Source organism: Allostigmatella hybrida, from assembly GCF_020103775.1.
In the GTDB taxonomy this organism is placed as follows: domain Bacteria; phylum Myxococcota; class Myxococcia; order Myxococcales; family Myxococcaceae; genus Hyalangium; species Hyalangium aurantiaca.
This window is the reverse complement of the sequence record NZ_JAHXBH010000016.1, coordinates 113,375-171,045: the sequence shown is the minus strand read 5'-3', so window position 1 is coordinate 171,045 and position 57,671 is coordinate 113,375. Positions and strand designations below refer to the sequence as shown.

General features: G+C 67.9%; 40 protein-coding genes, 2 tRNA genes and 3 pseudogenes (2 of these 45 running past the window's edge). 24 read left to right on the top strand and 21 right to left on the bottom strand.

The window, feature by feature from the left end; translation table 11 throughout:
• The 4 genes and pseudogenes from KY661_RS23255 to KY661_RS23240 form a co-directional block, all read right to left on the bottom strand.
• On the bottom strand, positions 1–93 hold the beginning of the coding sequence (locus tag KY661_RS23255; protein ID WP_225412304.1) for a choice-of-anchor A family protein. 1,602 nt of this gene lie to the left of the window's left edge; the window shows 93 of its 1,695 coding nt (coding positions 1–93); its start codon is at positions 91–93; the stop codon falls past the left edge of the window.
• 441 nt (positions 94–534) lie between these two features.
• Entirely contained in the window at positions 535–2,268 is a 1,734-nt protein-coding gene (locus KY661_RS23250; protein WP_225412303.1) for an AAA family ATPase, read from the bottom strand.
• Positions 2,269–2,422: 154 nt separating this feature from the next.
• Positions 2,423–3,323 (bottom strand): annotated as a pseudogene (locus KY661_RS23245) (IS3 family transposase); the annotation flags it as partial.
• 17 nt (positions 3,324–3,340) lie between these two features.
• Positions 3,341–3,568 (bottom strand): annotated as a pseudogene (locus KY661_RS23240) (IS30 family transposase); the annotation flags it as partial.
• A gap of 258 nt (positions 3,569–3,826) precedes the next feature.
• Here KY661_RS23240 and KY661_RS23235 point away from each other — a divergent pair.
• The 7 genes from KY661_RS23235 (at position 3,827) to KY661_RS23205 (ending at position 12,518) form a co-directional block, all read left to right on the top strand.
• On the top strand, positions 3,827–5,905 hold the full coding sequence (locus KY661_RS23235) for a tandem-95 repeat protein (RefSeq protein WP_225412302.1): 2,079 nt from the start codon (positions 3,827–3,829) through the stop codon (positions 5,903–5,905).
• Positions 5,906–6,021: 116 nt separating this feature from the next.
• Positions 6,022–6,309 carry a hypothetical protein gene (locus tag KY661_RS23230; protein WP_225412301.1) on the top strand — a complete coding sequence of 96 codons (288 nt, stop codon included), beginning with the start codon at positions 6,022–6,024 and terminating at the stop codon, positions 6,307–6,309.
• 14 nt (positions 6,310–6,323) lie between these two features.
• A complete protein-coding gene (locus KY661_RS23225) occupies positions 6,324–7,565 on the top strand; it encodes a DmpA family aminopeptidase (RefSeq protein WP_225412300.1) in 1,242 nt (413 codons plus the stop codon).
• Between the two features lie 45 nt (positions 7,566–7,610).
• Positions 7,611–7,964: a VOC family protein gene (locus tag KY661_RS23220; protein ID WP_281248497.1), complete on the top strand. Its 354-nt coding sequence runs from the start codon at positions 7,611–7,613 to the stop codon at positions 7,962–7,964.
• A 93-nt stretch (positions 7,965–8,057) separates the two neighbouring features.
• Positions 8,058–8,750 (top strand): EF-hand domain-containing protein, encoded by a 693-nt coding sequence (locus tag KY661_RS23215; RefSeq protein WP_225412299.1) that lies wholly within the window; start codon positions 8,058–8,060, stop codon positions 8,748–8,750.
• A 13-nt stretch (positions 8,751–8,763) separates the two neighbouring features.
• Complete coding sequence (gene fliB, locus KY661_RS23210) at positions 8,764–10,014, top strand: flagellin lysine-N-methylase (RefSeq protein WP_225412298.1); 1,251 nt, start codon at positions 8,764–8,766, stop codon at positions 10,012–10,014.
• A gap of 137 nt (positions 10,015–10,151) precedes the next feature.
• Positions 10,152–12,518 (top strand): GMC family oxidoreductase N-terminal domain-containing protein, encoded by a 2,367-nt coding sequence (locus KY661_RS23205; protein WP_225412297.1) that lies wholly within the window; start codon positions 10,152–10,154, stop codon positions 12,516–12,518.
• 17 nt (positions 12,519–12,535) lie between these two features.
• Here KY661_RS23205 and KY661_RS23200 read toward each other — a convergent pair whose 3' ends face one another.
• Positions 12,536–12,724 (bottom strand): hypothetical protein, encoded by a 189-nt coding sequence (locus KY661_RS23200; protein WP_225412296.1) that lies wholly within the window; start codon positions 12,722–12,724, stop codon positions 12,536–12,538.
• Between the two features lie 83 nt (positions 12,725–12,807).
• Between KY661_RS23200 and KY661_RS23195 the strand changes: the two genes are divergently transcribed.
• The 3 genes from KY661_RS23195 (at position 12,808) to KY661_RS23185 (ending at position 17,380) form a co-directional block, all read left to right on the top strand.
• Complete coding sequence (locus KY661_RS23195; protein WP_225412295.1) at positions 12,808–13,395, top strand: SixA phosphatase family protein; 588 nt, start codon at positions 12,808–12,810, stop codon at positions 13,393–13,395.
• 63 nt (positions 13,396–13,458) lie between these two features.
• Positions 13,459–14,829, top strand: coding sequence for an amidohydrolase family protein (locus KY661_RS23190; protein ID WP_225412294.1), 1,371 nt, complete (start codon positions 13,459–13,461; stop codon positions 14,827–14,829).
• 79 nt (positions 14,830–14,908) lie between these two features.
• On the top strand, positions 14,909–17,380 hold the full coding sequence (locus KY661_RS23185; RefSeq protein ID WP_225412293.1) for a family 16 glycosylhydrolase: 2,472 nt from the start codon (positions 14,909–14,911) through the stop codon (positions 17,378–17,380).
• A 1-nt stretch (position 17,381) separates the two neighbouring features.
• Here KY661_RS23185 and KY661_RS23180 read toward each other — a convergent pair whose 3' ends face one another.
• Together KY661_RS23180 and KY661_RS23175 are read right to left on the bottom strand one after the other, a co-directional pair.
• Positions 17,382–18,185 (bottom strand): thioesterase II family protein, encoded by an 804-nt coding sequence (locus tag KY661_RS23180; RefSeq protein WP_225412292.1) that lies wholly within the window; start codon positions 18,183–18,185, stop codon positions 17,382–17,384.
• Positions 18,182–24,481 carry a type I polyketide synthase gene (locus tag KY661_RS23175; RefSeq protein ID WP_317987291.1) on the bottom strand — a complete coding sequence of 2,100 codons (6,300 nt, stop codon included), beginning with the start codon at positions 24,479–24,481 and terminating at the stop codon, positions 18,182–18,184. Before KY661_RS23175 ends, KY661_RS23180 begins: the two co-directional genes overlap by 4 nt.
• 371 nt (positions 24,482–24,852) lie before the next feature.
• Between KY661_RS23175 and dbpA the strand changes: the two genes are divergently transcribed.
• Complete coding sequence (gene dbpA, locus KY661_RS23170; RefSeq protein WP_225412290.1) at positions 24,853–26,232, top strand: ATP-dependent RNA helicase DbpA; 1,380 nt, start codon at positions 24,853–24,855, stop codon at positions 26,230–26,232.
• 12 nt (positions 26,233–26,244) lie between these two features.
• Here the strand turns inward: dbpA and KY661_RS23165 are convergent, their stop codons facing one another.
• Positions 26,245–27,348 (bottom strand): MarR family transcriptional regulator, encoded by a 1,104-nt coding sequence (locus tag KY661_RS23165; protein ID WP_225412289.1) that lies wholly within the window; start codon positions 27,346–27,348, stop codon positions 26,245–26,247.
• Positions 27,349–27,543: 195 nt separating this feature from the next.
• On the opposite strand from KY661_RS23165, the gene KY661_RS23160 reads away from it, so the two are divergent.
• The 7 genes from KY661_RS23160 (at position 27,544) to KY661_RS23130 (ending at position 35,462) form a co-directional block, all read left to right on the top strand.
• Positions 27,544–28,290 carry an ABC transporter ATP-binding protein gene (locus tag KY661_RS23160; RefSeq protein WP_225412288.1) on the top strand — a complete coding sequence of 249 codons (747 nt, stop codon included), beginning with the start codon at positions 27,544–27,546 and terminating at the stop codon, positions 28,288–28,290.
• Positions 28,287–30,392, top strand: coding sequence for an ABC transporter permease (locus tag KY661_RS23155; protein WP_225412287.1), 2,106 nt, complete (start codon positions 28,287–28,289; stop codon positions 30,390–30,392). Before KY661_RS23160 ends, KY661_RS23155 begins: the two co-directional genes overlap by 4 nt.
• A gap of 5 nt (positions 30,393–30,397) precedes the next feature.
• Positions 30,398–31,699: an ABC transporter permease gene (locus KY661_RS23150; protein WP_225412286.1), complete on the top strand. Its 1,302-nt coding sequence runs from the start codon at positions 30,398–30,400 to the stop codon at positions 31,697–31,699.
• Positions 31,699–32,484, top strand: a complete 786-nt coding sequence (locus KY661_RS23145; protein ID WP_398577228.1) for an outer membrane lipoprotein-sorting protein — start codon at positions 31,699–31,701, stop codon at positions 32,482–32,484. The genes KY661_RS23150 and KY661_RS23145 overlap by 1 nt, the downstream gene beginning before the upstream one ends.
• Entirely contained in the window at positions 32,481–34,037 is a 1,557-nt protein-coding gene (locus tag KY661_RS23140) for a hypothetical protein (protein WP_225412284.1), read from the top strand. The genes KY661_RS23145 and KY661_RS23140 overlap by 4 nt, the downstream gene beginning before the upstream one ends.
• A 117-nt stretch (positions 34,038–34,154) precedes the next feature.
• Entirely contained in the window at positions 34,155–35,177 is a 1,023-nt protein-coding gene (locus tag KY661_RS23135; RefSeq protein WP_225412283.1) for an aldo/keto reductase, read from the top strand.
• Between the two features lie 117 nt (positions 35,178–35,294).
• Positions 35,295–35,462, top strand: coding sequence for a hypothetical protein (locus KY661_RS23130; RefSeq protein WP_225412282.1), 168 nt, complete (start codon positions 35,295–35,297; stop codon positions 35,460–35,462).
• 179 nt (positions 35,463–35,641) lie between these two features.
• On the opposite strand, the gene KY661_RS23125 is transcribed toward KY661_RS23130, so the two are convergent.
• Positions 35,642–38,140 carry a M14 family zinc carboxypeptidase gene (locus KY661_RS23125; protein ID WP_225412281.1) on the bottom strand — a complete coding sequence of 833 codons (2,499 nt, stop codon included), beginning with the start codon at positions 38,138–38,140 and terminating at the stop codon, positions 35,642–35,644.
• Between the two features lie 92 nt (positions 38,141–38,232).
• Complete coding sequence (locus tag KY661_RS23120) at positions 38,233–39,075, bottom strand: phytanoyl-CoA dioxygenase family protein (RefSeq protein ID WP_225412280.1); 843 nt, start codon at positions 39,073–39,075, stop codon at positions 38,233–38,235.
• Positions 39,076–39,381: 306 nt separating this feature from the next.
• Here KY661_RS23120 and KY661_RS23115 point away from each other — a divergent pair, with 306 nt between their 5' ends.
• Complete coding sequence (locus KY661_RS23115) at positions 39,382–40,887, top strand: multicopper oxidase family protein (RefSeq protein WP_225412279.1); 1,506 nt, start codon at positions 39,382–39,384, stop codon at positions 40,885–40,887.
• Between the two features lie 62 nt (positions 40,888–40,949).
• Here KY661_RS23115 and KY661_RS23110 read toward each other — a convergent pair whose 3' ends face one another.
• The 7 genes from KY661_RS23110 to KY661_RS23080 all read right to left on the bottom strand — a co-directional run bounded on the left by KY661_RS23110 (position 40,950) and on the right by KY661_RS23080 (position 49,142).
• Positions 40,950–42,266: an aspartate kinase gene (locus tag KY661_RS23110; RefSeq protein ID WP_225412278.1), complete on the bottom strand. Its 1,317-nt coding sequence runs from the start codon at positions 42,264–42,266 to the stop codon at positions 40,950–40,952.
• On the bottom strand, positions 42,263–43,126 hold the full coding sequence (locus tag KY661_RS23105) for a class I fructose-bisphosphate aldolase (RefSeq protein WP_225412277.1): 864 nt from the start codon (positions 43,124–43,126) through the stop codon (positions 42,263–42,265). The genes KY661_RS23110 and KY661_RS23105 overlap by 4 nt, the downstream gene beginning before the upstream one ends.
• A gap of 37 nt (positions 43,127–43,163) precedes the next feature.
• Positions 43,164–44,402, bottom strand: coding sequence for a 3-dehydroquinate synthase II (locus KY661_RS23100; RefSeq protein ID WP_225412276.1), 1,239 nt, complete (start codon positions 44,400–44,402; stop codon positions 43,164–43,166).
• A gap of 105 nt (positions 44,403–44,507) precedes the next feature.
• Positions 44,508–45,746: a phenylacetate--CoA ligase family protein gene (locus KY661_RS23095; protein ID WP_225412275.1), complete on the bottom strand. Its 1,239-nt coding sequence runs from the start codon at positions 45,744–45,746 to the stop codon at positions 44,508–44,510.
• 24 nt (positions 45,747–45,770) lie between these two features.
• Entirely contained in the window at positions 45,771–46,523 is a 753-nt protein-coding gene (locus tag KY661_RS23090) for an amidohydrolase family protein (RefSeq protein WP_225412274.1), read from the bottom strand.
• 26 nt (positions 46,524–46,549) lie between these two features.
• Entirely contained in the window at positions 46,550–47,881 is a 1,332-nt protein-coding gene (locus KY661_RS23085) for a phenylacetate--CoA ligase family protein (RefSeq protein WP_225412273.1), read from the bottom strand.
• Between the two features lie 706 nt (positions 47,882–48,587).
• Complete coding sequence (locus KY661_RS23080; RefSeq protein ID WP_225412272.1) at positions 48,588–49,142, bottom strand: DUF2378 family protein; 555 nt, start codon at positions 49,140–49,142, stop codon at positions 48,588–48,590.
• Positions 49,143–49,426: 284 nt separating this feature from the next.
• Here KY661_RS23080 and KY661_RS23075 point away from each other — a divergent pair, with 284 nt between their 5' ends.
• On the top strand, positions 49,427–49,774 hold the full coding sequence (locus KY661_RS23075) for a hypothetical protein (protein ID WP_225412271.1): 348 nt from the start codon (positions 49,427–49,429) through the stop codon (positions 49,772–49,774).
• A 293-nt stretch (positions 49,775–50,067) separates the two neighbouring features.
• The gene (locus KY661_RS23070; protein ID WP_225412270.1) at positions 50,068–50,742 is read left to right on the top strand and encodes a hypothetical protein; all 675 of its coding nucleotides are present in this window, start codon (positions 50,068–50,070) and stop codon (positions 50,740–50,742) included.
• 231 nt (positions 50,743–50,973) lie between these two features.
• Here KY661_RS23070 and KY661_RS23065 read toward each other — a convergent pair whose 3' ends face one another.
• The 4 genes and pseudogenes from KY661_RS23065 to KY661_RS23050 all read right to left on the bottom strand — a co-directional run bounded on the left by KY661_RS23065 (position 50,974) and on the right by KY661_RS23050 (position 52,639).
• Complete coding sequence (locus KY661_RS23065) at positions 50,974–51,324, bottom strand: DUF2019 domain-containing protein (RefSeq protein WP_225412269.1); 351 nt, start codon at positions 51,322–51,324, stop codon at positions 50,974–50,976.
• A gap of 38 nt (positions 51,325–51,362) precedes the next feature.
• Positions 51,363–52,406: pseudogene (sitA5, locus tag KY661_RS23060) on the bottom strand (SitA5 family polymorphic toxin); the annotation flags it as partial.
• A 74-nt stretch (positions 52,407–52,480) separates the two neighbouring features.
• A tRNA-Asp gene (locus tag KY661_RS23055) sits at positions 52,481–52,557 on the bottom strand.
• Positions 52,558–52,567: 10 nt separating this feature from the next.
• Positions 52,568–52,639 (bottom strand) — tRNA-Val (locus KY661_RS23050).
• Positions 52,640–52,906: 267 nt separating this feature from the next.
• On the opposite strand from KY661_RS23050, the gene KY661_RS23045 reads away from it, so the two are divergent.
• The 3 genes from KY661_RS23045 to fadI all read left to right on the top strand — a co-directional run.
• Positions 52,907–55,282, top strand: coding sequence for an isoamylase (locus tag KY661_RS23045; RefSeq protein WP_225412267.1), 2,376 nt, complete (start codon positions 52,907–52,909; stop codon positions 55,280–55,282).
• A gap of 175 nt (positions 55,283–55,457) precedes the next feature.
• Positions 55,458–56,504, top strand: a complete 1,047-nt coding sequence (gene hemE / locus KY661_RS23040; RefSeq protein ID WP_225412266.1) for a uroporphyrinogen decarboxylase — start codon at positions 55,458–55,460, stop codon at positions 56,502–56,504.
• Between the two features lie 136 nt (positions 56,505–56,640).
• Positions 56,641–57,671, top strand: the 5' portion of a protein-coding gene (gene fadI, locus KY661_RS23035; protein WP_225412265.1) for an acetyl-CoA C-acyltransferase FadI. It continues 268 nt past the right edge of the window; the window shows 1,031 of its 1,299 coding nt (coding positions 1–1,031); its start codon is at positions 56,641–56,643; its stop codon lies beyond the right edge, outside the window.

Below are 57,671 nucleotides of genomic sequence, written 5' to 3'. Positions count from 1 at the left end.
GGGATCGGCTGGACTGTCATCCGAGTCCACCGGACTGCAGGCGGAGAACGACAGGAGGACTGCGGCCAGAAAGGGAGCCAGGAGGGAGCGCATGTTGCGCAGGCTATTCTGTGTTTTGCTGTTCTTACAGGGAATTCCGTCTGCCCTCTGAGCCCTGGACGGTGGGCGGCCAGCGCAGAGGCCGTCCGGCCCGTGGACCCGCGCCCCCCATCAATAGTGCGGCTTCTGTCTCATGGGATGATAGTGAGATCGCAGAAGGTCTCGATAGACGTGAGCTGCTCCTATACTTTCGGCCTGCTCTTCGCGGACAGTTCGATGAGATTGATCGAGCCAAAATTCCCTGCTTGAAGTCTATCGTGCGTGATGGTCGCATAGACGATCTGATCGCCAGATCCAGAAACATTTATCAATGAATTCGCGTATAGGCAGAATAGAAGCCATGTGGAGGGTGAGGGCAGGAGCGGAGGTGTCGTGGAGGGCCGCTGACAGGGGAGGGCCGCTGACAGGGGCCGCCCGAGCCGTGAGCCAAGCTTGTCAATAGTACATGCCTTTTCTGTGTGGATTTTGAAGCCATGACGCAACCCTGCGCATAAACGCCCAGACATCGTTCTCGGCAGGTCGCTCATAGCCGGACGCTGCCGGATCTGAACCCATTTTTTCGAAGATCTTGTAAAGCCAGGAGTGCTTCGACTTGGGTGCATTTAAATGTGAGAGCCAGCCTTCCAATTCGCCGACCGGAACTACAAAGATACCGTACCCTTCCAAACTCTCAAAAAAGTCCAGACACGCCCGCGCCTGACTTCCGCTCAAGAGCGAAATGCCGCCAAGGCGCTTCCAGTCAAGGCTGATTTTGTCCAATGAGTCTTGGATTTTTGCCTTTGCGCTTCCCAAGGACTGATGCCAATCATCAGGTATGCCTGCAGCGCTAAGAAGATTAGTGAAATTCTTGCCGCCATCTTTGATGAAGTCCATGTCGACAATAGCTGCAGTTGGGATGCCTAGTTGCCTGAGAGGCCGGACAATCATGTGTGTTGTCTGCTTGTTTTGTGCGAAGAGGAAGCTTGCTCCGGAAACACCAGTTCCGTTTGTGCTTTGCAGTCGATGGTTAATTTCATCGTAGAAGGCGCGATCTGCTTCTGATTCGGTGACAACTGCTCCAGTGTGGAAGAGTGCTGAAAGTACATTGGTTGTCCTAAGAAGTGGATTTCTCATTAGGTTTGTTATTTCTGTGCTTGAGAGATGTTTGGCGGTTGCGATTCCTTCTTGGTAGGTCAGCCGGACAATTTGAATTGAATGCCCAGATTCGATGCATCCCATTAAAAAGTCCGCACTGTGCGTCGAGGCGAAGACATTGGCTTGCTGTTCAGTTGCTAGGCGTGAAAGTTCGACTCCGAGACGTCTAGCAAGTGCTGGATGAAGAAAGGCTTCTGGCTCATCTATGGTGATAATGCGGTGCCGACGGCTCAATAATGCTGCCAGTAATCCGGTGTATGCTTTGACTCCATCGCTCATGTTCATGATGTCGATGGTTTGGCGATAGAAATCTCTTGCTCGTACGCTCAAACTCGACTCCTCCTCTGTGTCGGAAGGAAGCTTTGTTGACATGCGAATGTGGAAGCGTCTCATTTCTGTTGGGTCTATTACGGCATAGAAATTAAATGCTTCGAAAGTTAATTTTCCAAGACGCCTGCGGGATTCTTCGTCCGTGAAAAGAGCTTGGAGTATACTTTTGGGTGAGCCGGAAAGAGGGGCGGTTTTTTTAGATTTTACGAGCGAAAGCCGTGTTTCGCCGTCAAGCATGATGAATGCTGTGGCTAGGAGAATGGACTGAGCGTCGCTTTGGTTCTGTTCAAATTCGAAGAAGCTTTTGTCTAGCCAGCGTCCTTCGCTGAGATCATGGTCTGTGTTGATAAGGGTGTGTTGGGGAGGGGTAAGGAACCTGTTTTCGAACTCGTAACCTCCAAGTGTGATTAGTTCTGCTTTGAGTTTTTGAATGGAAGTCGGCTTTGTGAAATGGATTTCTCTGAGTATTTTTAGTGGTTGTTGTGGTCGTCCTGATTGGTATTGGGAGAGAGGTGTGTAGTGGAGCGCTATTGTTGTTCGTAAGAGCGATGCTGATTGACCAGTGATGGTCGCACCAAGCTCACGCAGAAGCAGGCTTTTCCCTGAGTTGTTGGGCCCGATAAAGACCGTTATGGGCCCAGGCTTAATCTGGAGCGGTGCTGAGTCGGGGGAATCTCCGATGTGGAGGTCTAAAGACTCGATCATGTTTCAATACTCCATTCGTTTTGAATGATTTGCATGAATGGATAGGGTTTCTAAATCTATCCAGAGCGGAACGCAACCGATGCGCTGCGCGCCAACCGTCCGGGGGACCCCGACAGAAGCGAGTGAGATTGCCCCGGCTCAGTGGACAGTGGGACTACGCTGCCAACTCAATAGGTAGGACGGAGCGCTCATACTCCACCGGGCTCAAGTAGCCTAGAGAAGAGTGGCGACGCTTCCGGTTGTAGAAGACCTCGATGTACTCGAACAGAGCGGCTGAGGCCTGCTCGCGCGTGGCGAAGGTGGCCTCATGAACCAGCTCCATCTTCAGGCTGCTGAAGAAGCTCTCCACCACGGCGTTGTCCCAGCAGTTGCCCTTGCGGCTCATGCTGCAGCGGATACCCCGCTGCTCCAGGGCTCGTTGGTAGTCGGCGCTGGCGTACTGGGCTGCCTCGATCCGAGTGGTGCAGCAGACCTCGAGGCGGTTTGCGGCTCTTGAGGGCCATGTCGAGCGCGCCCAGCACCAGCTGCCTGTCAATGGTGGGCCCCATGGCCCAGCCGACCACTTGGCGCGAGAACAAGTCCAACACCACGGCCAGGTAGAGCCAGCCCTGCTTCGTTGCCACATAGGTGATGTCCGTGGCCCAGGTGCAGTTGGGCTGGCTGGGGGAGAAGCGTCGCGCCAGGAGGTTGTCGGCCACCGGCTGGCGATGGGCTGAGTCTGTGGTCCTCACGAAACGCCGCCTCCTGCGGGCGGCAAGGCCTTGCTGGCGCATCAGCCGCGCCACACGCTTGCGAGCCACGTGTCGGCCTCGTGCTCGCAGCTCCGCATGCACCCGCGGGCTGCCGTACCGGCCTCGGCTCTCCTGGTGCACGGCCGCCACCTCGAGGCCCAGCTCCCGGTCGCTCTGGCTCCGGGCAGACTCGGCTCTCCTGACCCAGGCGTAGTAGCCACTGCGCGACACGCCCAGGTGCTCGCAGAGCGCTGCCACCGCAAAGCAGGCCTTCTTCGCGTGGATGAAGCTGAACTTCACTTCATCTCCTTCGCGAAGAAGGCCGCGGTGCACTCAATCGGTCAACGCAACGCTTGCTGTAGCTTGGCCGCAGGCGTCGTGAAGCCCAGGGTCTTCCGTGGGCGTTGGTTGAGCCGGAGGGCCACCGCGTCCAGCTGCCGCTGAGAGAAGGCCGAAACGTCCGTTCCATCCGGGAAGTACTGCCGAAGAAGCCGGTTGGTGTTCTCGTTCGTTCCTCGCTGCCAGGGCTTCTGCGGCTGGCAGAAGTAGATGGCGAAGTCGGTCGCTATCGCGAGTTCCCGGCGCTTCCTCCGGGGCTTCTTCAGCTTCTCTTCGTTCTCGGACATTCCCGTGCTCCTTCACCACATCTCGGGTGTCCACGGAACTGGGGCAGTCTCATTCAGGGCTGAGTCCTTATCGAATGCCTTCGGCCGTGCCATGACTTTCAGATCCAATGAATCTTCCGGCAAAGGTCCGGCAATCGCCTAGAGTCTGCCGCTGTTGGAGCAAGCCCCACTCTTCGCAACTCCGCAGGGGCTGGAGTCACCATGACGACGAAGTACCCGCTGTTGCTTGTTCTCGCGATGGCCGCCGCTTGCGGAGATCACCCGAAGCCCAATCTTCCTCCCACGGTGGCGGACGTCAGTGTCTCCACCGCCGAGAACACTCCGGTGGCGATCACCGTCTCGCCGGAGGATGCGAACGGCGACGCGCTCGAAGTCACGTTCGAGCCCCCCATCCATGGAACACTGACGGGCACGGGGCCCTCGGTGACGTACACGCCCAAGGCGAACTTCACCGGGGAAGAGACCTTCCAGGTCTCGGTCTCCGACGGTCAGGCGACGGCGATGGCCACCATCAAGGTCACGGTCCAACCGGTGAATGACGGCCCGGTGGCGGGCAACGACATGGCGGCGACGGACGAGGACGTGCCGCTGACGCTGGCAGCCAGCACCCTGCTGGCCAACGACACCGACGCAGAGGGGCAACCGCTGACGATCAGCGCCGTGCAAAACCCGAGCAATGGCATGGCCACGCTCTCCGGGACGGACATCACCTTCAGCCCCAACGCGAACTTCAACGGCGTGGCGGCCTTCGAGTACGTCCTGACGGACGGGCAGTCCACCAGCACCGGTCTGGTCACTGTGACGGTGAACCCGGTCAATGACGCGCCCGTGGCCACCCAGGTCACGGTGACGGCGCTCCAAAACACCGTCGCCGCCATCACCCTGATGGCCACGGACGTGGAGGGGGATGCGCTCACCTTTACCGTCGCCACCTCCCCCGCGCATGGAACGCTGTCCGGGACGGGCGCCAACCTGACCTTCACCCCAGCAGCGAACTTCACGGGGCAGGACAGCTTCACCTTCACGGCCAGCGACGGCTCGCTCACCTCCCATCCCGCTACGGTCAACATCTCCGTCAACGCTCCCCCCATTTGCGGCGACGGCCACGTTGATCCGGGCGAAGTGTGTGATGACGGAAACCGCACCGCGGGGGATGGCTGCCGTGCGGACTGCCGCGGCCTGGAGGTGTGTGGCGATGGACGGGTGGACAGCAGCACGGGTGAGCAGTGCGATGATGGCGGCACGGTCCCCGGAGACGGCTGCGATGCCTCGTGCCAGTTGGATTCCTTCTCCAACGTCCCGCCGACGCTCATCAGCGGGGCCTTGAGCTGCACCACGAACGCCTCGAACACGGGGCGCAAGGCGGCTGTGGACGCGCTGGGCCGCTTCTTCGTGGTGATGAACTGCGGGGGCACCGGCCATGTCAGCGTGAGCCTGGACCGCGGCCAGACCTGGGTGGGCCCCACCTCCCTCGGCATCACCGGCGTGACGGAGATCGCGATTGAAGGGGGCCCCACGGGAACCGCCTACGTGGTGGCCCTTGCCTCCCCGGGCAGGCTGATTTTCACCCGGACCGTTGACGCGGGTGCTACCTGGGAGCCCCCGCGAGAGCTCTCCAATGTGGTCGAGGCCGAGGCGAGCGTGGACTCCCTGGGCGACGCCGTCTACATCTCCGTCTCGATGGGCGGTGGTGGGCTGCGCGTCCTCCGGAATTCCTCGCGAGGCGGGGGGGCATTCAGCGTCACGGAGCTGACCCAGAGCAATGCCTTCCACGAGATCATCGTGGACAAGATCAGCGGAGACCTGTTGTCGGTGAGTGACAGCCCGGCGTTCCACATCCGCCGCAGCAGCGACGGGGGCGCCAGCTTCGGCGCCGAGAGCGCACCGCCCGGGCAGGCCTTCTTCTCGGACTGGACGGGCTCGAACGGCTTCATCTACGCGGTAGGAACCAATGGGGACGACAACGTCGACGTCATCCCCGTGTCGGCCCCTGGGACGAGCCGCCAGGTGCCCGGCCTGCCCACGAGCGTTGGCGCCGGCCAGCTCCGCAGCATCGACTCCGATGCGCTCGGTAACGGCTATGTCATCACGCAACTGAACACGGGCAGCATTCAGCTGAACAGGATGCTCTTCGAGGCCACCTCGGTGGCCGCGGCGGACGCCCGGGTCATCATCGATACGGGCACCTTCCCGGCGGTCGCGGCGCTTCCTTCGAATACCGGCGCCCTCGTGGCTTACACCAGTGGCACCAGCGTCTACGGCTCGGTCGTCGTGTATTGAGTGCGCACTGGACCTGGGTCCTTCGCTCGAGGACTCCAGGCCGCTGGAAGGGCGCGTGACAGGGAGAACGGCCTTCGTGAGTGGTGCTGCCCGCCGGCTGGCGGTACCCTCACGTCATGCGACCCCTTCCGTATTCCATCAACGTCACCTTGGACGGGTGCTGCGATCATCGTGCAATTCCCGCGGACGAAGACTTGCATCGCCACGCGATCGAGAACTTCGAGCGGGCCGATGCCCTCCTCTCGAGCACCCTGGACCGGGTCGATTGGAACGCCGAGCTCGTGCGCGGGGAGCTGGGGAAGGCTGTTCAACAGCTCGAGAGGGAGCCGGGGAAGGGACTGTTCGTGAGCCGGCGGGAGTTCGCCTCGGGGGCGGTGGCCATGCGGTATGAGCCGGGAAGATAGGACAGAGACAGACCATGCCATGTTCGCTCCGCGCCTTGCTCTTCGCCGTCCTGCTCGTGTCCTGGGTTCTGCCGCGGACAGGAGCGGCTCAGCCCGCCTCCACCCGGCCCCGGGCCCGGGAGCTGGGGATTCCCTTCGGAGGGCAGCCGGGGCCGCTGGATGCCATCACGGACGTGGCGGGCGTGGAGGTGGGCCACACCACGCTCATCTCGGGGCAAGGCCGGCTCGTGAAGGGCAAGGGGCCGGTGCGCACCGGCGTCACCGCCGTGTGGCCGCGCGGCAAGGCCTCGGACGCGCCCACCTTCGCCGCCATCTACGCGCTCAATGGCAACGGCGAGATGACGGGCAGCCACTGGGTGAACGAGTCGGGGCTGCTCTCCGGGCCGGTGACCCTCACCAACACCTTCAGCGTGGGCACGGTGCACCAGGCGGTGATTGCGTGGGCCTCGAAGCGGGGCAAGGCCTTCGACTTCAGCCTGCCGGTGGTGGCGGAGACCTACGACGGCGTCCTCAATGACATCGAGGGCTTTCACGTCAAGCCGGAGCATGTCTTCCGCGCGCTCGACGGCGCCCGCGGAGGCCCGGTCGCCGAGGGCTCGGTGGGGGGCGGCACGGGGATGATTTGCCACGGCTTCAAGGGCGGGATTGGCACCGCCTCGCGCAAGCTGCCCGAGGCGCAAGGGGGCTACACGGTGGGCGTGCTGGTCCAGTGCAACTACGGCCTGCGCAAGCCGTTCTCGGTGGCGGGGGTGCCGGTGGGGGAGGAGATTCCGGACCTTCAGGCGTGCCACACGGGCGGCCAGGCCCCCTCCAATCCCTTCATCTCCGGCATGGCCGCGTGCCCGAAGAAGGAGGCCTCCCGGCAGGAGGCCTTCCACGAGGACCTGGGGTCCATCATCGTCATCGTCGCCACGGACGCGCCCCTGCTTCCCCATCAGCTCGGGCGGGTGGCCCGGCGCGTGCCGCTGGGCATCGGGAAGATGGGCGGCTTTGGCGCGGACCCCTCGGGCGACATCTTCCTGGCCTTCTCGACCCAGGGCACGCGCCCGTCCGCGCAGGGCGCGGTCTCCACCGTGGGCATGCTGGAGAACGAGCGGCTCACCCCCCTGTTCGAGGCCACGGTGCAGGCCACCCAGGAGGCCATCCTCAACGCGCTGCTCGCCGCGGACACCCTGACCGGGGCGGATGGCGTCCGGGTCTTCGCCTTGCCGCAGGACCGGCTCATGGAGGCGATGAAGAAATACGGCCGCAAGTAGCCCGGAGCGCCATGCTACAGACGCCCCATGGAGAACGAGGGCGCGGTGTCATCTTTCATGAAGGTGCTCGTGTCGGACGGCGAGCGCTCGGCGCGGTTCTACGAGGGGCTCGGCTTCGAGCGCGTCCAGTCGGAGCCGCCCTTCCTGCACCTGAAGTGGCGGGGCACGGCGGATGTGTACCTGGTCTCCATGCCCTCCGGCGTGGGGATGGAGGCCCGGCGCGGGGTGGGGGTGTTGCTGGGGTTCCGCACCGGCGAGGGCGGGGTGGACGCGGTGGCGGCCCGGGCGGCCCAGGAAGGCGTGAGCTTCGACGGGCCCACCCTCCAGCCGTGGCACACGCGGGAGATCGTCATCACGGATCCCGATGGGTACCGGCTGAACTTCATCGAGCCCGCCTGAGACACTTGGCACTCCAAGGAAAAGATCGCGCGAGCCTCTGCCCCCGGAAGTGCCGTGAAGCTACGATGCGCCCCACCTCAGGGAGGACGCACCATGGCGAAGAAGAAGCCAGGCAAGAAGGCCACCGCGAAGCAACCGGCGAAGCGTCAGTCCACCGCGAAGAAGCCGGCCCGTAAGGCTGCGGCGAAGCCCACGCGCAAGGCGGCGGCAAAGAAGTCTGCCCCCAAGGCGGCGGCGAAGAAGACCGCGGCGAAGAAGACCGCGGCGAAGAAGGCCACGGTGAAGAAGGCCGCGCCGAAGAAGACCGCGCCGAAGCCCGCGAGCAAGGCGGCGGCGAAGAAGACCGCCCGGAAGGCCGCGGCGAAGTCCCCGGCCCGGGCCGCGCCCAAGCCGGCGGCTCCGAAGGCCCGCAAGCCCGCGCCCCGCAAGAAGGCGGCGGCGATTCCCGAGAGCTACGAGCCCGAGGCTCAGGAGGGTGAGGAGGAAACAGGAGAGGAGGCGGAGCAGGTCGTCGAGACCACGTCGGCCGGCCTCCAGCCCCTGGCCCCCGAGCACGCGGCCGTGGATGACCTGACCAGCACCGGCAACGAGCTGCTCGACATCTTCCAGAAGTACGACCGCAACCGGACCGGCTTCATCGAGGCCCCCGAGTTCGCGCGGCTGCTGGAGGCGCTCGGCCAGAACATCACCGAGGAGGACCTGCAGATCGCCTTCGACATCATCGACATCGATCGCAGCGGGAAGATCTCCTGGAAGCAGTTCAAGAACTGGTGGACCAGCCGCTGAGCGGGGCCCCATCTTGACGCCCCCCGCCACCACGCTGCGCTTCATGACGCGCTTTCGCTGCATCGCGGAGCGCTGCGAGGACACGTGCTGTGGGGGGCTCCGGGTGGGGGTGAGCGAGGCGAGCGTGGAGCGGATCCACGCGACGCTGCGGGCGGCAGGCACGGCGGAGCCCGCCGGGGGCTTCAGCATCGCCTTTCCGGAAGGCGGGCCCTCGGAGCGGACCCTCCTGCGGATGCGGCCGGATGGGCATTGCGTCTTCTTCGATGCCGAGCGGCGCTGCTCGCTCCACCGCTCCCATGGGGAGGCGGTGCTGCCGGACATCTGCTCCACCTTTCCGCGCACCCTCTGGAAGCACGAGGACCGGCTGGAGGTCTCCGGCTCCCTGGCATGCCCGGAGGTGGTCCGCCTGTTGCTCCTGGCCGAGGACGCGGTGGAGCCGGTGCCCGTGCCCCCCAGCCTGGTGGCCCGTCCCGAGGCGGCGCGGCCCGCCCCCGGCCTGCCGGGAGACCTCTACGTGCTCCATGCCGAGGCGGTCCGGGACGCGCTCCGGGAGCGCCTGCTCGCGCCGGGCGCCCCGTTGTCCTCGCGGCTCTCGGGCCTGGCCCACTGGGCCTTCCAGCTGGATGAGCAGTTCCGGGGACCGGCACCGCTTCCGGGCGGAGAGGCGGAAGCAGGCGCCTTGCTGAAGGCCGCGCTCCGGTCCGAGGGCCCGGCACAGGGCCCCCAGGTGCCGCTGGCCGCGTGGGAGGAGGGGGGACCTCGCGCCCTGCGGCTGCTCTCCCAATTGAAGGACCTGAGTGGGGTGACGCGCAGCGAGCGCTTCGCCCGGTTCGTTCATGGCGCACGGACCGCGCTGGGCGTGACGGGGGACGGAGAACAGGAGCGCGCCGGCGTGTGGCGCCTCTATGCCGCGCGGCGGGAGGGGCTGGAGGCGCGCCATGGCGCCCGGCTCGAGCAGTACTTCCGCCACTACCTGGCGAACTACCTGCTGCGCTACCCGCACACCGAGGCGTTCGGCTTGCTCGCGTACGTGCACCGCCTGACCGTGCGGCTGGCGCTGTTGCGGCTGACGCTGGTGGCCCATCCGGACCTCTCGGCCCAGTCCTCCCAGGAGGCGCTGGACGGCGCGGCGGTGGAGTGCTTCCAGCTCCTCTCGCGCAACGTGGACCTGGCGCCGGACTTCCTGGCGCTCCCCCAGGAGCAGGTGGCAGGCGGCCGGACGCGCTGCCGGGAGGAGACGCTCGCCTGGGCCCGCTTCTCCTGAGCGGTCCGGTCAGCAGCCAGGCAGCCGCTTGCTCCCCTCCACGCCTTCCAGAGGAACTGCTAATAGTTCTTGGGTGAACGAATTCCACCCAGACCGGACTCGGAGCAGGATGGGGCCGATGAGTGGAGGCATGGAAGATGCGTCAGCTGTCCTCTTCGGTTGAGAGACTGGGCGAACACTGGCCCGTGGTGATTGTGGGCTCGGGCTACGGCGGCGCCATTGCCGCTTCGCGGTTGGCCCGTGCGGGGCAGAAGGTCTGCGTCCTGGAGCGGGGCAAGGAGCGCATGCCGGGAGAGTTCCCCCGGACCAGTGGCCAGTTGTTGAAGGACGTGCAGATGTCCGGGCCGGGCGGGGACTTGCTGGGCAAGCTCCGGCTCGGCTCACCCACGGGGCTGCTCTCGCTGCACCTGCTGGGGGACGTGGCCGTGCTCACCGGGTGCGGCCTGGGCGGCACCTCGCTCATCAACGCCAGCGTGGCCCTGCGGCCCGACCCGCGCGTCCTCAAGGAGGAGAGCTGGCCGGAGGCGTTCCGCGCGGACGTCGAGGGCCGGCTCGCGGATGGGTACTCCCACGTGGAGCGGATGCTCGGCGTTCAGCCGTACCCCGCCTCCCGCCCCACGCCTCGCAAGCTGGAGATCCTGGAGCAGTCCGCCCAGGCCGTGGGGGGACGCTTCTTCCGCCCGCCGCTGAGCATCCACTTCGAGGCGGGGCTCAACGCGGCCGGGATTCGCCAGGGGGGCTGCACGCTCTGCGGCGACTGCGCCACCGGCTGCAACGTGGGCGCCAAGAACACCACGCAGATGAACTACCTGCCGGACGCCCAGCGCCATGGCGCGGAGTTGTTCACCCACGTGGCGGTGCACCACCTGGCGCGCCACGAGGGCCACTGGCGCGTGTACTACCGGCTGGTGGGCATGGGGCGCGAGGTGTTCGACGCGCCGCTCCAGTTCCTCACCACGGACCGGGTCATCCTCTCGGCGGGCACCCTGGGCAGCACGGAGATCCTCCTGCGCTCGCGCGCCGCGGGGCTGCCCCTGTCGCGGGAGCTGGGCCGGCACTTCTCCGGCAACGGCGACCTGATGGGGTTCGGGTACAACCTGGACGTGCCCGTCAACGGCGTGGGCTACGGCGAGGAGCCCGTGGAGGGCCGGGGCCCGGTGGGGCCCTCCATCACCGGCGTCATCGAGATGAAGGATCCGGACTCGGTGGAGCGCGGCATGGTGCTGGAGGAGGGCGCGGTCCCCGCGGCGCTGGGCGGCTATCTGCCCGCGCTCTTCGCGGCGGTGGCGCCCCTCATGGGCGAGGACACCGACGAGGGCTTCGTGGACGGGGTGAAGGAGAACGTCCGGGTGGTGGAGGGGCTGGTGCGCGGGCCCTACCACGGGGCGCTCCACCACACCCAGACGCTCTTCGTCATGTCCCATGACTCGGGCAGCGGCGAGCTGCGGCTGGATGGCGACAGCCTGCGCGCCGTCTGGCCGGGCGTGGGACGGCAGGAGAACTTCCTCCGGGCGGACCAGAAGATGCGCAAGGCCACCGAGGTGTTCGGCGGCACCTACGTGCGCAACCCCGTGGGCGCCCGGTGGCTGGACAACTCCATCCTCATCACGCACCCCCTGGGCGGGTGCGCCATGGGGGAGGACGCGCAGGGCGGCGTGGTGGACCACGAGGGCCGCGTCTTCGCGGGGGAGTCCGGCACGGAGGTTCACGAGGGGCTCTACGTCTGTGATGGGGCCGTCATTCCCCGCCCCCTGGGCACCAACCCCTTCCTCACCATCTCCGCGGTGGCCGAGCGCTTCTGCGCCCTGCTGGCGCAGCGCCAGGGCTGGCACATCGACTATTCCTCGCGCCCGGAGCCGCTGCCGCCCCCGCGCGCGCTGCCCGTGGGCCTGCGCTTCACCGAGAGCTTGCAGGGCACCGTCTCCGGCGCGGTGGACGAGGACTACCGCCCGGCCGCGGCGCCGGACCGGGCCGGGGCGACCACCTTCCGCTTCATCATCACCGTGCTGGTGCCGGACGTGAACGCCCTGCTGGAGGACCCGGAGCACGCCACGCGGGTGACGGGGTGTGTGCTGGCGCCGGGGCTCTCCCCCCGGCCGCTGACGGTCACCCACGGACAGCTCCAGGTGCTGGTGCCGGACCCTCAGAAGCCCACGGTGAAGCAGCTCCGCTACCGGATGCAGCTGCTCTGCGAGTCCGGTGCGCGCTTCTACTTCGAGGGGTTCAAGCAGCTGGTGGACGACCCGGGCCTGGACATGTGGGAGGACACCACCACGCTCTTCGTCACCGTGCGGCGCGGCGGGGCCGAGGGGCCCCTGTGCCACAAGGGCGTGCTGCGCATCTCCATTGATGACTTCGCCCGGCAGTGCTCCACCTTCCGGGTGACGAACGCCTCCAACACGCAGGAGCAGCTCTCGGCGGTGGGCCGCTTCGGGCGCTTCTTCCTGGGCGGGCTCTTCGACATCTACTGGAAGCCGTCCGCCCCCGAGGAAGCGCTCGCCTGAGCCGCCCGGGCCCCGGCTCAGGCGTCCCCGCGCGGGACGTTGACCGGGGGCTGGCCCAGGGCCATGCGCTCACGCCCCAGGTGCGCCACGGCCTCCCCGAGCGTGTGCCACACGGAGTGGAGCGCCTCGGGGTCCATGCGCACGGTGGTGGCCCCCAGGTGCATCGAGACACAGCCGCAGTCCTGGCAGAGCTGCACCTGGGCCACCGGGCCCTGTGCAAGAGAGTGATGCCGGCACGTCCGATTCGGGTTTGATGTCATCGTCTCCAGCCTCCGGGCCACGAATCTATATGAAAACGATTCTCATTTTCAATCTCGACGCCTCGAAAACCCGTTCCGGGCTGTTCCTGCATGCGCTCCTGTGGGGGCTCTTGCCGTGGCTCCTGCTGGGCTGTGCCACGCCCCGGGGGGAGTCCCGGCCCCTCCGCGAGACGACGGTGTGGGTGGTGCGCCACGCGGAGAAGACTTCCGCGGAGGCGCAGGATCCTCCGCTGAGCGAGCAGGGACAGGTGCGGGCGGAGGACCTGGCCCGGCGGCTGAAGGGCGAAGGGGTGGAGGTCTTCCTCGTCAGCCCCACGCTGCGCACGCGGGCGACCGCGGAGCCGCTGGCGCGGGCCTCCGGAAAGGAGCTCCTGAGCTACGCGGCCAAGGACTACGCGGGCCTGCGCGAGCGCATCCTGAAGGAGTTCCGGGGCAAGACGGTCCTGGTGGTGGGCCACTCCAACACGGTGCTGGAGATTCTGGAGGCGCTCGGCGCCCCGCGCCCGCTGCCGGCCCTGGCGGACGAGGACTACGACTACCTCTTCCGGGTGTCGCTCCCGGAAGCGGGCGCCGCGACGGTGAAGACCGTTCAGTACGGCGCGGCCCACCGCCAGTAGGGGTGCCCGGCAGGCCCAGTTGAGGTACGAGCGCTCAGGACCCTGACGGGAGGCTCGCAAGCGATGACGGTCAACGGATGCATCGAGTCAGTTCGCCCTCCACCCCCCCTGGCCGCCCTGCTGGCGTGTCTGCTGGCCGCCGGGTGCGCCCATGGGCCGAGGCCGGCCGATCCTTCCTCCCGGGTCGTCCTGGATGGGGCGCGCGTCTTCGACGGGGAGACCCTGAGCGGGCCCGCGACGGTGGTGCTCGAAGGCGCGTACATCCGCGCGGTGGGCCCCCGGGGTTCGGTGCCGGTGCCCAGCGGGGCGCGCGTGGTGGACTACACCGGCAAGACGATCCTCCCGGGGCTCATCGTGGCCCATGCCCATGTGGGCCACACCCGGGGGCTGGAGATGGGGCCGGAGTTCTACACCCGCGAGCTCGTGGCCCAGCAGCTCGACCGGTACCAGGCGTATGGCGTGGTGGCGGTCAACTCGCTGGGGATGAACCCGCCCCTGTTCTACACGCTGCGCCGGGAGCTGAATGGCCACACCTCGGGCGCGGACCTCTACGGGGCAGGGCCCGGGCTGGGGGCTCCCCAGGGGGCGCCGCCCCCGCAGATGAAGATCGCGGACGACCAGGTGGCCCGGCCGCGGACCGCCGAGGAGGCCCGCGCCCTGGTCCGCGACATGGCCGAGCGGGGCGTGGACATGATCAAACTGTGGGTCGACAGCCTCGGCGGCAAGCAGCCCAAGCTGGCCCCGGCGGTCTACCGCGCGGCGATCGACGAGGCCCACCGCAACGGCGTGAAGGCCGCCGCCCACATTCATGACCTGGAGGACGCCAAGGCCCTGGCCGAGGCGGGCATCGATGTCATCGCCCATGGCGTGAGGGACCAGCGCGTGGATGACGCGTTCATCCAGACGCTGAAGGAGCGGGGCATCTGGTACATCCCCACGGTGCAGCTGGACGAGGCGAACTACATCTACGCCGAGCACCCCGCCTGGATGAACGCGCCGTTCTTCCGGGCCGCGGTGGAGCCGGAGCTGCAGCGCCACTTCGAGGACCCCACCTGGCAGCGCGAGACGCTCGCGGGGCCCGAGGCGGCGAAGGCGCGACAGGCGGTGGCGGTCAACCTGGAGAACCTGCGCCTGCTGCACGAGGCCGGGGTGAAGGTGGGGTTTGGAACCGACTCGGGCGCGCTGCCCCAGCGCATTCCCGGCTTCGCCGAGCACCGCGAGCTGGAGCTGATGGTCCAGGCGGGGCTCACGCCCGCCGAGGCCCTGCGCGTGGCCACGCGGAACTCGGCGGAGCTGCTGGGCCTGAAGGACCGGGGGCGGATTGCGCCGGACATGCTGGCGGATCTGGTGGTGCTCGATGCGGACCCCACCGAGGACATCCGCCACACCCAGCGCATCCACACCGTGTGGCGGCGGGGCGTGGAGGTCCGCTAGCCGCGCCCGGCGCCTTTCGTCAGAAAGGGTGATACAGGTTTTTGTCTGTATTCATCGGGAAGACGAAAGGCGTCGTGACATGAGACGAAGTGGGACGGCATGGGCGCATGCGCTGAGGCACTGCGGCATCTGGATGCTCGGGCTGGGGATGGTGGGGTGCAGCAAGAAGGACGAGCCCCCTCCGGAACCCCCCGTCTGTCAGGCCGAGGCGCTCGAATCCACGGACCCCTCGAAGGTCACCATCGCGGGGGTGCCGTACTCGATGACCTGGGAGGATGACTTCGGGGGCGCGCTCAACGGCGGGCAGCCAAAGTCCAAGCTCAACGCGGCCTTCTGGGGCAAGGAGAACCTGGGGGTCAACTACGAGCTGCAGGCCTATACGAACCGGGAGTGTACGGACAACCCCACGGCCTGGAACTACTGCGTCGAGGACGGCAAGCTCACGTTGCTCGCACGGCAGGAGCCCCTGGACTGTGTCGTCTGGCAGCAGTGCTCGGCCACCAGCGCTTGCGGCACGAACGGCACCTGCGCCGGCGGCTACTGCCTGAATGATCAGAATCAGAACGGGGTCTGGGATCACGACGAGTGCGCGCCCGCCAACGGCGTGTCGAACCCGCCGGTGAACGGCACGAAGTTCACCTCCGGCCGCATCAGCAGCGACGAGAAGGTGGAGTTCCGGTACGGCTACATCGAGTTCCGGGCGCGGATGCCCTTCGCCGAGCTGCCCGCCGGGACGGTGCCTCCCCAGGGCATGTGGCCCGCCATCTGGCTGCTCGGGGCCAACAGCGCCATCAAGAACGGCGGCATCGACGATTCCGCGGGCTGGCCCATGACGGGCGAGATCGACATCATGGAGTACTCCCAGATCAAGGAGAACCCGGCCCTGTTCCCCGGGAACGAGGCCATGGGGTTCAACACCCTGTGGCGCGAGGTCCCGGAGCCGGGCGAGCTGGCGGCCAGCCCGGGCGGGTGGCAGCCCAACGCGTGCAGCGAGTGGCCCAACAACGGGGATGCCAAGTGCGATGGCACCGTGGGCGGCCCCCGGGCCACCTGGAAGGGGAAGACCCTCGACTACCACCAGTGGCACACCTGGGGGTTCCTCTGGGAGGAGAACAGGTTCCAGATCTACATCGATGACCTGCCCCAGCATGGCGGGGCCCCCGTGGGCGTCTTCAGCATCGGCGATGACGCGACCGAGTTCCGTCAGCCCATGTACCTCATCCTCAACAACGCGGTGGGCGGCGAGCTGGGGTGTCTGGGGTGGAATGGCCGGACGTGCGCGACCAGCGCGCAGTGCGCGAACAACGCCGCGTGCGTGAATGGCAAGTGCCAGGAGACGCCGGGCTCTTGCCTCAACATCGACTGGGCCGCTCACGGCAACAAGGCGAAGCTCGAGGTGGACTACGTGCGGTGGTACCACCGGGATTCGGGCTACGCGCGGCTGCCCCGGGCCGCGTGCCAGAACGGCGATGGGCAGGGCACCTCGGACAACATCATCCGCAACTGTGGCTTCAACGAGGACTTCACCTACCACCGCAGCGATCTCTTCTTCGAGGGCGGCCAGGGGCTCACCGACATCCGCAACGAGGGCGGGGAGCATGGCTCCGTGCAGTGGGTGCGCGTCGATAACGGCGGCTGGCAGAGCTACAGCGTCCAGGTGCGCCAGGAGGGCTTCACCCTGCAGGCGGGAGAGACCTACCAATGGAAGGTGGACCTGAAGGCGAGCGCGGAGCTTCCCGTGCTCATCAAGATCGTCCAGGCGCAGGAGCCCTGGGGCGTGGCCGCCACCTTCACCTGCAACGTGGGCACGGCCTGGACGGCGTGCAGCCCGCCGGACTTCGTCCTCGGTGCCACCGGCACCGGCAAGTACAAGTTCGAGATCGACCTGGGCAACGGGGGCCTGGCCAACTACTCCGGCAAGGAGGTCTTCATCGACAACATGTACCTGGGCACCGTCACCCATGCGTGCCAGCCGGAATGCACGGGCAAGCTGTGTGGGGACGATGGGTGCGGCGGAACCTGCGGCGCCTGTCTGCCGGGAACGGTCTGCGCGGGCTGGGGACAGTGCGCTGCGCCCAGCCCTGGCGGCGGGACGGACGGTGGAACACCGGACGCGGGAACGCCGGATGCGGGCGCTCCGGACGCCGGGACTCCGGATGCCGGCACGGGCGAGGGGGGCACCGTTCGCCTGGAGGCGGAGGCCGCCGCGCTGGAGGGCTGCTGGGCCGAGGCGGGCGGTGACAGCGGAGACAAGGTGGTCGCCTTCGAGGGCGGAGATTCGATCTGCTGGAGCAACGTGCGCCTGACGGGCCGCACGTCCGCGACGGTCCACGTGGGCGCGCCCCATGCCGGAGGCAAGGCCCAGCTGACGTTCAACGGCGACGTCATCGGCACGGTGACCCTGGGCACGGCGACCTGTGGTTGGAGCGCGCCGAACCTGACGGACCTCACCACGGCCCTCTCCGCCACGGGCACCGGGACGCTCTGCCTCAAGGGGGAGACCCATCCGGAGGGATGGATCTTCTCGGTGGACTACCTCGACCTGAGGTAGGTCACGCCCCCACGGCGGAGGCGGGGAAGGCCTGGTACGCCTCCGCCAGGTCCGCGTTCAGCTCCTCGATGAGCTCCGGCAGGCACTCGTTCCAGTAGAAGTGCCCGCCGGGGTAGAGGTGCAGGGTGGGCTCGCGCGTCGTCTGCGCGCTCCAGGCGGACAGGCGATCCAGGGGCACCAGCGGGTCGCGGTCGGAGCCGCAGATCGACAGGGCCACGTCCAGCGGCGCCTCCGGCACGTACCGGTGCCGGAGCAGCAGCAGGATGTCGGCGAGCAGGGGCGGAAGGGCGGCGGACGCCACGTCCGGATCCGCGAGCACTTCGGGCTGAATCGCACAGAAGTTGCGCAGCAGGCGCGCGGGATCCTTGGCCAGCAGTTGCGAGGTCTGCTGGGCCATGAACTCCAGTTGCGGCGCCGCCACCGACGAGACGGCCAACAGGCAGGGGCCGGGCCGCTGGAGCTTGCGCAACCGCCGCGCCGTCTCGAACGCGAGCAGCGCGCCCATGCTGTGCCCGAAGAAGGCAAAGGGACGGGCATCGTTCTGGGCGATGATGGCCTCGGCGAGCTGATCCACCAAGAGCGCTTGGTCAATGAGGGGCGGCTCGCTGGCGCGGTGTTCCCGCCCGGGCAGGTTGACGGCGTGCAGGTCCACGAAGGAGGCCATCCGCCGGGCCCACCCCATGTAGGCCGAGGCACCCGCGCCGGAGTAGGGGAAGCAATACAGCCGCATGCCGGCGTACGGGCGGGGGTGAAGGTTGACGAGCCAGGCGCTCGTGCCGCCCTTCGGCAGGGAAGGCGCGCTCATGAGTGGCCTCCCGCCTTCGAGGCGTCCTTGCCGAGCACCCCATCGAGATACGAGGCGAGCTTCGCCGGCGTGGGGTAGGTCCACACGGCGTTGACGGGCAGCTCCACGCCCAGCGACGCGCGGACGAGGTTGCGCAGCTGCACGGCCATGAGCGAATCCAGTCCCTGATGGGTGAAGGCGGTATCGGGCGAAATCGCCGCGGCTTGCAGGCCCGTGACGACGCCGAGCTGGGTCACCAGGTGGGCCTGGAGGAGGTTCTGGCGCCGCATGCCGGGGGGCGTGGCCCGGATGGTCTCCAGGGGGGCCGTCTCGAATGCCTGCGCGGCGGGGGACTCCTGCTGCGCCTTGTCGAGAATCCGGGCGAAGAAGGAGGAGGCGGCCGCCCGCGGGAAGGCCCGGAACCACAGGTGGGGCTCGAAGGCGAACATGCCCGTGGAAGTCCTTCCGTGCAGCAGCAGGGCCTCCAGGGCCGCCATGCCCTCCCGGTTGCCAATCGTGGTGAAGCCGCGGGCCTTGAAGTCCTGGGCGCGCCCGGCTTCTCCCCAGGCGCCCCAGTTGATGGCCAGGGCCGGGAGCCCCTGCCGGCGGCGCCAGGTGGCGAACGCATCCAGCCAGGCGTTGGCGGCCGCGTAGTTGGCCTGCCCGGCGTTGCCCACCAGCGATGTCTGGGAGGAGAAGACCACCCACCAGTCCAGGTCATGGCCGAGCGTGGCCTGATGCAGGTTCCAGGCGCCGGCGGCCTTGGGCTGCCAGACCCGGCCGATCCGCTCCGGCGTGAGGTGGGCCACGGGCGCGTCATCCAGGACGACGGCCGCGTGAATCACCCCCCGCAGGGCCTTGCCGCCGACGGTGGCCGCCGCCACGAGCTGGTGGGCGGTGCTGGGCAGGGCGATGTCTCCCCGCACCACGTCGACCTCCGTGCCCGTGGCGCGCAGCTGCGCGATGACGGCGAGCGCGTCCTCGGACGGCGCCGACCGGCCGTTGAGCACCACGCGCCCCGCCCCGTGCGAGGCGAGCCACCGGGCCGTTTCCAGGCCCAGGCCCCGCAGCCCGCCCGTAATCACGTACGCATCCCCGGGCCGGACGGCCTGGGAGCTGCCGGGAGCCGGCCGCACGGGCTGCTCCCCACTCGCGGGCAGGGTGAGCATCAGCCGGCCGATGTGCTTGCCGCCCGCCATGAGCCGGAAGGCTTCCGCGGCCTGGGCGAAGGGAAACAGCCGGTAGGGCAGGGGCGGGAGCCGGCCCGAGGAGACCTCGTCCAGCACGTCCGTGAGGACCTCCCGCATGGCCTCCGGCTCCAGGTGCTTCATGTCGACGCTGCTGAAGGTGATGCCGTGCCGCAGGACGCGCAGCCCGATCTTGCTGTTGCCGTAGAGGTCCCTCCTGCCAATCTCGATGAAGCGGCCGTTGGGGGCGAGCGTCTCGAGGCTGGCCCGCAGGGCATCGCCCGCGAGCGAGTTGAGGACGACGTCCACGCCCCGGCCGTCCGTGAGCTCGCGCACCTGCGCGGCGAAGTCCAGGCTCCGGGAGTCCATCACGTGGGGGATTCCCAGCTCCCGCAGGTAGGCGCGCTTGGTCTCGTCCCCCGCGGTCGCGAAAATTTGCGCCCCCCGGGCCCGGGCGATGGCGAGCGCCGCGAGCCCCACCCCGCCGGCCGCAGAGTGGATCAGCACGCTCTCGCCGGGCGCCAGCCGGGCGAGCCGGCGTAGGCCGTACCAGGCGGTCGCATAGGTGGCCGGAAGCGTGGCCGCGTCCTCCAGCGTCATCTCCTCGGGAAGCCGGACCGCGCAGTGGGCGGGCACGAGGTAGAACGAGGAGAAGGTGCCCTGCGTTCCGCCCGCCATGGCCATCACCCGGTCTCCAGGGCGCAGGTGCCGCACGCCGCTGCCCACCGCGGTGACCACCCCCGCGCAGTCCGCCCCCAGGTTCAGGTCCAGGCCATCATCGGAGGGCAACATGCCCAGCGCGATCATGACGTCCCGGAAGTTCAGCGACGCCACCCGGACCTGCACCTCGATTTCGTCCCGCTTGGGCGCACGCCGCTCCCGGGCCACGAAGCCCAGCCCCTCGAACGTGCCCGAGCCGTCGGCGTGCAGGAAGAAGCCGTCGCGCCCGTAGCGCGCCATCACGGGCCGGGGCTTCAGGCGTTCCTCGGGCCGCAGTGGGCTGCTCACCAGCCGCGCCACGCGGCGCACCCCGCCGCGCCACGCCACCTCGTCCTCGGTGCGGCCCGCCAGCAGCTCCCCGGCGAGCTGCGAAGGCGGGGCGCTGGGATCGGCATCCACCAGCGTGGTGCCCAGCTCGGGGTGCTCGTAGTTCAGGATCCGGGCCAGCCCCTGGAGGGCGGCGTGATCCGGCCGCACGGGATCCTCCGGCAGGACCGCTCGTGCGCCCTGGGTGACGAGCCACAGGCGGGGCAGGGGCGTCCCCTCGGCGTGTGCCCGCACCAGCTCCACCACCTGGCAGATCCGCTCCCGGGCCTCCGGGGTGCCGGGCTGCGGCGAGGGCTCGGTGTCCGCGGGGGCGGTGCAGAAGGCGAGGCCCTGGTAGGAAGCCCCCGCCGCGGAGAGGTGCTGGGTGGCGCGCTGGGCCAGCCCGGGGCCGGTTCCCACCAGGAGTTCTCCTCGCGCGCCGTGGCCCTCCAGCGCGTCGAGCAGCCCCTGGGCGAAGGGGCGCGCCCCGTCCTCGGCGAGCAGGAGCCAGCGGCCCGGCAGCGACAGGAGTTCGGGCCGCGTCAGGGGAACCTCTTCCCAGGCGGTCTGGAACAGGCGCTCCCGCAGCGTCTCGACGGCCTGCGGGGGCTTCATGCGAATGAGCTGGATTCCCTCCAGCACGCCCAGCAGGGTGCCCGTCTGGCCGAGCAGATGAATCCGCCCGGTCAGGCCGCCCTCCGGGGCGGGGTCCACCCAGGCCCGGCACCAGCGGATTCCCGAGAGGTCCGCCGCGAGTTGGATCCGCGCCACGGAGGTGGGCAGCCACGGGGTGTCCTCCGCTTCGCCACCGGCCGCTTCCAGCACGGACGTGGCCAGCGCCTGCAGGCAGGCATCCAGCAAGGCCGGATGCAGCCAGAACCGGCCCTGCCGGAGCCGGGCCGCCTCGGGCAGGGACACCTCGCCCAACCGGCCCTGGGAGGGCGCGCCCGCGGCGAAGAAGCGGACGAGGCCGCTGAAGGCGGGCCCGTACTGGAGGCCGAGCTTGCGCAGCCTGCGGTACAGCGCCCCCGCGTCGTGCCCGTTGGCGTCCCGCCCCTCCGCCAGCGCCTCGGCCACCGGCAGGAGGACGGGGGCATCTTGCTCCAACTCGGCGCGGGCATGGCACACCCAGGCCCCCGCCGTTCCGCGGGTCATCACCTCGAAGCGCATCTTCCCCCGGTGGAGCGTCGCCACCGAGCAGACCTCGACGTGCTCCGTGAGGAGCAGCAGGTGCTGGAACTCGACGTTCGTCACCCGCATCCGGTCTGGCGTGCCCTGGAACACCTCACACGCGGCGGCGAGGGCCATCTCGACATACGCCGCGCCGGGAAGCACGGGCAGCTCCCGCACCCGGTGGTCGCCGAGCCAGGGGTGCACCGCGGTGCCCACATCGCCATTCCAGACGTAGCGGACGCCTTCGTCCGTGTCTGCATCCGGGACCTGGGCGCGGATGCCCAGCAGCGGGTGCGCGGCGGGATGGGGCAGGGGCGAGGGGGCGGGCCTGGCCGGCCAGTACGCCTGGCGCTCCCAGACGGTGGTGGGAAGGACGGCCCGCTTGCCCTCGGGATACACCGAGGCCCAGTCCACCCGGCCGCCCGAGCAGTGCAGCGCCGCCAGGTGGGTGAAGAAGGTGGTGTGCTCGGGCCGTTCCCGGAGCAGCGTGGGGAGCACGCGCGCGCCCCGGCCCATGGCCGTCGCGGTCTCTTCGATCGACGCGGTCAGCAGGGCATGAGGGGAGATCTCCACGAAGAGATCATGCCCGTCGGTGAGCAGCGCCTCGATGGCGGGCGCGAAGCGCACGGGGCAGCGCAGGTTGGCCACCCAGTAGGCCGCATCGCAGACGGCTTTCGCCCGGGGCGTGTCCAGCACGGTGCTGTAGAAAGGCACCTGCGGCGGGGTGGGGTGGAGCCCCGCCAGCGCCAGCGTCAGCTCTCCCAGCACGGGCTCCACCTGGGGCGAGTGCGCGGCCACCTGGACGGCCACGGCGCTCACGAAGAGCCCCCGGGCGGACCAGCGGTCCATCAGCGCCTGCACGCTGGAGGCATTGCCCGAAATCACCGTGGAGGCGGGCGAGGCCACCACGGCCACGCTCACGCCCGGATGGCCCTCGCGGGCCAGCTCCTCGGAGACCTGCTCCTCGGACAGGCCCACCACGGCCATGCTGCCCCCCGCCATCCGCTGGAGCAGGCGCGAGCGGGCGCAGGCGACAACCATTCCCTGCTCCAGGGTGAGCATGCCCGCGGCGGCCGCCGCGGCGACCTCGCCCACGGAGTGGCCCACCACCGCGGCCGGGTGGACCCCATGGCTGCGCCAGGTGGCGGCCAGGCCCACCTGGAGTGCGTAGAGCAGCGGCTGCACCACGTCCATGCGCTCCATGGGCAGGGCCGAGGTGATGAGCTGCCGCAACGAGATTCCCGCTTCCCGGGCCGCGATGGGCTCCAGCGCGTCGATGACCTGGGTGAAGGCGGGCTCCTGATCCAGGAGCGTGCGCCCCATGCCCTCCCACTGCGAGCCGTAGCCAGAGAACACCCAGACCGGCCGGGAGGCCGCCTCGGCCCGGCCCAGGAGCACATTCCGGCTGGAGGCCCCCTGCGCCAGGGCGTGCAGCCCGGTGGCCAGCGCTTCCCGGGAGCTGGCCACCACCACCGCGCGGTGCAGCGCATGGGAGCGGCGGACGGCCAGGGTATGAGCGATGTCTCCCAGCGGGACGTCCCCGCCGTCACCCGGCAGCCACGCGCCCAGGCGCTCTGCGGCCCCCCGCAGCGCCGCCGGTGAGCCCGCGGAGAGCGTGAAGAGCCGCTCCGGCTCCTGCCGCCGCGGGGCGGACGCCGGGACGGAAGGGGCCCTTCGGGGGGCCTGCTCCAGGACCAGGTGGGCATTGCTGCCGGTGACGCCGAAGGCGGAGACCGATGCGAAGCGGCGCTCCCCCCGGACGGGCCACGGCTCCACCCGGGTGGGGACGAACAGCCGGGTGCCTTGCGCGGGGATCCGGGGGTTCCAGCTCTCGAAGTTCAGGTTGGGCGGGACGACGCCTTCCTGGAGCGCCATCACCGCCTTGATGAAGCCGATGACGCCCGCAGCGCTCTCGGTGTGGCCCACGTTGGTCTTCACCGCGCCGAGCGCGCAGCGGCCCGCCCCCTGGCCGTAGACGGAGGCCACGGCCTCGAACTCGATCGGGTCCCCCACCGGCGTGCCGGTGCCATGGGCTTCCACCAGCCCCACCTGCCCGGGGGCCACCCCCGCCCGGGCCAGCGCCGCGCTCAGCACCTCTTTCTGCGCGCTCGCCGAGGGCATCATCAGCCCCTGCGAGTGGCCCACATGGTTCACCGCGCTGCCGCGCACCAGGGCGAGGATGCGGTCCCCATCCCGCTCGGCATCGGACAGCCGCTTGAGCACCACCATGCCGCTGCCCTCGCTGCGCACGAAGCCATCGGCGCGGCTGTCGAAGGCGTGGCACCGCCCGCGCGGCGAGAGCATGCGCGCGCGCGTGAAGCCGATGGTGGTCCTCCAGTCCAGGTTGATGTTGACCCCACCGGCCAGGGCCAGCACCGACTCGCCCGCCAACAGGCTCTGGCAGGCCAGGTGGATGGAGACCAGCGAGGAGGCACACGCCGCCTCCACCGTCACGCTGGGGCCGTGCGTCCCGAGCACGTACGAGATGCGGCCCGAGGCGCCGCTGAGCACCATGCCCGTCGCGTGGTAGACCTCGTTCTCCTGGGGGTCCACCAGGTCGCGGTAGCTCGTCTGGGACAGGCCGGTGAAGACCCCTGTCTGGCTGCCCTCGAGTTGCCGGGGCGGAATGCCCGCGTTCTCCAGCGCCTCCCAGGCCACCTCCAGGAGCAGCCGGTGCTGGGGATCAATGGAGGCCGCTTCCCGGGGCGCGATGCCGAAGAACGCCGGATCAAAACCGGCGATGTCCCGGAGGTAGCCCCCGGTGCGGATCAGCTGGGCGTCCTCGGTGTCGCCGGGCAGCGGGTGCGGGTGATGGGCCCACCGGGTGCCCGGGTCTCCCCCTTGCACCACGTCCCGCCCCTCCAGCAGGCAGCGCCACAGGGCCTGGGCCGAGTCCAGGCCCCCCGGTAACCGGCAGGACGCACCCACCACGGCGATGGGCTCTTGCCGTCTTCCGGCGGAGGGCTCTTGAGAAACGGACGTGGCGGGAACTGCGGAGTGCTCAGTGCCAGACGACATGGAATCCCCCCGGTACAAACATCGGAACCTGTGGTCCCTGCCCGGCTCCTGTCCCCGCGCTGCCGTGAACGGCCGGGCAGAAACTGACATGTGTCGCGGAAGGAGGAGCGCGGTGAGCGCGGATGAGTAGCCATGCGAGCATGGGCCTTTCAAGCCCTTCAGCCGTGAATACCCCGCAAGGTGAGCCTCTTCCGCGAACTGAACAGTGCCGGTGGGTTTGCCCCGTGGGACGGCTTGTCTTTCGGCTTTCGCGCACTCGCGGGGACTGCTGATACAAGGGCCGGATGGACTTCGCTGGACTCGCCCTCTCCCCACCGCTGCTGCAGATCCTCGCGGAGCTGGGGTTCACGTCCGCCACGCCCATCCAGGCCCAGAGCATCCCGGTGCTGCTGCAGGGGAAGGACCTCATCGGCCAGGCCCAGACGGGGAGCGGGAAGACCGCGGCGTTCGCGCTCCCGCTCCTGCAGAAGGTGGAGCTGCCCCGGCGGCAGCTCCAGGCGCTCGTGCTGTGTCCCACGCGGGAGCTCTGCGCGCAGGTGGCGGGGGAGATCCGCCGCCTGGGCCGGCGGCTGCCGGGACTCCAGGTGCTCGTCCTCGCCGGGGGCCAGCCCATCCGGCCTCAGCTGGACGCGCTCGACAAGGGCGTCCACATCGCCACCGGCACGCCCGGCCGGGTGCTGGACCTGCTCCAGCGGGAGGCCCTCGACACGCGGCACCTGGCCACCGTGGTGCTCGACGAGGCCGACCGGATGCTCGACATGGGCTTCCGCGAGGACATGGAGCGCATCCTGGGCGCGGTTCCCCCCCAGCGGCAGACCGTCCTCTTCTCGGCGACGTTCCCCTCCACCATCGAGGCGATGAGCCGCGCGTTTCAGAAAGCGCCCGTGCGGGTGACGGCCGGGGAGGTCCGCGCGGCGCCCGAGATCCAACAGCTCTGCTACACGTGCGACGCCCCCGACAAGCCGCGGCTCCTGCTGCGCATCCTCCGGCAGTACCAGCCGGCCGCCGCCATCGTCTTCTGCAACCTCAAGGCGACGGTGGCCGAGCTGACGCAGGAGCTGGCGGAGGCGGGGGTGAGCGTGGATGGGCTTCAGGGAGACCTGGAGCAGGCCGAGCGGGATCGCGTCATGGCGAAGTTCCGCAACCACAGCACCCGCATCCTCATCGCCACGGACGTGGCCGGCCGCGGCATCGACGTGGAAGCGCTGGATGCCGTCATCAACTTCGACTTGCCCTCACAGCCCGAGGCGTACGTGCACCGCATTGGACGGACCGGGCGCGCGGGGAGGCCGGGCCTGGCCATCTCCCTGGCCACGCTGCGGGACGCGCAGAAGCTCGAGGACATCGAGAAGGCCACGGGCGTGAAGCAGGAACGGCCAGGGGTGGGGACGCTGCCTCCCGAAGGGAAGGGGCCCTCGCTGGAGTCCTCCTGGCAGACGCTCTGCATCTCCGCGGGGCGCAAGGACAAGATGCGGCCGGGAGACATCCTGGGCGCCTTGACGGGCGAGGCCGGAGGGCTGAGCGCCTCGGGCGTGGGCAAGATCGAGATCCAGGACCGGCTGGCCTATGTCGCCGTCGCCAAGGACCTGGCCCGGATGGCGCTGCAGCGGCTGCGCGAGGGCCGCATCAAGGGGCGCAAGCACCGCATCGACTGGGTGCGGTAGGGCAGGAGCCGCTCAGCGGTTCGCGCCCTCGAGGGTCAGGTCGCTGGCGCCTCCCGTCACATCGATGTCGTACCGGTCCAGGGCCTGCTTGTAGCCGGGGGTCTCCAGGTTGATCTGCCCGCCGGCGGCGCCCAGGGACTGCTCGTGGAACACCAGCGCGCTCACGCCCCCCTTCACCTGGAGCCGGGCCGCGGCCCCTTCGGGCAGCAGGAAGGTGACGTGGCTGAGCCCGCCCGAGACGCGGATGGGGACGACCCCGGAGGGCTTGGGCAGTTTCACCGTGACGTCGCTGGCGCCGGAGGTCAGCTCGATGGACTCGAGCCGCAGTTCGCTCAGGTCCGCGTTCATCCGCGAGACGCCGCCCTTCAGCTCCAGCTTCCAGGGAATCGAGCCGTTGAGGACGATGTCCCCGGCGAGCTTGCGCCAGTCGAGCAACGTGAAGCGGGGATACTGGATGGAGACGCTGCCCGCCTCCTCCTTCACGGTGGGCGCTCTGCCCTCGAAGTGGGCCGTGTAGAGCTCCGGCATGCCCGGGTGGGCCCGGAGGGTGACTTGCGAGGCACCCGAGGCGAACTTGAGGCGCGCGTACGTCAGGGTGCCGAGCGGGCTCGAGAAGTCCCCGGGCGAGGCCACCCCCTTCGTGGAGGTGGCGGCGCGCAGCTTCACCGTCTCGTCCCGGAACATGGCCGCCCCGCGGCCGAGGAAGTCCAGGATGAGCCGGAGCTGCTCGTCCGTGTAGTCCACGACCATCTCCGCCAGGACGCTGCGCAGCTCGCTGCGCGACTGGTCGATACCGGGGATGCGCTCGGGCACCACCTCGATGATGACGTGTCGGCGGTCCTTGGGGTCCCTCACCCGGCGTGCCCAGCCCGCCTTCTCCAGCCGGTCGATGAGCCCGGTGATGGCGCCCGAGGTCAGCCCCGTCATCTCCGCCAGCCGCCCGGCCGGCATGGCCCCGGAGCGCTCCAGGATGCTCAGGCACTTCAGGTCCGTCAGGTTGAGGCCCATCTGGTCGGCATTGGCCTGGCTGAACAGGACGTCCTGGTCACTGAAGTCGCCGATCCCCCGCCTCAAGGCTTCCAGCAGGTCCTCGCGCTCCTTCAGCTGACTTGGCATGCCCTCATCACCCTCGTCGCGGCAGATATCTTGGCAACTAAGATATTTTCTCCCTGAGAATTCAGGGATACTCTCGGCGTACGTTACACAGAACTCCTTCCCGAGGAAACTGAAGGGCACGGCGATGAGTGAGGCCGGTTCCGGCCGTCTGTACGCGCTGCTCCCTTGGGATTTCCGAAAGGCGTCTTTCCCACCATGTCTTCCTCTCCAGAGCCCATCGTCTCCATCCAGGACGTCACCAAGAGCTACCACCTGGGCAAGGTGGAGGTTCCCGCGCTGCGCGGCGTGTCGCTTCAGGTACACCCCGGGGAGTTCATCTCCATCGCGGGCCCGTCCGGCAGCGGGAAGACCACGCTGCTCAACCTCATCGGGTGCGTGGACACCGCCACCTCGGGCACCGTGCGCGTGGCGGGCCAGGACACGAAGCAGCTCTCCGAGCGCAAGCTCACGGACCTGCGGCTGCACACCATCGGGTTCATCTTCCAGAGCTTCAACCTTGTCTCGGTGCTCAGCGTCTTCCAGAACGTGGAGTTTCCGCTGCTCCTCCAGAAGAAGCTGAACGCCCCCCAGCGCCGGGAGCGCGTGATGGCGCTGCTGGAGCAGGTGGGGCTCGCCAAGCACGCCAAGCACCGGCCCAACGAGCTGTCCGGTGGCCAGCGCCAGCGCGTGGCCGTGGCGCGCGCCCTGGTGACGCAGCCGCAGATTGTCCTGGCGGACGAGCCCACCGCGAACCTGGACTCGGTGACGGGCCAGCAAATCATTGACCTGATGAAGGCGATGAACGCCGAGCGCGGGACGACCTTCATCTTCTCCACCCACGACGCGAAGGTGATGACGCACGCCAACGCGGTGGTGCGGCTCAAGGACGGCAAGGTGCTCGACCGCGTCACCCCGGCCGAGGCGGGGCTGGCGATGGCCTCCGGGGCGGAGGCGCACGGATGACCACGCTCAAGTTGCTGCTGGAGGTGGCCTTCCGCAACCTGTTCAAGAGCTGGGTCAACCTCATCATTGGAGGCATCATCTTCTTCGCCACCTTCCTGGTGGTGACGGGGGGCGCCCTGCTGGACAGCATCGACTCGTCCATGAGCCGGTCGATCATCGGCTCGCTCGCGGGGCACCTCCAGGTCTACTCGGACAAGTCCAAGGAGGAGCTGGCGCTGTTTGGCGGCATGGGCGGCGAGGCGGACGTCTCGGCGCTCGACAGCTTCACGCCCATCAAGGCGGCGCTGGAGAAGCACCCCAATGTGCAGACGGTGGTGCCCATGGGGAGCAACGGGGCGCTCATCAGCTCCGGCAACACGGTGGACCTGACGCTGGCCCGGCTCCGGGACCTGTACCGGGAGAACGTGGACGCGGGCGAGACGCCGGAGCGGCGCGCCCGGATTGACAGCCTCAAGGCGCACGTGCGCCGCCTGGGCACGCTGCTCCAGGCGGACATTCAGAAGAGCCAGGCGCTGCTCCGGGAGGAGGCCCGGGATCCCGCCGAGGTGGAGGCGCTGGAGCGTGTCCAGACGGACGCCTTCTGGGCGGACTTCGACCGGGACCCCTTCGCCTCGCTCGAGTTCCTGGAGAACCGGCTCGCGCCCCAGGCCGCCGATGGAGACCTGCTCTACATCCGGTACGTGGGCACGGACCTGGAGTCCTTCCAGAAGAGCTTCGACCGCATGCAGATCGTGGATGGCCAGGCGGTACCGCCCGGCAAGCGCGGCATGCTGCTGTCCAAGTTCTTCTACGAGGAGAGCCTCAAGCTGAAGACGGCGCGCCGGTTGGACCTCCTCAAGGAGGCCCGCGAGGGCCAGCGCCTGATTGCCGAGGATCCCCAGATGCAGCGCTGGGTCTCCGAGAACCGGACGCAGATGCGCGAGCTGCTCTTCCAGTTGGATCCCATCAAGGCCCAGCAGGCCACGGAGCGGCTCCAGCGCCTGCTGGGCAGCCAGGAGACGGACCTCTCCAAGCTGCTGAGCACCTTCCTGGACGTCAATGACGGGAACTTCGATGCGCGGTACGAGCAGTTCTACGCGCAGCTGGTGCCCCTGCTGGAGCTGTACCGCATCCGGCTGGGCGACACCCTGACGATTACCGCCTTCACCCGCACGGGGTACGTGCAGAACGTGAACGTCCCCATCTACGGGACGTACCAGTTCAACGGGCTGGAGAAGTCCCCGCTGGCCGGCTCGGTGAACCTGATGGACCTGGTGTCCTTCCGGGAGCTGTACGGCTACCTCACCGAGGAGAAGCGGGCGGAGATCGCCCAGCTCCAGGCGAAGAGCGGGGTGGCCGCGGTGAAGCGGGAGGAGGCCGAGGAGGCCCTCTTCGGCGAGGCGGCTCCCTCCACCCTGGTGGCGGAGGCCACCCCGGGCCTCATCAACGAGAACGAGCAGATCCAGTCCACCGGCGCCGCCTTGCGCAAGGAGGACCTGCTCAAGCGCGTCTACTCCAAGAAGGAGGTGGAGGACGGGATGGTGCTCAGCGCGGCCATCATTCTGAAGGACCCCTCGAAGCTGGACGACACCCTGGCGGAGCTCCAGCAGTCCCAGGCGCTCAAGGACGCGAAGCTGCGCGTGGTGAGCTGGCAGAAGGCGGTGGGGCTCATTGGCCAGTTCGTGCTGCTGATGAAGATGGTGCTCTGGGGCATCATCGTCATCCTCTTCGTGGTGGTGCTGGCCATCATCAACAACGCGGTGATGATGGCCACGCTCCAGCGCGTGCGCGAGGTGGGCACCATGCGCGCCATTGGCGCCCAGCGCACCTTCATCCTGTCGATGATTCTCCTCGAGACGGTGGTGCTGGGCCTGGTGTTCGGGGGCGCGGGGGCGGCGCTCGGCAGCGGGTTGATTTCCTACCTGGGCCAGGTGGGCATCCCGGCCGTCAGCGAGGAGCTGTACTTCTTCTTCAGCGGGCCCCGGCTGCTGCCCTTCCTCAGTCCCGGCAACTTCATCACGGCCTTCCTGCTGGTGGTGGGCGTGTCCCTGTTTTCCACCCTCTACCCGGCGTTCCTGGCCACCCGCGTGTCGCCCGTCACGGCGATGCAGACGGACGAGTGAACCCCATGCTCCAGATTCTCCTCATTGCCTTCCGCAACCTGCTGGCCCACCGCCGGCGCACCCTGCTGCTGGGGGGCGCCATCGCGGGCGTCACCGCGTTGCTCATCGTCCTCATGGGGGTGACCAACGGCATGCGCGCCACCATGCTCGAGTCCGCCACCACGCTGATGAGCGGACATGTGAACGTGGGCGGCTTCTACAAGGTGACGTCCGGCCAGGCCGCGGCGGTCGTCGTCAACTACCCGAAGCTCGTGGAACTCATCCGCCAGGAGGTGCCCGAGCTGGAATACGTGTCCCAGCGCGGGCGGGGGTGGGCCAAAATCGTCTCCGACACGGGCTCCCTGCAGGTGGGCGTGGGCGGCATCGACGTGGAGAACGAGCAGGGCTTCCGCAAGGTGCTTCAGATCCGGCAGGGCTCGCTGGATGGCCTGCGGGAGCCCGGCACCATCCTCATCTTCGAGGAGCAGGCCAAGAAGCTGGAGGTGCGCGTGGGCGACGCGCTGACGCTGTCGGCCCCCACGCTGCGCGGCACCAACAACACCCTGGATGTGCGCGTGGTGGCCATTGCCGCCAACGTGGGGATGATGAGCTCGTTCAACACCTTCGTGCCCAGCAAGAGCCTGCAGGACCTCTACCAGCTCAAGGCCGACACGACGGGCGCCATCTTCCTGTACCTGAAGGACATGCAGTCCATCCCCGCCGTGCAGCAGCGCCTGCGCGAGAAGCTCGCCGCGGCCAACTACACGCTCATGGACAATGATCCCCGCGCCTTCTGGATGAAGTTCGATTCCGTCAACCGGGAGGGCTGGACGGGACAGAAGCTGGACATCACCAACTGGGAGGACGAAATCTCCTTCGTGCAGTGGGTGGTGAAGGGGCTGAGCTTCCTCACCGGCTTCCTGGCGTTCGTGCTGCTGGTCATCATCGCGGTGGGCATCATGAACACGCTGTGGATCGCCATCCGCGAGCGCACCCGGGAGGTGGGCACGCTGCGCGCCATCGGCATGCAGCGGCGCCGGGTGCTGGTGATGTTCCTGACCGAGGCGTTGATGCTGAGCCTCTCGGCGACGCTGACCGGCGCGGCGCTCGCCACGGTCTTCTGCCTGGGCGTCAACTCCCAGCACGTGCGCGCCCCCGAAGTGGTTCAGGTGATGTTGCTGACGGAGACCTGGTTCCTGAAAATCGAGCCCAGCTCCGTGGCCTTCGCCGTGACGCTCATCACCGTGTGCGCCATGGCGGTGAGCCTCATTCCCTCGTTCCTCGCCGCGCGGATGAAGCCCGTGACGGCCATGCACCACATTGGATGATGACCATGAATTTTCAGCCCCTGCTGTCCGCCGCGCTGGCCGTGGTGTTCCTGGCCGCCCCCACCGCCCTGGCCCTGGATGCCGAAGGGATGAAGAAGCTGCTGGAAGTCATTGACGACCGGCAGCGCAATGGCGGCGATTACAAGTCCCTGGCCTACCTGGAGCAGAAGGAGAAGGACAAGGCGGACACCGTGCGCGAGGCGCTCGTCTACCGGCGCGACGCGGACGACAAGCTGATGCTGCTCTTCACCAAGCCCAAGGGCGAGGCGGGCAAGGGCTACCTGCGGCTGGACAAGAACCTGTGGGGGTATGACCCCAACGTGGGCAAGTGGGAGCGGCGCACGGAGCGCGAGCGCATCGCCGGGACGGACAGCCGCCGCGCCGACTTCGACGAGTCGCGTCTGGCCGAGGAGTACACGCCCACCTACGAGGGAGAAGAGGCGCTGGGGAAGTTCAAGGTGCACAAGCTGTCGCTCCAGGCCAAGCCCGGCATCGACGTGGCCTATCCCGTCATCAAGCTGTGGGTGGACACCGCCACGAGCAACACCCTCAAGCGCCAGGAGTTCGCCCTGTCCGGCCGCCTGATGCGCACGCTCTACTACCCGAAGTGGCAGAAGCTCTTCAGCGAGTCCAAGGGCGCCGAGGTGTGGTACCCCCAGGAGATCCGCATCTATGACGAGGTGGAGAAGGCCAACTCCACCGTCATCCTCATCAAGAGCGTGGACCTGCGGCCGCTCGAGGCCAACATCTTCACCAAGGCCTGGCTCGAGAGCAAAAGCCGATGAGTGCCCGCGCGTTGCTCTCGGCGGCGGTGCTGGCCACGGCGCTCACGGGCCTTCCCGCGGGGGCCCAGTCCCGGCCGGACGAGGACGCCCTCTTCGGGGGCGATGAACAGCCGGAGACGCCCGCCGCCTCGGCACAGGAGCCGCCGCCCCCCGCCGAGGGCTCTCCCCTGGAGCCTTCCCGCGGACAGGAGCCCGGTCCGGAGCAGTCCCGCGACGAGCAGGCCTTTACCGGCGCTCCCGTGCAGGAGGCCTTCGGCACCGAGGGGCACACCGAGGATCCGCTGAAGATTGGCGGCCAGTTCTACCTGCGTGCCTTCACCCAGGGCAGCGAGGGGGTCTCCTTCGGGGACACGGCCTTCTCCGCGCCCACGCTCGTGGATGGCTACTTCGATGCCCGGCCCACGGACCGGCTGCGCGGCATGGTGGTGGGCCGGTTGAGCTTTGATCCGTCCCGGGCGGGCCAGAGCACGGGCTTCCTGGGCACCAACCCCAGTGATGGAACCCCGGCCATCCCCGGCACCACGTTCGCCAACCCGCGCGTCCTCTTGGACCAGGCGTGGCTGCGCTTCGATATCGCGCACACGGTGTTCTTCACCGTGGGCAAGCAGCACGTGAAGTGGGGCACCTCGCGCTTCTGGAACCCCACGGACTTCCTCTCGCCCCAGCGCAGGGATCCGCTCGCCGTCTTCGATGCCCGCACGGGCGCCTCCATGGTCAAGCTCCACGTCCCCTGGGAAGCCAAGGGGTGGAACTTCTATGGCATCGCGCTGCTGGACAACGCGGGGCCGGCCTCCACGCTCGGCCGCATTGGCGGGGCGGCCCGGGCCGAGGTGGTGCTGGGGACCGCGGAGTTCGGGGCCAGCGCCGTGCTCCAGCGTGGCCGCAAGCCCCGCATGGGGCTCGACGTCTCCTCCGCCGCGGGGCCCTTCGACGTCTACGGCGAGCTGGCCCTCACCAAGGGCTTCGAGACGCCCCGGTTCCTGGTGCCGGGTGGCTTGTCCTGGGAGGACATCCTCGCGGGCGGGGGGGGCCTGGAGATTGACGGCCTGGAGGACATCGCGAAGCTGCCCGTGCCCAGCGAGTCTCCGGGGCACTTCACCCCCCAGGTCTCCGGAGGCGCCAACTACACCTTCGCCTACAGCGAGAGCGACACGGCCACCGTGGGCGTGGAGTACTTCTACAACGCTTCAGGGTATGACGCCTCGACGCTCTACCCGTACCTCATTGCCCGGGGCGTGTATCAGCCCTTCTACCTGGGCCAGCACTACGCGGCCCTCTACGCCACGCTCATCGGGCCCGGCTCCTGGGACAAGACGTCCTTCGTTTTGTCCAACCTCGGCAACCTGTCGGACCGCTCCTTCACCTCGCGCCTGGACCTGGGGTACCGCGCCCTGTCGTACCTGAGCGTGGAGGGCTACGCCGCGGTCAGCTACGGGCGCAAGGGGGGCGAGTTCCGCTTCGCCCTGGACTCCGGGCCCTTTGTCATCGACGGAAGGCCCCTGGTGCCTGCCCCGACGTTCCAGCTGGGCGGAGGGTTGCGCATCAACCTCTGAGGCTCCCGCCGGGGACGGCAGCGTGCGTCAATGGACACTGCCAGTCCCAGGCGCCCCGGCGTCTCCCGGCGGGCCGCTAGCGTGCGCCGGGGCACCAACGCCCCGAGGGAGCTCGACATGAACTACCGCATCCTGGGACGCACCGGCGTCCGCGTGAGCCCGTTGTGCCTGGGCGCGATGATGTTTGGGCAGTGGGGGAACGCGGACCACCACGACAGCATCCACATCATCCACCGGGCGCTCGATGCGGGCATCAACTTCATCGACACTGCGGATGTCTATTCGCGCGGGGAGTCGGAGGAGATTGTCGGCAAGGCCCTGGGCGACGGTCGGCGGCACAAGGTGGTGCTCGCCACCAAGTTCCATGCGTCGATGGGGGAGGATCCGAACCAGCAGGGCAACTCGCGCCGGTGGATCTTCCAGGAAGTTGAAGCGTCCCTGCGGCGCCTGCGGACCGACTGGATCGATCTCTACCAGGTGCACCGGCCTTCGGCGGACACCGACATCGAGGAGACGCTCGGCGCGCTGAGCGATCTCGTCACCCAGGGCAAGGTGCGCTACGTGGGCTCCTCGACGTTTCCCGCCTCGCAGATCGTCGAGGCGCAGTGGACCGCCCGCGAGCGGGGCCTGACGCGCTTCATCTGCGAGCAACCCCCGTACTCCCTGCTCGTGCGCGGGGTGGAGGCGGACGTCTTGCCGACCTGCCAGCGTCACGGCATGGGCGTCATTCCCTGGAGTCCGCTGGCCGGCGGGTGGCTGTCCGGCAAGTGGCGCAAGGGCGCTGCCGCGCCGGCGTCCCCACGTGCCGCCCGCATGCCGGGCCGCTACGATTTGTCGCAACCGGCCAATCAGCGAAAGCTCGAGGTGGCCGATGCCCTGGGCGCCCTGGCCGACCAGGCTGGGATGTCCCTGGTGCACCTGGCCATCGCCTTCGTCATCCGGCACCCGGCGGTGACCTCGGCCATCATCGGCCCGCGCACCCTGGAGCAGCTGGAGTCGCAGCTGGGGGCCGCCACCGTCACGCTGGACAGCGCCCTGCTGGACCGCGTCGACGCGCTCATTCCGCCGGGGACCAACGTGCACACGGGCGATGCGGGATGGGAAAACCCCGCGCTCGCGCCCGCGGCGCGCCGGCGCTGAGCGAGGGGGGCCAGGGGGCTTGTGCCGCGGTGCGGCAGCTTCGAAGGAGGGGAGGTGCCAGCCCCGGAGGGCATGCGTACCTTGGAGGAAAGACCCTCATTCCAGGAGGCAGACACCATGAAGAAGCAGGACGAGAAGCAAGGAGGCCAGCAGGCCCCCTCCGAGAACGAGCCCATCCGCCACAAGGGCGGCGGCCGGTCCACGCCGGAAGAGGAGCAATCGGGGCCGAAGCCCGAGGGCAATGGCGGGACGGGCCAGCCCGCGGCCTTCCCTCCGCACAACTAGCGCTGCGCCAGGCGGGGCGCCCGGGGCGCAGGGAGGCCCAGCACGCACGTGACGGGGGCTTGCCCGGCAGCCCGGTCTGGTACATCTCCCAGGTGTGGTCCACCTGGGAGAGACAGCCCTGCACTGACACCCGGCGCCAGGAGCATGGGCCGGGTGTGCCACGCGGGAAGGGGCCTACATCACCACGTGAGCACGTGGATCTCTTCCGAGCAGTCCTGCGTCCCCACGTTGCAGACCTTGTAGGTGCTCAAGGTGGGGGGCGTGCTGCGCTTGGGCCTCGTCTCTTTCCAGGTGCCCGTGTTGGTGACCTGTTTGATGGAGGCGCCGTTGCGGAGGATGTTGATCTGGTCATCGCCGCCCGACCAGCGCAGCGTGACGTGCATCAGCCGACTCTCGTACTCCACCAGCGGAGCCAGTCCCGAGGGCTTGGGCGCGGTGTAGTTGGCGGTGAGCGTCACGCCGGAGAACGAGGAGTAGGGGTTGAGCATCACGAACCAGGTCCCCGCCTTCGTCTGCAGGTCGCCGCACAGCTCGTTGTTGCCACCCTTGTACGGGCGGCAGTCATAGGCCGAGGTGGTGGGCAGCGTGCCGTGGCGCACGTACAAGTCCGCATCCCCCGTGCCGTTGGCGATGCGCACGGTGAGGTTGGTGGCGCCGGCCGGCACCTCGAGCCGGTAGTACAGCGGCTGCCCCTTGGGGGCCGACAGGTTGGGCACGGGCACCCCATTCTTGAGCACGCCGCCGAACTGGGTGACGGTGAGCTGCCGGGTGATGCTGCGGCTGGCCCCGTCATCGTCGGTGACCGTCAACGTGACCGGGTAGTTGCCCGAGGCGGTGTAGGTATGCGTGGGGGCCGCGCTGGACGCGGTGCTGCCGTCGCCAAACGTCCAGGCGCGCGAGGCAATCGTGCCGTCCGAGTCGGTGGACGTGTCGGTGAAGCTGGCCGTCAAGCCATCGGTGGTGAAGTTGAACTGGGCGGTGGGCGCGTAGTTGTTGCTGGCGCCGACCTGGAAGAGCGTGGCCTGGGGCGTGCCCGGCTTTCCATCCGCGTCGGTGCCCTGCACGTAGAGGGTGTGCACGCCCAGGCTCAGGCCCGCCGTGGGGACCTGGCCGGTGACGGTCTCCACGGACGCATTGAACGCGCCATCGGCCGCCGTGAGGGGGATGGGCACCGCGCCCGCCGCCCAGGGCGGCAGATCCACGTAGGCGCGGGCCGAGGCAATCGCGTGCACCGGCTCGGTGCCGTTGCTCTGGTTGAAGCCCCGGTCATCCACGGTGGCGGTGACGGGCAGGGGCGTGCCCGGCGCGACGGAGGCCAGCCCCGTGCTCACCGCGGTGGTGTCGGGGCCGGATGGCAGCCGGTAGGGCGCGTGCAGGTTGCGCGCGGCGTAGCGCATCGCGGCGAAGTTGAGCGGGAAGGTGGAGCTCTCGAAGCTGTCGCAGTCCTCGAAGAAGTCGATGCCGAGCTCGATGGTGTAGGACGGCACGCCCAGCGCGCCATAGAAGGTGTCGTCGGTGGTGCCATCCGTGGGGTAAAGCTCCACGGACTGCTGCGGCGTGTAGTCGTTGAAGGCGGCGAGCCGCCGGCCCAGGGTCTGCAGCGCGGGACCGTTGGGCGCCGGGGTGGTCAGGTCTCCCCAGGACCAGAGCACCAGCTGCGAGTAGCTGTGAATGTCGAAAAACATCCCGCGGTAGTCATCCGGGGCCAGGGCGTCGGCCGCGTCTGCGCGGCGATCCGGGAACACCCCGCCACTGTAGACGCCGCCCATGCCCGGGGTGCCCGCGGTGTACCGGACGATGTTCTGCGTCTCCGGCTCGGAGCCCGGCGTGGGACCGCGGTAGGTCTCGTCACAGGGGTAGCCGCTGGAGCCATCCGGGGTGGTGTTCCAGTGGAAGGGGAAGTTGCGGTTGAGATCGATGCCAACGCTGTTGCTGCCGCAGGAGCCCCGGCTGTTGTTGGTGTTCTTGCGCCACAGCACGCCCGTCTCCGCGCGCTTGCGGCCATCGGGATTGGCATGGAGCACGAAGTGGAAGCGGAAGTTGTCGAGCAGCCAGGTGGCCTCGGCGTCACGGCCGTGCTGGTTGACCAGCCACTCGGCAAAGCGCGTCATCAGCTCGGCGGTCGTGTACTCGCGCGCGTGAATGGCGCTCACCACCACCATGTCCGCCTTGTCGGGGACCGAGGCATTGGTGGCGGAGTTGGTCAGCCGCAGCGCCCGCATGGTGAAGCCCGCCTGCGGGTTCTGGGTGCGCTCCCAGCTCGGTCCAATGTCCACCAGGGAGGCGAGCGCCGGGGCCTTGAGGACCAGCGAGTCCATGGTGCTGTAGGTCTCTTCCACCGTGCGGTAGCAGGCGTAGCCCGGAATGCTCTTGAGGCCGCCCGGCTTGGGCAGGGCCGCGAGGATGCGCTGCATGAGCGCGGTGGCGTCCGGATCGATCTCCACCTGGAGCCCCGCGCGGCGGAGGACCTCGAGGTCCTCGGGCGTCGCCTCGGTGCGGATGAGCTTCTTCGCCCGGTCGACCATCAGGTGCTGGAAGCGTTGCGCGACGGTGCGCACCTGGTCTTCACGTTCGTAGTGGGCGGTGACGAAGACGGGCAGAGCGGCGGTGGCAGCGAACACGGGGGATGCACCCGTGACCGTCAGCAGCAGCGCCAGCGCCGTGGAGCGGATGTTCATAGGGGATGGGTTCCTCGGAAAGCAGTGCGGCGCCCAGGGGCTCGCAGCCTGCTAACGCAAGCTTATAAAACGCACGCCCCCCGCTGTCGACGTCACCCGGCCCTCCCCCCCGTGCGCGTGGGGTGGCTCCAGACCACCGGGAACAGCGGGTGGTCCATGCGGGCACCAGCAGGCAGCTCCTTCTCAAGTCCTGGGAAGGGGGGAGAGGTGCGCCAGGGCCGGGGCGCATGGACGATGTCATCCCCCAGAAAGCGCAGCGAGAGCACGCGGCGGCGGTCCGGCCCCTCTACGCCCGCAGAGCCATGCAGCGTGAGGAAATGAAAGAAGACCGCGTCGCCCGGTTCGAGCGCCCAACCGACAATGGGGAAGGCGTCGCGAGCGCCCTGGATGTCCGGCATCTCGGCCAGCTTGCCCTCCGGGAACCACTTGGCCTGGTTGTCGAGGAACGTCCTGGGCAGGAACCACGGCCCACGGTGAGAGCCCGCCACGAGCTCCAGCGTCGAGGCGCGCGGCACGGGATCCACGGGGAGCCACATGCTGCAGCCCTGGAAGCCGTCGACGTTGTAGTAGGGCTGGTCCTGGTGCCAGGGCGTGTGTTGGCGGGTCCGGGGCTCCTTGACCAGCACGTGGTCATGAAAGAACCGCACCTGGGAGGCGCCCATCAGCTCCCCGGCGGCGGCGGCCGCGGGAGAGCTCCGGGCCAGCTCCTCCAGCAAGGGGATTCGCCGCCAGTTGCAGAAGTCCTCGACGAAGAGGCCGGGATCATCGGAGCGGCTCGCCACGATGGCCAGTTCGCTCGGGCTGGCCAGCACCGCGTCGATGGCTTCGCGGGCCCGGCGCACCCAGCCCGGATCGAACAGCCCCCGGATGCACACCGCCCCATCGCGCTGATACGTCTCCACGGTTTCGCGGCCCAAGGTCTTCACGGCGGCCATTGTGCGTGACCCTCGGGGGGTCCTCCAAGGGTTCCCCATGGGAAAAAGCAGCACCGGCGGGGAGGGGCGGTGCCTCGTACCCCAGGGCAATCCATTATCAGCATTCGAGCGAACACGCGCCGAGCTTACGCTCTCGCACGCTGCCTCGGTTGAGTACGCAATGCTTAACGGCGCTCCGTCTGGAATATTTCTCAAGCACTCCTAGCGTTCCAGTCCCCAGCCTCTTGGCTGGAGCCAGGTGGAGGCAAGACAGGGATGGGCTTGAAGCCAACGCGTACACGAAATGCCAAGAATCACTGGCGGACCTTGTTACTGGGTGCAGGGGTCCTGGCCACGGGAGTGGCGGATGCCACCCAGCAGAACGAGGATGTCTCTCAGGACTTGGTGGTCAAGTACGCCACCAACCGCATCTGCCGGACCCTGGAGCAGGGACGGTGCAAGGAATGGGATGATGTGAAGCTGCGCTCCTACAATGGCCAGCTCGTGGGGCCCACCATCGAGGCGCGGCCGGGCGACACCTTGCGCATCGTGCTGGACAACCAGCTTCCCCTCGAGCCTGTCCGGGGAACGATCGATCCCAACATCCCGCATGGTTTCAACATCACCAACCTTCACACCCATGGGCTTCACGTCTCTCCGGCCGGCAACGCGGACAACGTGATGCTCTCCATCCAGCCTGGGCAGAAGTTCGAATACGAAATCAAGATTCCCTCGGATCATCCGGCGGGAACCTTCTGGTACCACGCCCACAAGCACGGGGCGGTGTCCATTCAGGTCTCCAGCGGGATGGCCGGTGCGTTGATTATCCGCGGAGGGCTCGACGAGGTGCCCGCCATCCGGGCGGCCCGTGAGCGGATTTTTGTCTTCCAGCAAATTCCCTACGCGTTGATCAACGATCCCTACGTGCCCGGCACGCGGGCCAACATGGTGGAGGACTTCGAGGCCTCGTTCTCCGATGGGCGCTGGGAGGCCTCGGGGCGGCGGACCACCATCAACGGCATGGTCGAGCCCGTCATCAAGATGCGGGGGGGCGAAGTCCAGCGGTGGCGTTTCATCCACGCGGGCTTCCGTGAGTCGCTCCGGCTCAAGCTCGTCCGGGAGAAGGATCCACAATCGGTGGTGTCGTATTACCAGATCGCGCACGACGGACTGGCCACGGGCCGGCTGGACCCGGTGGATGAGACCGAGATGCACCCAGGCTACCGGACGGACGTGCTCGTGAGGGCGGGCAACAGGCCGGAGACCTACCTGTTGATCGACGAGGCGACGGCCGCCGAGGAGTCCTTCACCGGGCTTTCGGAGACGCGAAAGGTGCTGGCCCGGATCGAAATCGAGGGCTCCTTCTCCTCCATGCCTTTGCCAGACACGGCCTCCCTCGCCCCGTACGCGCCCTTCAAGTCCATCACCAATGAGGAACTCACGGGCACCCAGGAGGCGCGGTTCGACATGGACGTTCAGTCCACGCCGGTCAAATACATGATCAACGGGAAAGCGTTCAGTCCGGACAACCCCCCGCGCAAGCTCACGCTGGGGGCCGTGGAGGAGTGGCGGGTCTCGTCCTCGCCGCTCACGAGCCACATCTTTCACATCCACGTCAATCCCTTCCAGATTGTCACGGCCGATGGAAAGGGGATCTGGCGGGACACCCTCTTCGTGAAGGCCAACCAATCCGTGAAGCTGCGCACCCGTTACCAGCGCTACGTCGGGAAGTTCGTCACGCACTGCCACATCCTGGACCATGAGGATCAAGGGATGATGGAGGTGCTGGAGATCGTCCATCCGGGCGCAGCGCTGCACGAGAACCACGACTGAGCCAGGCCCCCCGCGCTGCCCCGGATGCTCTGGGACAGCGCGAGGCCCTGGGCGGGGAGCGCTCAGGCCGGCGTGGCCGAGGCCAGCGGCTCGGCGGGTGCTTCCCCGGCGAGCTCGAAGGTCTCGTGGAGAATGCAGATCGCCCGGTCCGCGGCGCCCGACTCCACCAGACAGCTGATCCGCAGCTCGTTCACCGACAGGCCCGACACATGGATGCCCTGCTGGGTCAAGCTGCGGCACAGGCGCGCGGCGATGCCGGGATCCGAGCGGAGGCCGATGCCCACCAGCGTCACCTTGGCCAGGTCCGTGGAGAGCTGCAGGCCGGTGGCCCCCAGCTTCCCCAGGAACTGCTCCAGGGAGGGCTGGGCACGGCGCAGCTCGCCCTCGGGCAGGGTGAAGGAGATGTCCGCCCGGGGATTCTCCACCGCTCCCCGGGAGTGGCAGAGCATGTCCACGCTCACGTTCAGGTCCGCCAGGAGATACGTCAGCTCCGCCACCAGGCCGGGGCGGCACTCCGCGCCGATGAGCTCCACCCGCACCTGGCCCTTCTCACACGCCAGCCCCATCAGCCGCCGGGACTCGAGCATCTTGTCCCGGGGGACGATGAGGGTGCCCTCCTCATCGGAGAAGGAACTGCGCACATGGACGGGGACGTTGTATTTCATGGCGATCTCCACACTGCGCACCTGGAGGACCTTGGCCCCCAGGGACGCCAACTCGAGCATCTCTTCGTAGGGAATGGACTTCAGCTTCGAACCCGCGGGGCAGACGCGGGGATCCGCCGTGAACACGCCTTCCACGTCCGTGTAGATTTCACAGACGTCCGCCCCGAGCGCCGCTGCCACCGCGACGGCCGTGGTGTCCGAGCCGCCGCGGCCCAGGGTCGTGATGTTGTTCCGGGGATCCACCCCCTGGAACCCAGCGACCACGGCGATCTGCCCCCGCGCGAGCGCCTCGCGGATGGGCCCTTGCTCCACACACTGGATGCGGGCCCGGGTGAAGGCGCTGTCGGTGATGACCGGGAGCTGGTGCCCCAGGAAGGAAGAGGACTTCCCGCCTTCCGCCTGGATGGCCAGGGCGGTGAGGGCGACCGTCACTTGCTCTCCCGTGGCGGCAATCACGTCCATTTCCCGGCCTTCCGGCAGCGGAAGCACCTGGTGGGCCAGCTTCAGGAGGCGGTCCGTTTCCCCGCTCATGGCGCTGACCACCACCACCACGTCGTTGCCCTCCCGCTGGCTCTCGAGTGCCAAGCGCGCGATGCGCCGGATGCGCTCGATGTTCGCCACGGAGGTGCCGCCGAACTTCTTGACGATCAAGGGCCTGCGGCGGCTCTTGAACGGCAATCCGCCAATCGGCGTTTCGGTCTCGGTGGGCTTCATTTCACGACCTCTTCCACCGGTTGGGACCACTGAACGCGGACGTTCTGTGGCGAGACCGGCCAGGAGGGCGTGGAGGCCTGGGGCGTGTGGAAGTTGCCCAGGACGACGTCCTGCAGCCGCGTGAGGGTGGCGTGAGCGGAGGGCCGCTGGAAGATGTTGCGCCCCACGCACAGCCCGGTGGCCCCCGTGGCCACCACCTCCCGCGCCAGCAGGAGGATTTCATCCTCGGAGCGCATGGCCCCCCCCGCGAAGAACACGGAGGTGTGCTCCCGGATGCCCTCCAGCAGCACGGGCATCATCGCGAGCTCGCTGGGCGCGGCCAGCTTGAGCGCATCCGTTCCCAGCTCCACGCAGGCCCGCATCAGGTGCCGCAGCCGCTTCACGCAGTCCTCCTGCTTGTCGCAGGGGACCTTGTCGTAGAGCATGGTGAGCACGGGCAGGCCGTAGCGCTGCGCCTCGTCCACCACCGCCCCCAGCTGGGTCAGGTTGTGCGCGTCGTTCGTTCCGTCGAAGTTGAGCTGCACGGAGACCGCATCCGCCCCCAGCCGGAGCGCGGCCTCCACGGACGTGAGCCGTTCCTTTCGATCGGGCGATGACGCCAGCGACATCATGCCGTTGAGGTGAACCATGATGCCGACGCCGCGCAGCAGGTTCTGGTCTCCGAGCCGTTCCACCATGCCCTTGTGGGCCACGATGCCTGTGATGCCCGGATGACCGATCCACCGCGCCACCTGTGCTGGACTGTCCAGCCCCTCCACGGGCCCAATCGAAAGACCGTGATCGATTGGGACAATGATTCCCCGTCCACACCGCCGGTCCACGAAGCGTGACCAGCGGATCCTCTTGGCGATTGCACTCATGACGATTCCCTGTAGGTGTGTGTGAAGCGGTCCGCGCTCAGCTCTCGATGATGTGTTCGTCGACCTTGATGCCCACGTGGCGGCCGGGCTTGGCCACGTGGCCGAGCACCTTGTCCCCGGGGCGCAGCTCGGTGATGTTCAGCGGCTTGGCGTCGTCCGAGAAGATCCGGACGTGCCAGTCGTCCTGCATGATGGTGTTGATGCGCTCGCCGCTCTGGAACTCGGCCTCGATGAGGCGCAGGGGGCGCACCTCCGTCTTCATCCGGCCCACCGCGGCCCGGCGCGCGTTGCCGGAGCGGTCCACCAGCATCACCGGCGAGCCGGCCCGCAGCTCGCTCATGTAGTCGGTGCGGTTGCCGAAGTTGTACACATAGCTGTGCACCGCGCCGGCGTTCACCCGGAAGGGGCGCAGCTCCATGTACGGCAGGAAGAAGACCTCCGGGCAGCACAAGATGCCGCCCTGGGACGTGGAGCCCACCAGCATGCCCTCCGTCGGGGAGAAGAGCGTCGAGGTGTCGATGCAGCTGCGGTAGCCCATGCCGATGGGGACGCTGCGCACGATGGTGGAGGACTCGATCTTCACCTGCGCGCGGTTCAGGTTGGCCAGCCGGGAGACGAACTGGCTGAGCACCTCGTGGGAGCGCGGGGAGAACATGACGCCCTCGGCGCCGACCTCCATGACGCCCAGGGTGACGATGGCGTCATCCACGTCCTGCGGAGAGTTGATCTCCTTGATGAGCACGGTGCGCGTGGCCTGGAGCGAGGCGATCACCAGCTCCAGGGGGATGTTCGTGGGGTCGCGGAAGCGGACCATCAGGTAGGCGTGGTGGACGCCCTCCTGGATGGACTGGTGCAGGCTCGCCCCGTCATCCACGTACGCCCGGTAGCAGGTCTTGAACCCCAGGGTCGCGGCCTTCTCCAGCAGCGAGGCGTTCATGCTGGCCACGATGAACTCCTGGCCGGCCTGGGGCATGGAGCGCAGCCGCTCCAGGTCCTCGAGCTGCTGGATGCTGTAGACCTTGAGCATGCGCCCCGGGAGCACGGGCGCGAGCGTGGCCACGTTGTCCGGGTAGAGGACGGCGCCGGTGTAGTCCAGGTTGATGACGCGCTCCAGCATGCCCTCGCCGTCGTTCGGCGTGGACAGGCCCGCGGTGTCGAACCAGACGATGAGCGAATTGGTTTCCTCGATGCGGTTGCGGTCGCCCTCGATGCGCTCCAGACGAATGCGCTCGCGCTTCTCCATGGTGCTGACTTCATTCATGTTCAGGCCGTTCATGTGTGTTTTCTCCCCTGGCAATCCAATGATGTGGGCCGCCCGCGGCGTGAGAGGGGCCAGGAAGAAATGCCGCGGACAGAGGTTGAAGTGAGTTCCGCCGTCCGGTTACGGGCGGCGTTCCTGCGAAGACTGGGACGGGCTGACGTAGACGGGCTTGCCCTGCATCCCGAAGGAGATGAGCTCCGTGCGGTCGTAGAGGGTGCCCTTGGGAACCAGGTCCACCGTCAAGCGCACGCCGTGACGGTGTTCCAGTTGCGCCAGCAGCTCCGGGGAGATGGTGTGCCCCTCCTGCTCCTTCTCGACGGTGAAGTGCAGCCGGTCCGTGCCGGCGGCCACCTTCCAGAAGCGGCGGCTGGGCAGCTGGTAGATGATCTCCTCCAGCTCCCAGAGATCGAACGGCTTGCCCTGGACCCACAGCGCCTCGTCGGCCCGGCCGCGGACGCGCAGGGTGGAGGTGTGGCCGCAGCCACAGGACTGGTCCATGCGCTGGACCCGGTCCCCCGTGATGTAGCGGATCATCGGCGAGGCCCTCGGGGAGAGCGAGGTGACCACCAGGGAGCCCATCTCTCCCGGCGCCACTTCCTTCTCGAGCCGCTCATCCAGGATTTCCATCCAGAACTGTTCCTGCCAGGGGTGGAGACGCTGCTCATGGCAATCCATGGCTTGGGGACCCGTCTCCGTCATCCCGTAGTTGTCAAACACAGGCACGCCCCAGAGTTCTTCGAGGAACTTGCGCCGGTAGAGCGTCAACGGCTCTCCGGCACAGCAGATGGCTCGCAGATGAGGAAAATCCCGCCGAGGGTCAAACCCAGACATCTCCGCGGCCTCGGCGATCATCACCGCCGACAGAGAGATGGTGGCGAGGACGCTGACCTGCAACTTGCGCATGAGTTCGATGACACGGGGCAGGGGCGTGATACTCGTGCGGCTGTCGGCGGGAATCACGCAGGCGTGCCGGTGCTGGGCCGCGGCGTGGACGAAGTGCCCGATGGTGGAGAGCGCATAGGGAAAGCGGATGAGCACCCGGTCTCCCGGCTTGAACCCGACGCCCCACTCGGAGAACCGCTCGCGGATCTCCGTCAGGTCGTCACGGCTGTACCAGACCGAGACCGGAGCCCCGGTGGTGGCGGAGGACTCGTGGTACTGCAGGAGCTCCTGGGCCGGGACGCAGACCAGGCCATGGGGCGAGTGCTGGCGCAGATCCTCCTTGGACGTGAACGGGAGGCGCTGGAACTCCTCCCAGTTCCGGAGTGGTGTGGCCGGCAGGCGCTCCTTGTAGAACGGAGAATTACGGGCCTGCTGCAGAACGCGGTTGATGGCTTCAAGGCGATTGGGTGTTGCCATGGTTTGATCCCCCCTGGGTGCTGATCAATCGAGGCGAAGCAGTCCGCGGATGTTCCCGCCGAGGATCCGCTCGCGCGCTCCATCCGTGATGGGCAGCATGAAGACTTTCTTCATCTCCACGGCGGGATGGGAGAGGGGGTACTCGGAGCCGAAGATGAGTTTGTTGGGTCCTGCCTTTTTCACCGTCTCCACGATGTGGAGGTGGGTGCCGAGCGACGTCTCCAGGAAGAGGTTGTCCATGGAGGCCGTGGCGTCCGTCGCTTCCGCGTCCGCGGGGTGCGCCCCCATGTGCTCCAGGATGAAGTTCGTGCGAGGGAATGCCTTGGCCAGCCGGACGAAGTCCTGGGTGTTGGCCCCCGGCCGCCAGCCGTTGTGCGAGATGATGGGAACGCCGTGCTCGCCGCACAGGGCGGCCAGCTCCTCCATGGTCCCGTCCGAGAACGAGAACTTGTGGACGAGCGGAGACACCATCAGGCCGCGAAACCCCTGGCCCAGGTACGTCTCCAGCTTCGCGACGGACTGGGAGTCACACGGATCCACACAGGCCACCGGGTGCAGCTGGGGGTGGGCCTGGACGGACTGGCTCACGTAGTCGTTCTTGGGTGTCGTGTCGGGCTTCTTCTGGCCCGAGATGAAGTCGTTCATCTTCCGGACATCCAGCATCCCCCCGGGACAGACGACGCCCTGCTGGATGCCGCTCTCCTTCAGCATCTCCAGGTAGTTCTCCGCGGAGCCGAACGGGGTGGGGGACAGGTGGGCATGTGCATCGATGATCATGAGTGTGTTTCTCCTGTGGGGAAGGGCTACTCGCGGACGACGCGGACGGCCTTGCCGCCCGTGCGGGGCACGTGGCCCACGAACTCGATGTCGAACGGCAGCCGGGTGGCCTCTTCCATGCGGCCCGCGATCGTGGCGGCCAGCGCGGGGGAGGCCTGGATGCCCTCCGCCAGCTCACAGCGGATTTTGATGCGCGCGCTGTCCGAGGACGGCATGACGAACTGGAACCAGTTGCCCACCTCGGGCATCCGCATCAGGAACTCCTCCAGCAGGAGGGGCGAGAGCGCCTTGCCCCGGAACTGGAGCTGGTCGAACGCCCGGCCCCGCAGGTGGAAGCGGCTCAGGGGGGAGCCACAGGCACAGGCGGCCGTTTCCAGGTAGCCCAGGTCCCCGGTGCGGAAGCGGATGACGGGGCTGTCGTAGCGCAGGAGCGCCGTCACGGCGATCTCGCCAATCTCTCCCTGCTTCAGGGGTACCCCCGTCTTGGGGTCCACGATCTCCATGAGGACGTGGGCCTGGGTCAGGTGGTAGCCGTTGTGGGCATCGCATTCGATGCCGAGCGCCCCGCACTCGAGCGAGCCGTAGAAGTAATTGGCCGTGGTGCCAAAGAGTGTCTCCACGCGCTGCCGGAAGGCGGCGGAGCACCCCTCACCGGTCAACCACATCTTCTTCAGCCCCAGGCTGGGCAGGGAGATGCCGCTGCGCGCGGCCTCTTCCGCCAGCGTGATGGCCCAGGAGGGGCTGGTGACGATGAGATTGGGGCTCAGGTCCCGGACCATCTTGAGCGTCTTGGTGGCGGTGGAGTACGCGCCCCCCTTGCCCGCGGGGATGACGGTGGCCTGATAGCCCTCCATGAAAGTCTTGTGAAAGGCGAGCCCCGCGGTGCTCATCTCGTACGGCAGGGCATTCAGGCAGATGTCGCCCGGCCCCACGGGAAACAGGTGTTTGTATTGAGGGGAGAGATCGTGGAGGAGGTAATCGTTCCACGTGTACGCCATGTAGATTTCTTCGCCGCCCGTGGTTCCCGTGGAGACCTGCACGAGCACGACGTCTTTCTTGTCGCAGGTCAGGAGGAGCCAGGGCTTTCCGCGCAGCTCGTCCTTCGTCAGGAAGGGGAGCCGGCCCAGGTCCTGCAACTGCTCGATGTCCTGGGGGCCGATGCCCGCCTGCTTCATCTTCTCCTGATAGAACGGGGAGTGCTCATACGCCCGCTGGACGAGGGCCTTGAGCGATTCGAGCTGATACCGGGCCAGCTTCTCGGGAGGCATGCGATCCGCGGGTTCTCCCTCCGAGAAGTAGCGGGAGATGACGGGAGGGGTCTTCAGGGCCCGCAGACGCGCTTCGAACGGGGTGCTCATGGTCTTCGTACCTGCTCCTTCTGGAAGCCCATGGTGGGTGAGGGCGGCTCCGCGGGTAGGCTCTTCTGGGATTGGATCAGCGGGGAGAATGCGGGGCCGTGACGGTGAACCATGGACGCTCACGTCCACCAATCTGGACATGGTTCGTGGTTGCACTACTGACCCTGGAATGACTGGTTGGGCGCCACCGCGGTGCCAGGGAAAGTGCGCCTGCTGAACGTCAAGCTGAGCGGGAAGTCCGAGCGTGCCCCGGCGCGCCCTGTGAGGTGCCCCGCGAGGCGCTGCACTTTGGGACAAGAGAAGGACTTCCGGCCAATCGTTGCTCAGATTCGGGACGGCACCCCAGGTTGCAAACAGGGATTCAAACCCGGACGGCAGGGCATCCCGCGCCCGCTGTTCTCCGGCGGTGGGGCAGGGCACGATGCAGTTCTGGACGTCCGGGAGAATTCCCTGCATGTCCCGGGTGGCAATGAATGGCTTCCTGTCGCGGTAAGGCATTCTTGCGAGTCATTGGAGAATGTCTGTTTTGACAGAGCGCAGGGGTGGAGCGGCGCGTCCAGCTTGCCGGACGCGGATCCACCGCAGCTTGTTCTGGCTGCGGGGCACGGCATCGGTGATGGGGGGCAGGCTGCCGCCGGCGAGGCCGTGGATGTGCTCGGCCCCGGGGGCGGCGTCAGACTTCAGGCCCGCTGCAGGCTCCGGGGGGTTACTGCGTCCACGCCACCAGGAACGTGGCGCCCTTGCCCTCGCAGGAGAGCACGTCCACCTGAACGCCCTGGGCGCCCGTGATGCCGAGGCACGCTTCCAGGATGCCCTGGTAGTAGGTGGGATGCCCCATCACCTCGTTGATCGACACCTCGACGCAGGTGGCGGAGCGCTCGGTGACGGAGGCCTCGACGTAGTTGTCCGCGCTCTGGAGCATGTGGCGCAGCCGCCGGAGGGCCCGCAGCGGCCCGAGCAGCCGCGCCACCGCCAGCGTGGCCCGGCCAATCACGGTGCGGCCCACGCCCTCCACGATGGTCCGGCCAATCGCCCGCCAGGCCTCGGCGGGGGGCAGGTGCGGATACAGGTCCGTGGCGACGATCTCCAGGCAGCGCTTCCACGTCTCGAAGGAGTAGGCCGGCAGCAGCTTCTTCGACAAATCCAGCCCGGCCCGGCGCAGGTTCGACTCGGTGGACGCGGACAAACGCCCATGCAGGGCCACGCGGAACAGTCCCTCGACCGTGTGATCGAACACGACCCACGGGGGTGCCGCCGCCACGGAGGCTGTTCCGCTCCGGGATGGCATCTGAACGGCACTGGACATGAGGGCATGGCTCCGGTGGAAGACCCGGGATTCAAGTTAGGTACGGGCTTGCGGGTTGTCGGCCCTCCCCTCCGGGCAGTGCCTGCTGGACAACACAGGCGGGCTGTTCCCGTGACGGCGCCATGTGGCTTTTTGTGGGAACCCCTGCGCGCTGAATAAACCCTCCGGCCAGCCAGTCAGGAGCCTCGTACCCGGCGCGGCCCAGAACGGCCAGCGACCGACCCCACAGGAGAAGCACCTTGGCGGCACAGCAAAGAATCCTCTCGGCGGCGTGGATGGTGGCGGTGATGTTCTTGGCCAACCCGGCGGTGGCCGCGGGCCCCAAGCCGCCGCCCCCAGGGTCCCCCGGTGGACAGAAGGTGTGCAGTGCGGTGGTTCCTAGCGTGTTCCGGGACTCCATCAACGTTCCCGCGAGCTGGAGCGCCGAGACGTGCGCCGAGTGGGCCCGCTCGGTGGGAGGCCAGGACTACCAGTTGGGCTGCTTCTTCGAGACGAAAAGGAACAGCCCCGGCTTCGTGTGGGGACAGTCCGCCTCCCTCAATGGGAACCATCGGGCCACGGTCCCCTCGGCCAACTGTGGGTGGTAGTCCTGCTCCCGGAATGGGAGCGCCGGAGGGAGAGGTGTCTAACTGGTTAGACACCTGGCCCGCCCATCGAGGTGTCTAACTGGTTAGACACCTCCCCCTGGCCGTTCCGTTCGTGGACCCACCGTCCATCTTCTGGACGGTTTCCGTCCATGGATCGGGACGGTCAGCTGCTTTCGACAGGTGGTTCCGCTCCTTGCGCCAGCCGTCTGGGGTTGGCCCGTTGCGTGCTTTGCCGGTCACCGCCGCGTAACGCGGCACCCGACGCAACACGCACACCCGAAAAGGAGCCGTTGATGACTTCGCAGACCAGCACCGAGGAGATCCGCCGGATGACGCTGGAGCAGGTGCGCCAGCACATGCTCGTGCTCGTCTCCCAGGAGAACTACAACCACCACCGCATCGGCTTGCTCTACAACCACGTGGTGGAAAACCAGCTGGCGGAGGCCAGTGGCCACAAGAGCGCCCAGGCGTACTTCGCCGAGCACGTGAAGGTGCTCTCGCGCTCGGCCCTGGCCATGTATGGCGCCGTGGCCAAGGCGTTCAACGCGGCGGCCTGCACGCGGTACGGCGTCACGGCCCTGAGCTTGTTGATCACCTACGAGGAGGCGGCTGGCCTGACCTCGGATCCGAACGAGCCGGGTCCCACCCCCATCGAGGTCCCCAACGCGCATGGGGTGGTGCAGTCCAAGCCGTTCGGTGCCTGCACCGTGGAGGATCTGCGCAAGGCCCTGCAGCTCAAGCGCAAGCCGTCTTCCAGCAAACCGCCCTCCGAGGGGGAGCTGGCCCGGGTGGAGGTGTACCGCGAGGCCGTCGCCAGCCGGTTCCCCGCCACGAGCCCCGTGCGCGTGTCCGTGCGCAACAGCAAGGGCCAGGCGCTCGTCACCTTCAAGGACGTGCCGCTGGACGATGTGGACAGGCTGACGGAGGCCCTGATGGATGGGGCGCAACCGGTCCGGGCCGTGGCATGACCGCTGGCAGGCCATGCCTGCCCTGAGGCCTGGAAAGGCGTGAGACAGAGCGGCCTCATGCCTTCCGCCGTGAACCGCACTGCGGGTCAGATGTTGATGCTCTGCGGAATCTCCGAGGGGAGCAGGGCGCGGTAGGGGATGCGGCGCTGGTTGCGCCGGGCGATGGCTGCCTCCACCTCCCGGAGTGCCTGCGCCCGCGCCTCCCGAAGTTGGTTCCGGAAGAAAGAAGTCCTAACCTGGGTCCAAGGACCAGGTTCCTTCTTCCCAGCGCTTCAACGCCTCGGAGGCCGCGAAGGAAACAAGGCCTTCCCCCTGCGCTGCCTCCTTCAGGACCGCCTTGGCCTCCTCCGTTCTATGGCGAAGGAGGAAAGCTGCCGCCTTGACTCGAACGTCCATGCGAGGATGCATGAACAGAGCTGCGAGTGCATTCCTCCCAGGGTTGCCATGTGCGCACAGCTTGTCGAATGCCGCGTTCACCTTCTTGGCGTGCTTGTTTCCGGTCTTCGCGTCTCCCTGCCAGATCGCATCGGTCTGAGCTGCGGCGTGCTGGGCGAATGTCTCCACGAGTTTTTCGAGACTCACTTCCGGGCTCCCCAGATTCCCTTCTGGATCTTCTCGAGCTTGCCTGGTCCCGCAGAGCCCAGAGCACTCTTGAGACCGCTGAACGAGCCCCAGGATCTAAAGCCGGCAGGATTGCTCCCCGCTGCGGATTCTCCTCCGGCCTTGCTCTGGGCGGCCATGGCGACCGCCGTGCCAGGAAGAGAGATGATGACGGTGCTTCCTACGACGGCCACTGCACGTACCTGTCCTACGCTCGCCAGGTGGATGCCTACTCGTGAGGCCCCTGCCACGGATGCCTCCGTGAAGCGGGGCAACATCGACAACCGCGAGGCCAGCCACGCGGCGCCCCCGGTCATGCCATGACTCACCACCACGGTGATCGCGAGGACGAAGACGCGCGCCATCTCCGGACCCACCCGGTTGGCGAAGCGCTGACCGGCCTGCTCCAGTTCCATCCAGGTGGTGGCCCGATCCGTGGCCGCCTTCAACTCCCGGCTCGCGTCCACCACCTCCAGGAAAGTCTCCACTCCCAGGTAGATGAGCAGGACCGCCGAGACGATGGCCGCCGCCTTGGTGAACACCGGCTCGGGGGTGGCCGCCAGGACGGCCCAGGTGATGAGGCCCGTGGCGATGACGATGTAGAAGAGCTGGGGCGCCAGGGTTTTCTCCACCGCCCTGGCGATGGACTCCTTGAGGGGCTCCAGCGACAGGCCCAAGGCGACCCCCAGCTTGTCCCACTCGCCCAAGCCCCTCTCATCGTCGAGCAGAGAGAGGCAGTTGTCCCTGCGCTGGCCCGGCTCACAGAGGCCGCCGAAGCTCTTGCGCATCAGGTGATGCCAGCGAGTGTTCGCAGCGTTGCCGGCGTGGGAGATGCGCACCAGCCAGCCTTGTTGAGGAGCACGAAGTGTCAGGGGCACCTCCAGCACCAACTGCCCCAGCGCCTCCTCGAATGCGCTCGCGTCCACCTTCACGGACTTGTTGGAGGGGGACGGTCTGTACTCCAGGGGTGAGCCCTGCCCGGTGTCGAGGCGGACGACACGCGGCGTGGCGCACGCACTGATAAGGGTGAGGAGTAGGACCGCGACGCTCAGGCGGGTTGCCATGTGCGGCTTTCAGGGCGACTCGGACGCTGAAAAGGCGAAGGGCCCGGAACCTTGCGATTCCGGGCCCTTCTTTTTGGCGAGGAGTACGGGACTTGAACCCGTGGCCTCCGGCGTGACAGGCCGGCGTTCTAACCAACTGAACTAACTCCCCACAACTCTCTTGGGCGGAACAGGGATCGAACCTGTGACCCTCGCCTTGTAAGGGCGACGCTCTACCGCTGAGCTATCCGCCCTCGGCCACCGCCGCGTCGATGGGCGGCCTTGTATCGGCCACCTCCCCCTGTGTCAAGCATACGTTTTTGCCGGCCTGATCATTCCTGCGTGCTGCCCCCGGGAACCCCTCCGATGTCCGCTGGCGGTCCACCGCTCTGCGTCAATCGCCTCCTCAATATAGGGGCGCGTTGACTCGGCCGCTCAAGCAATGGTGGAAGGTTGCAGTACGGGCGAGCGCGGGCCCCCCTGTAGCGCTCATCGCATCCGCGCCGGGAGTTGCAATCAACATGATGACGTCCATCAGAAATCTTACCAGGCCGTGGCGGCCCCTGCTGGCCGCCAGCCTGAGCGTGGCCCTGGCCGGCTGCGGTGCCTCGGACCCTGCTGCCGCCTCCTGGGAAGACGCCCCCCCCGCCCTGGGGATGCAGGAGCAGGGCGCCGTGAGCTGGACGCTGGGGGCCCGCTACGACTCCACGAAGAGCAACATCTCCTTCCAGGTCTATTCGAAGAACGCCACGCGCATCGAGCTGTACATCTACAAGACCGCGTACGGCGCCTCGGAGCACTCGAAGTACGTGATGACCAAGAACGCGACCACCAGCGTCTGGTCGACGACGGTGTCCGCGTCCGCCCTGGGGGCGGGGACCGTGTACTACGGCTACCGGGCCTGGGGGCCCAACTGGCCGTACAGCACGTCCTGGACCAAGGGCTCCTCGACGGGCTTCATCTCGGACGTCGACGCCAACGGGAACCGGTTCAACCCCAACAAGGTCCTGTTGGATCCGTACGCGCTGGAGATCAGCCATGATCCGGCCAACGCCCAGAGCACCGATGGGACGGTGTTCGCCTCCGGACCGAAGTACCGCACCATCGACAGTGGCCCCCGGGCCCCCAAGGGGGTGGTGCTCGCGGGGGACAGCCAGTCCATCGGCACCCGGCCCACGCGGGCCCTCAAGGACGATGTCATCTACGAGGTCCACGTGCGCGGCCTCACGCGCAATGATCCGTCCATCACCGCCGCCTACCGGGGCACCTACAAGGGCGCCGGGCTGAAGGCCCCCGCGCTCGCGGCGCTGGGCGTCACCGCCGTGGAGTTCCTGCCCCTGCAGGAGACGGAGAATGACGCCAACGACAACGTGGCGAGCACCGCGGGGGACAACTACTGGGGCTACATGACCCTCAACTACTTCGCGCCCGACCGGCGCTACGCCTACGACAAGTCGGCGGGCGGCCCCACGCGCGAGTTCAAGGAGATGGTCAAGGCCTTCCACGACAACGGCATCAAGGTCTTCGTCGACGTGGTCTACAACCACACGGGCGAGGGCGGTGCCTGGAACGGGGGCGACGCCAGCACCTACAACGTCATCTCCTTCCGCGGGCTCGACAACGCCACCTACTACAGCCTGACCGGCGACAAGCAGTTCAACTGGGACAACACCGGCGTCGGGGGCAACTACAACACCTTCAATGCGAAGGCGCAGGACCTCATCGTCCACTCGCTGGCGTACTGGAAGGACACGCTGGGCGTGGACGGCTTCCGGTTCGACCTGGCCTCGGTGCTCGGCAACACCCAGGAGCACGGGGGGTTCAACTACCAGCGGGACCACACCGGCACGGCGCTCAACCGCATCCTGCGGGACTTGAGCCCCCGGCCCGGCACCGGAGGGGCGGGCACCGACTTCATCGCCGAGCCCTGGGCCATTGGGGGCAACTCGTACCAGGTGGGCAATTTCCCCAGCGGCTGGGCCGAGTGGAACGGCATCTACCGTGACACCTTCCGCAAGGACCAGAACCAGATGGGCGTGGAGACCATCACCCCGGGACAGCTCGCCACCCGCTTCACCGGCTCGGCGGACCTGTTCGGCGAGGGCAACGGCGATACGCGCAAGCCCTACCACTCCATCAACTTCATGGTGGCCCACGATGGCCTCACGCTGAACGATCTCTACACCTGCAACAGCAAGAACAACAACCAGCCCTGGCCCTACGGTCCCTCGGATGGCGGCGAGGACAACAACCACAGCTGGGACCAGGGCGGCATCGCCGTGGACCAGCGCAAGGCCGCACGCAACGGCATGGCCTTCCTGATGCTCAGCGCGGGCGTGCCCATGTTCAACGGGGGTGACGAGTTCCTGCGCACCCAGGCCTGCAACAACAACGTGTACAACCTGGACTCGGACAAGAACTGGCTGAACTACTCCCTGTCCGCGGACCAGGCGAAGTTCAAGACGTTCACCGAGCGGCTCATCGCCTTCCGCAAGGCGCACCCGGCGCTGCGGCCCGCGAGCTTCTACGTGGGCCATGACACCAACGGCAACGTGATGGAGCAGCACCGCTGGTTCAAGCCGGACGGCTACGTGCCCGATGCGAGCTACTTCGACAGCGGGGGCAACCACGCCATCGCCTTCCGCATCGACGGGACCGAGCTCGGTGACTCCGCCAGCGCCCTCTACGTCGCCTATAACGGCTGGTCGGGCAGCGTGAACTTCAACCTGCCGTGGCCTGGCAATGGGAAGAGCTGGTACCGGGTGGCGGACACCTGCCCCTGGGCGGAGGCGGGTGGCGTCAACGCGGTGGCGCCCGGCTCCGAGGTGCAGCTCGGCGGGGAAGGGTACGTCTACGGCCTGTGCGGCCGGGGCCTGCTCCTGCTGATCGCCAAGTAAGGCCTCTCTGGGGCACAGGGCGCCCCCCGGGCCGGATCCGCTCCAGGCAGCGGGTCCGGCCCTTGCCGTTCGTGGGCGTCTTTCGGAGCGCTCCCATGAGCGAGGGGCAGGACTTCCGGGCCGAAGTCCGGTATGGCCGGGGGCAGGGCGCCCGGTGGCGCCAGAGGGCACCTCCATGAATGACAGATTGTTGAAGGCCGCTCGCCGGCAGCCCACCGACACCACGCCGGTGTGGCTCATGCGTCAGGCGGGGCGCTACCTGCCGGAGTACCGCGCCATTCGCGGCAACATCGCGTTTCTCGACCTGTGCAAGCACCCGGACCTCGCCGCCGAGGTCACCGTGCAGCCCGTCACCCGCCTGGGCGTGGACGCGGCCATCATCTTCTCGGACATTCTCATCCCCGTGGAGGCGATGGGCATCACCCTGGAGCTGGGGGACAAGGGGCCTCACTTTCCCCAGCCCGTGCGCACCGCCGCGGACATCGAGCGGCTCGCCGTGCCGGACCCCGTCGAGGGCACGGGCTTCGTCGCCGAGGCCATCCGCCGCACGCGCAAGGCGCTGAACGACTCGGTGCCCGTCATCGGCTTCGCCGGAGCGCCTTTCACCCTGGCGGCCTACATGGTCGAGGGGGGCGGCTCCAAGAGCTACATCCTCATCAAGCGCCTGCTCTTCGAGCAGCCGAAGCTGGCGCACACGTTCTTCCAGAAGCTCACCGACACGCTCATCCCCTACTTGAAGATGCAGGTGGAGGCGGGGGCGAAGATTGTCCAGATCTTCGACTCGTGGGGCGGGGAGCTCTCCCCCTACGACTTCGAGCGTTTCAGCCTTCCCTACCTCACGCGCATGGTGAAGGAGCTGCAGGCCACGGGGGTGCCCGTCATCGTCTTCGGCACGGGCATGTCCCCCCACCTGCCGCTGCTCAAGCGCACGGGCGCGGACGTCATCGGCCTGGACTGGCGCCTCCCCGCGGACGAGGGGCGGCGCGTCCTGGGCCAGGACGTGGCGGTGCAGGGCAACCTGGACCCGCTGCACCTGTTCCTGCCCCGCGAGGAGCTGGAGGAGCGGGTGGTGGACATCCTCCAGCGGGCGGGCCCCGTGGGGCACATCTTCAACCTCGGCCACGGCATCCTTCCCCCCACCGACCCCGAGGCCGCGAAGTTCCTCGTCGAGGCGGTGCACCGCCATGGCGCCGCGCTTCGCCAGGGCACGCCTGCCCCGTAGGCCCGCCTGTCCGCCCGTCCCCCTTCCGCGCGAACGCTCGGGAGGAGACAGGGTTGATTTTCGAGTCAATCTTTCGTTGACGCACCGCGAAAGAGGCCATTAGAAGCACCTCACTCGCAGTCGGAGGGTGAGGCACATGGCACGTGAGAGAAACGGCCACCCACGGGTGGCCATCGTCCGCGGCTTGCGGACCCCGTTCGTGAAGGCGGGGAGCGTCTTCTCCGGACTGACCGCGCTGGACTTGGGCAAGGCGGTGGTTCAGGAGCTGGTGCAGCGGGCGGACATCGATCCCAATGAAATCAACCAGGTGGTCTTCGGCCAGGTCATCCCCACGCTGACGGCCCCCTCCATCGCGCGCGAGGTGGTCATCGCCGCGGGGCTGCCGCGCAAGATTGAAGCGTTCACCGTGGCGCGTGCGTGCGCCACCTCCATCCAGGCCATGACGACGGCGGCCAACGCCATCGCGGTGGGGGAGGCGGACGTCATCATCGCCGGCGGCACCGAGTCCATGTCGGACGCGCCCATCTTCACCAGCAGGCCTCTGGCGCACGCGCTGGTGGCCTCCTCCAAGGCCAAGAGCCTGGCCGAGAAGCTCAAGCCCTTCCAGAAGCTCCAGGGCAAGGACCTGCTGCCCGTGCCCCCCGCCATCGCCGAGTACTCCACCGGCATGACGATGGGCGAGAGCGCCGAGAAGATGGCCAAGGAGAACGGCATCTCGCGCGAGGAGCAGGACCGCATCGCCCTGGCCTCCCACCAGAACGCCGCCCGGGCCTGGCAGGAGGGCCGCTTCGACCAGGAGGTGATGCGCATCGTCGTCCCGCCCCGCTACGAGGATGTGGCCGCCAAAGACAACATCGTCCGGGGCGACACCAGCCTGGAGGCGCTCGCCCAGCTCAGGCCGGCCTTCGACCGCAAGTACGGCAGCATCACCGCAGGCAATGCCTCGCCGCTCACGGACGGCGCCGCCGCCCTGCTGCTCATGAGCGAGGAGAAGGCCCGGGCGCTCGGGTACGAGCCCCTGGGCTACCTGCGGGCCCACGCATATGCCGCCACGGACCCGGCCGACCAGCTCCTGCAGGGGCCCGCCTACGCGGTGCCCGTGGCGCTCCAGCGCGCGGGCATGAAGCTCTCGGACATTGATCTCGTGGAGATGCACGAGGCGTTCGC

Excerpts from the sequence above, each read along its gene's own strand:
- KY661_RS23225 (WP_225412300.1), top strand. The coding sequence starts at position 6,324 with ATGCCATGTTCGCTCCGCGCCTTGCTCTTCGCCGTCCTGCTCGTGTCC.
- KY661_RS23230 (WP_225412301.1), top strand. The coding sequence starts at position 6,022 with ATGCGACCCCTTCCGTATTCCATCAACGTCACCTTGGACGGGTGCTGC.
- KY661_RS23145 (WP_398577228.1), top strand. The coding sequence starts at position 31,699 with ATGACCATGAATTTTCAGCCCCTGCTGTCCGCCGCGCTGGCCGTGGTG.
- KY661_RS23180 (WP_225412292.1), bottom strand. The coding sequence starts at position 18,185 with ATGAGCGCGCCTTCCCTGCCGAAGGGCGGCACGAGCGCCTGGCTCGTC.
- KY661_RS23140 (WP_225412284.1), top strand. The coding sequence starts at position 32,481 with ATGAGTGCCCGCGCGTTGCTCTCGGCGGCGGTGCTGGCCACGGCGCTC.
- KY661_RS23100 (WP_225412276.1), bottom strand. The coding sequence starts at position 44,402 with ATGAACGGCCTGAACATGAATGAAGTCAGCACCATGGAGAAGCGCGAG.
- KY661_RS23205 (WP_225412297.1), top strand. The coding sequence starts at position 10,152 with ATGCGTCAGCTGTCCTCTTCGGTTGAGAGACTGGGCGAACACTGGCCC.
- KY661_RS23195 (WP_225412295.1), top strand. The coding sequence starts at position 12,808 with ATGAAAACGATTCTCATTTTCAATCTCGACGCCTCGAAAACCCGTTCC.
- KY661_RS23090 (WP_225412274.1), bottom strand. The coding sequence starts at position 46,523 with ATGATCATCGATGCACATGCCCACCTGTCCCCCACCCCGTTCGGCTCC.
- KY661_RS23120 (WP_225412280.1), bottom strand. The coding sequence starts at position 39,075 with ATGGCCGCCGTGAAGACCTTGGGCCGCGAAACCGTGGAGACGTATCAG.
- dbpA (WP_225412290.1), top strand. The coding sequence starts at position 24,853 with ATGGACTTCGCTGGACTCGCCCTCTCCCCACCGCTGCTGCAGATCCTC.
- KY661_RS23070 (WP_225412270.1), top strand. The coding sequence starts at position 50,068 with ATGACTTCGCAGACCAGCACCGAGGAGATCCGCCGGATGACGCTGGAG.
- KY661_RS23130 (WP_225412282.1), top strand. The coding sequence starts at position 35,295 with ATGAAGAAGCAGGACGAGAAGCAAGGAGGCCAGCAGGCCCCCTCCGAG.
- hemE (WP_225412266.1), top strand. The coding sequence starts at position 55,458 with ATGAATGACAGATTGTTGAAGGCCGCTCGCCGGCAGCCCACCGACACC.
- KY661_RS23135 (WP_225412283.1), top strand. The coding sequence starts at position 34,155 with ATGAACTACCGCATCCTGGGACGCACCGGCGTCCGCGTGAGCCCGTTG.
- KY661_RS23095 (WP_225412275.1), bottom strand. The coding sequence starts at position 45,746 with ATGGCAACACCCAATCGCCTTGAAGCCATCAACCGCGTTCTGCAGCAG.
- KY661_RS23165 (WP_225412289.1), bottom strand. The coding sequence starts at position 27,348 with ATGCCAAGTCAGCTGAAGGAGCGCGAGGACCTGCTGGAAGCCTTGAGG.
- KY661_RS23160 (WP_225412288.1), top strand. The coding sequence starts at position 27,544 with ATGTCTTCCTCTCCAGAGCCCATCGTCTCCATCCAGGACGTCACCAAG.
- KY661_RS23085 (WP_225412273.1), bottom strand. The coding sequence starts at position 47,881 with ATGAGCACCCCGTTCGAAGCGCGTCTGCGGGCCCTGAAGACCCCTCCC.
- KY661_RS23215 (WP_225412299.1), top strand. The coding sequence starts at position 8,058 with ATGGCGAAGAAGAAGCCAGGCAAGAAGGCCACCGCGAAGCAACCGGCG.
- KY661_RS23190 (WP_225412294.1), top strand. The coding sequence starts at position 13,459 with ATGACGGTCAACGGATGCATCGAGTCAGTTCGCCCTCCACCCCCCCTG.
- KY661_RS23125 (WP_225412281.1), bottom strand. The coding sequence starts at position 38,140 with ATGAACATCCGCTCCACGGCGCTGGCGCTGCTGCTGACGGTCACGGGT.
- KY661_RS23105 (WP_225412277.1), bottom strand. The coding sequence starts at position 43,126 with ATGAGTGCAATCGCCAAGAGGATCCGCTGGTCACGCTTCGTGGACCGG.
- KY661_RS23150 (WP_225412286.1), top strand. The coding sequence starts at position 30,398 with ATGCTCCAGATTCTCCTCATTGCCTTCCGCAACCTGCTGGCCCACCGC.
- KY661_RS23185 (WP_225412293.1), top strand. The coding sequence starts at position 14,909 with ATGAGACGAAGTGGGACGGCATGGGCGCATGCGCTGAGGCACTGCGGC.
- KY661_RS23155 (WP_225412287.1), top strand. The coding sequence starts at position 28,287 with ATGACCACGCTCAAGTTGCTGCTGGAGGTGGCCTTCCGCAACCTGTTC.
- KY661_RS23045 (WP_225412267.1), top strand. The coding sequence starts at position 52,907 with ATGATGACGTCCATCAGAAATCTTACCAGGCCGTGGCGGCCCCTGCTG.
- KY661_RS23250 (WP_225412303.1), bottom strand. The coding sequence starts at position 2,268 with ATGATCGAGTCTTTAGACCTCCACATCGGAGATTCCCCCGACTCAGCA.
- KY661_RS23110 (WP_225412278.1), bottom strand. The coding sequence starts at position 42,266 with ATGAAGCCCACCGAGACCGAAACGCCGATTGGCGGATTGCCGTTCAAG.
- KY661_RS23235 (WP_225412302.1), top strand. The coding sequence starts at position 3,827 with ATGACGACGAAGTACCCGCTGTTGCTTGTTCTCGCGATGGCCGCCGCT.